We start from the raw sequence: 51,585 nt of genomic DNA, 5'->3' as shown, positions 1-51,585 counted from the left end.
GAGGTTCCACACCATCAACACCGCCGACGCCGCCGTCATCACCAGCACGGCGGCCCACACGGGCCACGGCTCGGTCAGCAGCCGCCGCAGCCGCACCCGCGGAACGCGGTCAGGGGGGGCAACGGCACGCACGAAAACCCACTCTGTCGTTAGCGTCTGCGCAAGTTCTGCCCGCACCCTATGCGCGAGCCGTGTGCTCGCCGAGCGGCACGCTGCGCCGCGGGCGAGGCGGTCCACGCTCCCCAGCGAGCGGTCCGCGACGGCGCTCGCAAGGAGCACGAGCGCGGCGACGACCATGACCGTCGCGAGCCCGCGCAGCCCCGCGTCATCCGCACGCACCGGGAAGAAGAGCCCGGATGCCGCAGCCGCGAGGATCGCCCCGAGATACATGAACGTGCGCAGCAGCCCCGACGATGCTCCGATGCGGACGGGGTCGGCCTGGTGGAACAGGGCGTTCTGCACGGCGAGGTTCACCAGGCCCTGCGGGATGCCGATGATGACGCCGATCGCAGCGAGATACCAGAGCGGGCTCGCGCTCGTCGCGAACAGCAGCATGCCGCACGCGACGAGCTGCGCCGCGGCGCCCACGATCAGCTTCGCGCGCACCTCGGCGCGCCGCCCGGTGAGCGAAGCCACCGCGATGCCGACCACGAACGTCGGCAGCAGCAGCAGACCCGTCGCGGTCGGGTCGAGCCCGCGGTCGTCCTCGAGCCACTGGGTGTACCCGTAGAGGAACGCGTACGACACGACCGCGGCGAGCACCGCGCGCCCGAACGTCACGATGAGCGGCACGTTCCCGGCGAACACCCGCACGTCGATGAACGGTTCGCGTGCGCGCAGCTCGCGCCAGGCGAACAGGCATGCCGCGGCCACCGCGACCCCGAGCAGCCACAGCGTCGAGACCGCCGGCGCCATGAGGAAGAACAGCAGCGTCACGAGGGTGGCCGTGAACAGTGCGATGCCGAGCAGGTCGAACGGGCGGCGCTGCGACGCGGCATCCGCTCTGCGCGGCTCGCGGGGCAGCGTGACGGCTCCGAGCACGAGGCACGCGAGGGAGAGGGGGATGTTGACCGCGAACGTCGCCCGCCACCCGCCGAGGCCGATCAGCAGCCCGCCGAGGGTGGGCCCGATGACGGCGACCGTCTGCGTCGAGACGGAGAGCACCGTCAGCACACCGGCGGGCGAGGCGATGCCGGCGCGGTCGCTCTCGCGTCGGATCAGCGACATGGCCGACGGGTATCCGGCGCAGGTGCCGAATCCGAGGATGACCCGCGCCACGACGAGCACCCAGAGGGCGGGCGCAAGCATGCCGATGATCCCGGCGATGCCGGTGAGCGAGACGCCCACGAGGTAGACCGGCCGGGGGCCGAACCTGTCGACGAGGCGACCGACGACCGGCTGACCGATCGCCGTGGCGACGTAGAGCGCCGAGACGAGCCAGGCTGTCTGGGCCGCGGGGGCGCCGAAGGCCAGCGCGATGGGCACGAGCGCGACGGCGATGATCGACGAGTTGATGGGGTTGAGGATCGCACCGAGCATCATCGACGGCAGCAGCCGACGGTCGAAGCGGTCGGCCGGCGGGCGACGCCGCCCGGCGGGTGCGGCGACGGCGCCGGTCACCGGTCGGCGACCCGGTCGAGCACGGCCGCGGCGCGGATCAGCAGCTGGCGTTCCTGCTCGGTGCAGACCTCGTCGAGTCGTCCGACGATCCACTCGCCGCGGGCGGCGCGGTTGCCCTCCTCGACCTCGGCCCCGGCGGCGGTCAAAGTCACGACCTGCCGTCTGCCGTCGGTCGGGTCGGGGGTACGCGAGATGAGTCCGCGCTGCTCGAGCGCCACGAGCGTCGCGGCCATCGACTGCGGACGGATGCCCTCGAGCTGGGCGAGACCGGCGGCAGTCGCGGCCTCTCCCTTGCTGAGCCGCACGATGACAGATGCCTGGCTGGGCGTGATGTCGTCGTCCGTGGCGACCTCCTGCATGCGCCGCCGCAGCCGACCGAACGCGACCCGGATGTCCTGGGCGGCGGTCACGGCGGAGGCGGAGTGCGCAGTCATATTCGACAGTCTAGCCTGATCAGTTTGACCTGACCAGTTTCGCCTGTTTATCGTGTGGTCATGACGACCTCACGCCCCGCCCTCCTGCTGATGGACTTCCAGCCCGCGATCGTCGCCCGCGGCGGGAGCCCCGAGATCTTCGCCGCCGCACGCACCGCCCTCGACGCGGCCCGCAGCCAGGGCATCCCGGTGTTCTTCGTGCGCGTCGCATTCCGGCCCGGCTTCCCCGAGGTGCCGCAGAGCAACGTCGCCTTCACCGCCCTCGCCGCCGCCGCCGGCGACGCGCTCACGGAGCAGAGCCCCGCGACGCAGATCATCGCCGAGCTCGCACCACTGCCGAGCGAGCCCATCGTCACCAAGCGCCGCTACAGCGCCTTCACCGGCAGCGACCTCGACGTGCTGCTGCGTGGGCAGGGCGTCACGCACCTCGTGCTCGCGGGCATCTCGACCAGCGGGGTCGTGCTCTCGACCTTCCGCCAGGCGTTCGACCTCGACTACGGCCTCACCGTGCTCTCCGACGCGAGCGGCGACGGCGACCCCGAGCTCTCCGACCTGCTACTCACCCGCGTCTTCCCCCGCCAGGGCACCGTCGTCACCGCAGCCGAATGGGCCGCCGGCCTGGAGTGAGCACGGGCGCGATCAGCGCGCGCGCAGCACACCAGGGTCGATGCGGGCGGCGAAGCGGGTGACGTCGAGGCGCCCTCTCAGCGCACGCGCAACACACCCGCATCGATTCGGGCGGTGAAGCGGGTGACGTCCCCGATCTCCTCACCGTCGATCTCGAAGGCGCGCGGCTCGGCGAGGGTGATCTCGATGCGGGTCGCCTGCACGTGACGCATCGTCTCCGTGCTCACGGCGTCGTCGGAACCCCCGAACACGCGACGCAGACCGTTGTCCCACACCACGGTCTTCAGGTTCGCCGCCCACTCGAGCATGCCGGTCGCGCTGACGGCGAGGAGGTCGAGCGTGCCGTCATCGGGTGCCGCGTCAGGCAACAAGGTGATTCCGCCCTGGATGGTGCCGCAGTTGCCGATCAGCACGGTGTGGGCGGATGCCTCGACCGCCTCCCCACCGTCGACGACCGCCGTCACCCCGACCAGCTCCGTCGCCGAGATCGCACGGCCCATCGCCTCCACGTAGGCGAGCCATCCGGCGCGCTTCTTCAGGTCGTCGCTGGTCTCGGCGAGCATGTGGGCATCGAGTCCGAAGCCCACCATCACGACGAACCCGTGGGTCTCGATCGCTCCGTCACGGTCGATGTCGACCCAGCCGAGGTCGATCTGCCGGGCAGATGCCTCGACGGCCCGGGTGAGCGCAGCCTTCACGCTGCCGAGCGGCACCCCGAGGTTGCGCGCCAGCAGGTTCCCGGTCCCCCGCGGCACGATGGCGAGCTCGGTGTCCGTACCCGCGAGCACCTCCGCGACAGCTCGAACGGTGCCGTCGCCGCCGGCGGCGATCACCAGCGTGCAGCCGTCGGCGAGCGCCGCGCGGGCGGGCCCCTGACCCGGGTCATCCGGAGTCGTCTCGAACCACGAGGCATCCGTCACACCGACCGCGGCGAGCGACTTCTCGAGCTGCTCGCGCTCGATCTTGCTGGGATTGAACACGATTCCGATGCGCGCGGGGGTCACACGCCCATTCTGTCTGGTCAAATCACCGACGGGAGGCGGATAATACGTGCCATGCCCCGCCCCGGATACTCGGCGATCTCCAGCTTTTCGCGCGTGCGCATCCTGCACCTGCTGCAGGAGAGCCCCCAGCGCACCATCAGCGACCTGTGTGAGATCACGGGCCTGCATCCGAACACGGTGCGCGAGCACGTGCAGCGGCTGATCGACGGCGGGTACGTCGTGCCCGAGGTCGAGAAGCGCACGACGCGCGGCCGCCCTCGCGTGCTCTACTCGGCCGCCGATGGCGTGCAGGACTGGAGCCCGATCGCCGCCCGCAAGGCGCGCGACGCTGCCGAGCGCGGCGACCTGATGCGGCGCGTCATGCCCTGGACCGACGATCACGCCCTCGAGAACGACGCCGTGCACCAGCTCGACGCGCTCGTGGAGGACCTCGGCGACGCCGGCTTCGACCCGGTCGTCGACCAGCACCAGCTCACCGTCGACCTGAGCCCGTGCCCACACTCGGGCTCGGAGAGCGGAAACCGCTCCGTGCTGTGCGCCGTGCACCTCAACCTCATGGACGGCGTCCTCGCGCAGGCACGGGGACCGCTGCGGGTCGAGGGCATGGCCCCGACGTGCAACCCGCACGACTGCGTCGTGCACCTGACCCGCTGAGGTCGGCGCACCCGCACGCGGCCGTCAGCCGCCGATCGCGTTCATCCCGCGCTGCGGCTGCACGAACCCGGGTTCGTCGATGCCGTGCGAACGCCGCTTTCCCGCGACGCACGCGCGCAGCACCTCGTCGATGTCTCCGACCGCGCCGCCGCGCAGCACGGGCACGAGGTCGTACTCTGACCGCGAGAACAGGCAGTTGCGCAGCTGACCGTCGGCGGTCAGTCGCAGTCGGTCGCACCCCGCGCAGAACGGCGCAGTCACGGAGGCGATGACCCCGACCGATGCCGGACCGCCATCGAGCAGGAAGCGCTCAGCGGGGGCGTGCTCGCGCTCGCCCGCCGGCACGAGCCGCCAGCGCTCACCGAGCGCGGCGAGGATCTCCTCGCGGGTGACCAGCTGCGCGCGGTCCCACGTGTGCGAGACATCCAGAGGCATCTGCTCGATGAAACGCAGCTCAGCCCGGATCGAGAGCGCGAACTCCACCAGCTCGACCAGCTCGTCGTCGTTGACGCCCCGCATGGCGACGGCGTTCAGCTTCACCGGGGCGAGAGCGGATGCCGCCGCCCCCCGCACGCCCGCGAGCACCTCGTCGAGGCGGTCTCGACGAGTGAGGGCGGCGAAGCGATCGCGGCGAAGGGTGTCGAGCGAGATGTTGACGCGGGCAAGCCCGGCGTCGATGAGCTCGGGGAGACGCCGGTCGAGCCCGATGCCGTTCGTCGTCATCGCGACTTCGACCGGTCCCCCGGGCCCTTCGAGCACCGACAGGCGGGAGACGATCTCCGCGAGGTCGCGGCGCAGCAGCGGCTCCCCGCCCGTCAGGCGCAAGGTGTTCACGCCGGCGGCGACGGCCACCGTCGCCACCTGCACGATCTCGTCCACGGTGAGGATGCTCTCGCGCGCGAGCCACTCGTTGCCCTGCTCCGGCATGCAGTAGGTGCAGCGCAGCGAGCAGCGGTCGGTCAGGGAGATCCGCAGGTCGCTGTGCACCCGGCCGTGGGTGTCGACGAGCGGCGCGATCATGTCTCGAGGCTAATGCCGCGGCATCCACCCGGGACGCGATCGGCCCCGAGCGCGGGCCAAAGGATCAATTATTCACGGCGAAACTCCACGGGCCTCACGGGAGCAAGCTGGGAGACTCCTTAGTGAGCCGAGACACGGCTCCGCCGGCCACGCCGACGCGCTGTGCACCCTCTGTAGGAGGCGACTTTCCATGGATCTTCTCGATCCGCTCGCACTGGCCCGCTGGCAATTCGGGCTCACGACGCTCTACCACTTCCTCTTCGTTCCGCTGACGCTGGGCATGGGCCTGGTCGTCGCCATCTTCCAGACGACCTGGGTGCGCACCGGCAACGTGCGGTGGCTGCAGCTGACCCGACTGTTCGGAAGCCTGTTCCTCATCAACTTCGCGATGGGCGTCGTCACCGGCATCGTGCAGGAGTTCCAGTTCGGCATGAACTGGTCGGACTACTCGCGCTTCGTGGGCGACGTCTTCGGCGCCCCGCTCGCGTTCGAGGGTCTGCTCGCGTTCTTCCTCGAGGCGACGTTCCTCGGGCTCTGGATCTTCGGCTGGGACCGCCTGCCGAAGAAGCTGCACCTCGCGACGATCTGGATCGCGTGGGCGGGCGCCAGCATCTCGGCGTACATCATCCTCGCGGCCAACGCGTGGATGCAGAACCCGGTCGGCTACACGATGTCCGCCGACGGCAAGCGCGCCGAGATGACCGACTTCTTCGCAGTGGTCACCAACAGAGTGGCTCTCGCGACCTTCCCGCACACGATGTTCGCGTCGTTCATGTTCGCGGCCGGCGTCGTGATCGCCGTCGCCGCGTGGCACCTGTCGCGCAAGCAGCACATCGACATCATGCGTCCGGCACTGCGGTTCGGGCTCTGGTTCATGATCGCCTCGTTCGTCGGCGTGTTCATCGCGGGCGATCTGCTGGGCCTCCAGATGGTGGCGACCCAGCCCATGAAGATGGCCTCCGCCGAAGCGCTGTACAACACGGCCTGCGGGGCGAATGCCTCGTTCTCCATCTTCTCGCTCGGCACACCAGACGGCACCCAGGAGATCTGGTCGCTGCGCGTGCCGTACCTGCTCGCGTTCCTCTCCGAGCACGACTTCACAGCGTGCGTGCAGGGCATCAACGACCTGCAGGCCCAGTACACGACGCAGTGGGGCCCCGGCGACTACACGCCCACCATCTGGATCACCTACTGGTCGTTCCGCTGGATGATCGGCTTCGGCGGACTCGCGGCCGTGATCTCGGCTGTCGGCCTCTGGCTCACGCGCAAGAACGCGAAGCGGCCCGTCCCGACGTGGGCGTGGAAGGTCGCGATCTGGAGCGCGCCGCTGCCGCTATTCGGCAGCCTCGTCGGCTGGATCTTCACCGAGATGGGACGGCAGCCCTGGATCGTGTTCGGCCTGATGAGAACCGCGAACGGCGTCTCGCCCAATGTGCCGGGCTGGACGGTACTGATCTCGCTGATCGCCTTCACCGCGATCTATGCCGCGCTCGCGGTCGTCGAGTTCCGCCTCATCGTCAAGACCGCGAAGGCCGGCCCGTTCCCGATCCTCGGGGGCAAGTCCGGTGAGTTCGAGGGCGGCGAGAAGCGCGAGGCCGACGCCGACGACATCCACATCCCCACGACGGTCTACTGAGCGGAAAGGAACATCATCATGGACCTCTCATACCTCTGGTTCTGGATCGTCGGAGTGCTCTTCGTCGGCTACTTCGTGCTCGACGGCTTCGACTTCGGCGTGGGCATGTCCCTGCCCTTCCTCGGCAAGGACGACATCTCCCGTCGCCAGGTGATCAACACGATCGGCCCCGTCTGGGACCTCAACGAGACCTGGCTGATCGTGGCGGGCGCGTGCCTGTTCGCCGCCTTCCCGGAGTGGTACGCCACCCTGTTCAGCGGCTTCTACCTCGCGCTGCTGCTGATCCTGCTCTCGCTGATCCTGCGCGGCGTCTCGTTCGAGTACCGGCACCGCGGGGCATCCGAGAAGTGGAAGCGGCGCTTCGACACCCTCATCGTGATCGGCTCCGTGCTCCCCGCGCTCCTGTGGGGCGTCGCGGTCGCCAACATCGTGCAGGGGGTGCCGCTGGATGCCGACCACAACTTCACCGGGTCGCTTCTGACGCTGCTCAACCCCTACGGGCTGCTCGGCGGGGTCACCCTCGTGCTCGTCTTCTTCACCCACGGTCTCTACTTCGTTGCCCTGAAGACCGACGGTCAGGTGCACACCGACGCGAAGCGCCTCGCCACCAAGGCGGGTGTGGTCACGGTCGTGGTCGCGGCGGCGTTCCTCATCTGGACGATCGTCATGGCCGCCTCGAAGGGTGCCCCGGCGCTCGGGTTCGCGATCGCCGCCGCCGCGATCGCCGCGGTCGCCCTCATCGCGTCGATCCTGGCGAACCTTCGCGACAAGCAGGGCTGGGCCTTCACGTTCGGCGTATTGACCGTCGCGTTCGCGGTGCTGACCCTGTGGTTCTCGCTCTTCCCGAACGTGATGCCCTCCACCACCGACCCGGCGGGCACCCTCACGATCGAGAACGCGTCGAGCACGCCGTACACGTTGACGATCATGACCTGGGCGGCGTTCATCTTCCTGCCGCTCGTGCTGCTCTACCAGGGCTGGACGTACTGGGTCTTCCGCAAGCGCGTCACCCGCAGCTTCATCGAGAAGGCGGCGGCATCGGCACACTGACCGAGACCTCACCCACGCGGATGCCGCGGCCCCTCCCCGGGCCGCGGCATCCGTCGTCGTGGGCGAGGTGGTTTTGCCCGGCGGCGCTCGCAGGTGCCGTCCGGGCGCATGAGGCAGGATCGAAGACGTGACCCCCGACGGCCCGGCCGATCCCCCCGTGCGGCGGGGACCCCTGGATCCGCGTCTGCTGCGGTACGCGCGCGCGACCCGCGGGTTCCTCGCGGTGCAAGCGGCGATCGTGCTGGCGCAGAGCGGTGTGATCGTGGGGTTCGCATGGGTGGTCTCCCGCGCGCTCACCGGCGCGATCGGCGGTGCGCCGGTCGGCGAGCTGCTGTCGCTCGTCGCGGCGGGTGCAGCGCTCGTGCTGGTGCGCGGGGTGTTGATCGCGGCGTCGGAGCGGGTGTCGGCGGCAGGGGCCGCGCGCGCGTCGCTCCAGCTGCGCGCCGCCCTCATCGCCGCCGTCGAGAAGCTCGGTCCCACGTGGTTGTCGCAGCGCAGCACCACCGCGTTGGCGGTGACCGCCGGGCACGGACTCGAGGCGCTCGACGCCTACTTCGGGCGCTACCTCCCGCAGCTGGTGGCGACGGCGATCACCATGCCGATCGTCATCGTGGCGATCCTGCTGGCCGACCCGCTGTCGGCGGTGATCGTCGTGCTCACGATGCCGCTCATCCCGATCTTCATGGTGCTCATCGGTCTCGCGACCGGCGCAGTGCAGCGCCGGCAGTTCGACACGCTCACCACCCTCGCGACCCGGTTCGCCGACACCGTGCAGGGACTCGGCACGCTCAAGATCTTCGGCCGTCAGCACCGTGCCGCCGACAGTATCGACGAGGTGACCGGGCGCTACAAGCACGAGACGATGTCGGTCCTGCGGGTGTCGTTCCTCTCGGGTTTCGCGCTCGAGTTCCTCGCATCCATCTCGGTCGCCATCGTCGCGGTGACGATCGGCTTCCGGCTCCTCGACGGTGAGATGGTGCTGCTCGTGGGCCTGTTCGCCCTGCTCCTGGCCCCCGAGGCGTATCTGCCGCTGCGGCAGGTGGGTGCGCAGTTCCACGCTTCCGCCGAGGGGATGGCCGCGACATCCGGCATCTTCGCGGTGCTCGACGCCGCGCGCGCTCAGGGCGGTCGGACGCGCGCCGTCACCGCCCCCACGGCGGAGGGGGGTGCGCTTCTGACGGCGCGCGGGCTGCGGGTTCCGCGCGGCGAGCGGATGATCGGTCCGATCGACCTCGACGTGCGCGCGGGCGAGGTCGTGCTGCTCGAGGGTGCCAGCGGGGCGGGGAAGTCGAGCGTCATCGCGGCACTGCTCGGCTTCGCCCACGCGGAGGGCGAGATCAGCGGCGGCGCGCGCGCGGCCATCGCGTGGATGCCCCAGCGCGCCGGGCTGCTCTCGGGAACCGTGGCGGAGAATGTGGCGCTTGGCGCCGATACCCCCGATGCCGTGCTCGTCGCCCGATGCCTCACCGATGCCGCGGCGGGCGATGTCGACGCGGGCATCGTGCTGGGCGCCGGCGGGGCGGGGCTCTCGGGCGGACAGGCTCAGCGCGTCGCGTTGGCGCGCGCCCTGTACCGGCTGCGTGCGACCGACGCCCGGGTGCTCGTGCTCGACGAGCCCACGAGCGCCCTCGACACGGACACGGAAGCTCAGGTGTGGGCGTCGGTGCGGGCTGCCGCCGATGCCGGCGCCGGCGTGCTGCTGGTCTCCCACCGCCCGAGCGCGCGGGCGATCGCAGACCGCCGTGTGGCCGTGGCATCCGTTCTCGTGCTGCCTGCGGAGGTGCCACAGTGAGCACCGTCAGCGACCCGCGCACCGCCGAGACCGCGCGCATCCTGCGCGACGCGCAACCGTCCGCCCGCCGCTTCTCCCCCGCCGTGCTCACGGGGTTCGGCACCGCCATCAGCTCGATCGCGCTGCTGGCAGCGAGCGGATGGCTCATCACCCGCGCCGCGGAGCAGCCGAGCGTCATCTTCATCTCGGCGGTCGTCGTCGCAGTGCGCGCGTTCGCGATCGGGCGCGGCGTGTTCCGTTACGGCGAGCGCCTCACGAGTCATGACGCGACCCTCGGGCAGCTCGCGCGGGTGCGTGCCGGGCTGGTGCGACGCCTCGTGCCCCTGGCCCCCGACGGCCTCGGCGGCGCCCGCCGCGGCGCCCTGCTGTCGAACCTCGTCGACGATGTCGAGGAGCTGCAGAACCTGCCGCTGCGCGTCGTGCTGCCCCTCGTCGTCGCCGCGACCACGAGCCTCGCGAGTGTCGTGTTCGTGGCGTTCGTCTCCCTTCCGGCCGCGGCCGTGCTGCTCGGATGCCTCGTGCTCGCGTTCGCTCTCGCGGTCTGGGTGGGGGCCGCGCTCGGCGCGCGCGCCGAGCGCTCACTCGCCCCGCTGCGCTCACGACTCTCCGACGCGCTCGTGGACGAGCTCGGGGCGCTCGACGTCCTCCAGGCGTACGGCGCCCAGGCTGCGGCATCCGCTCGGGTGCGCATCGCCGATGAGGCGCTGCGTCGCGCGACAGTGCGCCGCGCGACGGCACAGGGCGCGACGAGCGGAGCGGTGTCGCTGGTGGCGGGCCTCGCCTCGCTGCTGGTGCTGCTGTCGGCGCAGCCCGCATTCGCGGGCGGAAGCCTCGACGGGCCCTGGCTCGCGCTCATCGTGCTCATGCCCATGGCGATCTTCGAGGTGTTCGGTCCCGTGCCGCTCGCCCTCGCGTCCTGGCGGCAGGTGCGCGGCGCGGCCCAGCGCATCGCCGACACCGTGCCGGCAGAGATCCCGGCCGAGCTCGTGCGCGACGAGCCCGCCCCGACCGGCGAGGCGCCGCCGCTCGGCACGGGACTCTCGCTGCGCGGCATGAGCGCGGCCTGGCCGCAGCGCGCGGGTGTCCGCGATGAGGCCGACGACGCGGGCCGACTCGTCGACGTCAGCCTCGATGTCGCGCCCGGCGAGCGGGTTCTCGTGACCGGCCCGAGCGGTGCGGGAAAGACGACCCTCGCCCACGTGCTGGTGCGCTTCCTCGACTACAGCGGCTCGTTCACCATCGGCGGACGCGAAGCGTCCACGCTCGCCGGCGATGACCTGCGACGCACGATCGGCCTCGTCGAGCAGAACCCGTACCTGTTCGACGAGTCGATCCGGCAGAACCTGCTGTTCGCCGACGACGGCGCCTCCGACGCGCATCTGTGGGCGGCGCTCGGTCGGGTCGGCCTCGAGGACTGGGCACGCGACCGCGGCGGCCTCGACTCACGACTGGGCGAACGCGGTGCACTCGCCTCGGGCGGGCAGGCGCAACGTCTCGCGCTGGCACGCGCCCTCCTCGCCGACTTCGCGGTGCTGGTGCTCGACGAGCCCACCGCGGGGGTCGACCCCGCGGCATCCGACGCGCTCCTCGACGACCTGCTCACCGCTGTCGGCGACGACCACGCCGTCGTGCTCGTCTCGCACGTCGCCGTGCCCGCTCACCTCATCGATCGCGAGGTGCGCATCGTCGCGGGCAGGATGACCGCATGAGCGACCTCGTCAGCGTGCGCGAAGCCCGCCGCGAGGACGCCTGGGGCATCGCCCGCGTGCGCGTGGACACCTGGCGCGTCGCCTATGACGGACTCATCGACGACCGGATCCTCGCGGCGCTCGACCCCGAACGCGAGGGGCACCGGCGCGCCGAGCTCTGGCTCGAGAACACCGCAGCTGCCGGCGCCGCTCAATTCGTCGCAGAGCAGAACGGAGTGATCGTCGGATGGGCGGCCGTCGGCGCCTGCCGCGACGACGACCGACCCGGCACCGGCGAGCTGCACGCGATCTACGTGCACCCCTCGCTCTGGTCGGCCGGCGTCGGGCATGAGCTCCTCACCGCGGCCACGGCATCACTGCGTTCGTCGGGGTTCGCCGAGGCATCCCTGTGGGTGCTCGACCGCAACGAACGCGCGGCCGGCTTCTACGAACGGCACGGGTGGATCGAGGACGGCGCCGTCAAGAGCGAGCAATCTTCTCTCGCCGAGGCCCCGCCGCTCATCGAACGCCGGCGCGTCATCCGCTTCGAGTGAGGATGCCGCGGCCCGACGGACGTCACAGAGTCGCTCGGCCGGGACTGCTATAAACGAAGCTCATCACGAAGCGATCCGGGGGGACATCGTGACAGCGGGTGCGCAGGGGGAACACGATTCGCTCGAGGAGTTCGCGGCGGGCCTGCGGCAGCTGCGGCTCGAGGCGGACAGCCCGACGCTGGAACGCCTGCATCGCGAGACGGGAGTCTCCCGCACCGTGCTCTCCGAGGCCTTCAACGGCAGGAAGCTGCCGTCGGCGCGCACGGTCGATCGGATCGCGGTCGCGTGCGGCGGCGATGCCCGCGGGTGGGCGACACGGCGCGACCGACTCGCACAGCGCGATGCTCCGCCGCCTGCGGCCAGAACCATCCGGCCCGCGCCCGTCACCGTGGCGCGACGTGTCGCGCTCGTGTGGGCAGCGGCCGCGTTCGTGCTCGGGACCGTTGTGACGGCGGCCATCGCTCTCACCGTCACCCACGTGGCTCGAGGCACAGCGCCGCCGCCTTCCGTCGCGGTGCGGGACGGCAGCGACCCGGCATCGACCTCCTGCGCCAACGATGCCCGCGTCGTCACCGGCGACGTGCGGGACAGCGGGCGCGTGGAGATCGAGATCCTGTGGTCCGACGCCTGCTCTGCCGCCTGGGCGCGGGTGAGTCGAGACGATGGCACCGATCGGGGCGCGACCCTCTCCGTCGCGATCTATCCGCAGAGCGCACCCGGCGGACCGCATCGGCAGAGCATCACGGTTCAGGGTGGAACCGTCGCGACCACTCCGCTGCTCGTGCGGGTGTCGGCCGACGAGCGACTGTGCGCGACGGGTGCGGTGACGGTGGCGGGCACCCCGGTCGAGCTCGGCACGCCGATCTGCATCTGACCGGCCGCGGAGGCCGCTCAGCCGAGCACGACACCGAACGCCTGCGTGCCCGGTTGCGACGGCAGGCGGGTGAACCCCAGCCGATCGTAGAAGCCGAGGGCAACGGCGTTGTCCGCCGCGGCCACGAGGTGGAGTCCTGGCACGCCGGCATCAGCGAGCGCCGCCCGCTGCGCGTCGATGAGACGGCGCCCCCAGCCGGCACCCTGGGCCGCGGGGAGCAGGTCGATGTGCAGGTGCGCCGGATACGTGTCGGCGAACGGCTCGGCGCCCGCGCGCCGGCCGTCGGCGTAACGCCGCAGTTCCGCCTCGCGGTGCGACAGGCCCGGGGCATCCGGCTCACGACGACGCACCGGCCACCAGTCGGTGCGGAACCACTCCTCGAACGCATCGGTGTCGGGAGCGGCGACGCAGTACCCGACCACGGCATCGTCCGCGTCCGCGATGACGAAGGCAAACTCGGGATGTCGCACCGTGTACGGCAGCGCGAAGACGTCGGCCCACAGCGCGTCATCCGACAGCAGGCCGGTCGCGTCGCCGCCGAGATCGGCGGTACGCAGGCATACGTCCGCGATCCGCGGGCGGTCGTCGGCACGGAGGGCGCGGAGCGTGTGGGGCATCCGCGCAGACTATCGGCCGCCCCGAACTCGTCTCCGCACCCGGAGTTGCCACGTGATGCGCCCGGACGCAACCCCTGCCGCGCAGCGGGATGGGGTGATATACACGGACTGTCGGTACTGGGGAAGAAGTATCGGCGTCATGCGCGAGCAGCTGTCGGAGGGCTGGTGCCATGGAGGGGATGAATCGTGTCGAAGATGATGTCAGTGCTTTCGCTGCCGACCTGAGAAGGCTGCGGCTGCATGCCGACAACCCGACCCTGACGCGTCTGCAGCACACGTCGGGGGTGTCCAAGAGCGTGCTCTCGGAGGCCCTCGCGGGTCGGCATCTGCCGTCGGTGCGCACCGTCGACGCGCTCGTGCGCGCGCTCGGTGACGGCGATCACCGCGACGACTGGATCAGCCGCCGCGACGAGCTTGCGGAGCAGCGGATGCCGACGCTCGAGCATCCGAGCGGGCCGATCCCCACGGGCGCGGCGCCGATCCCGAACGACCTGCAGCGCAGCGTGACCGCGAAGGCGACGGTCGCGATCGCCGGTGTCGCACTGATCGCGGGCGTGGCGCTCGGGTCGTGGTCGACCGCGTGGATCCTGTCGCTGCGCTGATCAGCGCGGACCGGGCGCCCCGTTGTCACGCAGCCAGCCGGCCTCGCCGGCGAGGGCGGCACTGAACGCGGTCGCGGGGGCCGCGAGCACGTCGGCTGTGGCGGCGAGCTGAACGATATGGCCTGCCTCGAGCACGCACAGCCGCGCCGCGAGCGCGACCGCGTCGGCGACATGGTGCGTGGCGAGCACCGTGGTGGTCGCCGGCAGCGACGCGATGGCCGCGCGCACATCCTGCGCGGTGAGCGGGTCGAGCGAGGTGGACGGCTCGTCGAGCAGCAGCACATCGGGCTCCGTGACGATCGCGCGGGCGAGGGCGACCCGCTGCCGCTGACCGCCGGACAAGGCGTCGGGACGACGGGATGCCGCGGCCCCCACACCGAGCCGGTCGAGCCAGTCCTGCGCGCGTGCACGCGCGACCGACCGGGGCACCCCGCGCGCCCGTGGCCCGAATGCGACGTTGTCGAGGGCGCTGAGGTGCGGGAACAGGTGGGGGTCCTGCGAGAGAAGCACCACGCGACGCCGCGCCGGGGGCACCGTGCGCGCGGGCGTCGACAGCTCGCGCCCGCCCACCGCGATGCGGCCGTCGTCCAGCGGCACGAGACCGGCGAGGGCGCCCAGCAGGGTCGACTTGCCCGCACCGCTCGGCCCCATGACCGCGATCGTCTCGCCGGGTGCGACGGCGAGGGCCGCGTCGAGGTCGAAGCCGTCGCGGCGCACGACGACCCGGGCGTCGAGCGAGGAGGTCATCGCACGCTCCCGAACCGCCACGCCCGCACGGCGACGAGCACCGCGATCGAGGTGACGAGCAGCAGCAGCGACAGCGCGACGGCCGTGGAGGTGTCGACGCCGGCCCCGTTGAACGCGGTGTAGATCGCGAGCGGCATGGTCTGCGTCACTCCCGGTGCGTTGCCCGCGAACAGCGCCGTCGCACCGAACTCGCCCATCGCCCGCGCGAAGCACAGGACCGTGCCGGCGACCAGCCCCGGGGCGGCGAGCGGAAGGGTGACACGCCGCAGCACGGTCCAAGGTCCGGCGCCGAGCGATGCGGCCGCGACCTCATACCCCGATCCTCGGGCGCGCAGCGCACCCTCGAGGGACAGCACGAGGAACGGCAGCGCGACGAACACCTGCGCGATCACGACAGCGGTCGTCGTGAACGGAAGTCGCACGCCGATGCCCGCGAGCAGGACGCCGCCCCATCCGTTCCGTCCGAACAGATACAGCAGCGCCACGCCGCCCACCATCGGCGGCAGCACGAGCGGCACGGTCACGGCCGCACGCAGCACCGCGGCGAGGCGCGGGCCCGACCGGGCGATGAGCAGTGCGAGCGGAGCACCGAGCACGAGGCATCCGAGGGTCGCGACGACCGCTGTCGACAGCGAGAGCCCCAGCGCCGACAGCGCGTCGGGCGACGTGATGTCCGCCGGGAGCGTCGCCCAGTCCACCCGAGCGACCAGCGCGGCGAGCGGCACGACGAGAAGCGCCAGCCCGAGCACGGCCGGCACCACGAGCACCCGCGGAAGTGTGCGGGTGCCGTGCGCGCCGGCGCGGCGTCGGATCACGGGGCTCCGAAGCCGTAGCTCTGCAGGATCTGCTCACCCGCCGCGCTCGTCACGAACGCCGTGAAGGCGGCCGCCGCGGTCGGATTCGGGGCGCCGGCGAGGGCGGCGATCGGGTACTCATTGACGACCTGGTCGGCTCCGGCGGGGACGATGGCGGTCACACCGCTCGCCCCGCGAACGTCGGTCGCGTAGACGAGGCCGGCGTCAGCCGCACCGGATGACACCTTCGTGAGCACGGCGGTGACGTTCTGCTCCTGGCTGACAGGGGTCACCGAGACGCCCTGGTTCTTCAGCAGGGTCTGGGACGCCGAGCCGCACGGCACGGCCGGCGCGCACAGCACGACCGACACCCCCGGGCGCGCGAGGTCGGCGAGGGTCGCGATGCGCGCGGGATTCGCCGACGGAACCGCGATCACGAGCGTGTTGGTCGCGAAGTTCTGCGGGGAGGAGGCGAGTTTCGCGTCCGTGACCTTCGTCATGTTCTTGGTGTCCGCCGACGCGAACACGTCGACGGGCGCGCCCTCGACGATCTGGGTGGCGAGCGTCGACGAGCCGTCGTAGACGATCGGCTTGACCGTCACCTGCGGATACTCGGCCTCGAACGCCGTCGCGACAGCCTGGAAGGCGTTGCGCAGTGATGCGGCCGCGTAGATCGTGAGGTCACCGCTGGGGGCGGCGGCGACCGACGAGCTCGCCGACGGGGTCGCCGAGCTCGATGCGTCGCTCGCGCACGCCGTGGCGCCGAGCAGGACGGATGCCGCGGCGACCGCGGCAAGGATGAGGCGACGGGCGTTCATGGGCAGCTGCTCCTCGGGTGCGAGTGGGGTCTCAGGGCTTCGGGGTCTCGACGATGACGGTCGTGGCTTTCACGATCGCGACGGCGAGCGAGCCCGGTTCGAGTGCGAGGTCGCGTGCGGCTTCGGCTGACATGAGGGAGACCACGCGGTGCGGTCCCGCCTGAATGTCGACCTGCGCCATGATGCCGTCGATCTCGACGCGCGTGACGAGCCCCGAGAAGCGGTTGCGGGCGCTCGAGAGCCCCTCCGCGGGATCGGCGGGCTGCCGCCGGCGCTCGACGACGAACTCCGCGAGCGCGGCGCCGTCGATCTCGATGGGCGTGGCGTCGGTGGCTGCGAGAAGCCCGTGGTCGATCCAGCGGCGAACCGTGTCGTCGCTCACGCCGAGCAGGCGCGCGGCCTGGGCGATCTTGTAGGAGGGCACGAAAGCGATCGTATCCGCATCTGCGGCGCGATCCGGACGAGGTGATCGCACCTGCGGATGCCAGATCTCCTCTGTCTCCGCGGGGCTAGCCTGTGGACATGCCCTTCGCCCCCCTCGTCGACCCCGTCGAGGACCTTCCCGCCGACGAACGGGTGCGCACAGCCCGCCACCGGGTCATGTTCGACTTCGGGGATGCCGCCCAGCGCCGGCTCGCGGCCGCGCACGTCGCCGTGGTGGGTGCCGGCGGGCTGGGGTCGGCGGTGATCCTCGCGCTGGCCGCGGCCGGCGTCGGCACGCTCACCGTCATCGATGACGACGACGTCGACCTCTCCAACCTGCAGCGCCAGGTGCTGCACCGTCGCGGAGATGTCGGTGCGCCCAAGGTCGACAGCGCGGTGCGTGCCGCCGCCGACCTGTCCGCGACCCGGGTGATCGCCCGGCGCGCACGTCTCGACACGCGCAACGCCGCCGATCTGCTCGCCGGCGCGCACGTGATCGTCGACGGCAGCGACACGTTCGACACGCGACGCGCGGTGGCCGCGGCATCCGAGTCCACGGGCCTCCCCCTCGTGTGGGGCACCGTGCAGGAATTCGCCGGCCAGGCCACCGTGTTCTGGTCGAGGCCGAGCGCAGGCACGCCGATCGTGCTCGACGACCTGTACCCCGCGGCATCCGTCGGCACACTCCCGTCGTGCGCGGAAGTGGGCGTCTTCGGCCCGCTCTGCCTGCAGATCGGCGCCGTGCTGGCCACCGAGACCGTGAAGCTCGTCACCGGCGTCGGCGAGCCGCTCCTCGGCCGGGTGCTGCTCGTCGACGCGCTGCGCGGCACCCAGCGCGAGGTGCCGCTGCGACCCGCACGGGTGAGCGCATGAGCGGCATGCGTGAGGTCGAGGAGCATCTCGCGGCGATCCTCGCGGCCGTGACCCCCACCGGAGACGAGCGTGTCACTCCCGCCGACGCGCAGGGCCGGGTGCTGCGCGCGGCGGTCGTCGCGCGACTCGACATCCCCGCGTTCGACAACTCGGCGATGGACGGGTTCGCCGTGCGAGCCGACGATGTCGCGTCCCCTCCGGTCACGCTGCGCGTCATCGCCGACCTGCCCGCCGGTTCGGCGCTCGATCCGTCGTTCGGTGCCGGCGAGGCCGTGCGCATCATGACCGGCGCACCGGTGCCGACGGCGGCCGATGCGATCGTGCCGTTCGAGGACACCGTAGGCGGGCTCGCCGACTCGTTCGGGGAGATCACCGTGACGGCCCCGGCGCGACAGGGCGCATTCGTGCGGCGCCGCGGTGTCGACGTGCAGGTGGGTGACGAGGTCGTTCCCTCGGGAGCCGTGCTCGGCCCCCTGCAACTGGGCGCCGCGACCGCGGCGGGAGTAACGGACCTCGTGGTCGCGCGACGCCCGCGGGTGGCGATCGTCTCGACCGGCGACGAACTGGTCATGGCGGGTCAGACGCCGGGGCCGGGACGGCTCCCCGACTCGAACGGGGTGCAGCTCGCCGCACTCGCGCTCGAGGCCGGCGCCGAGGTCGCCTTCCGCGCCGTCGTTCCCGATGACGACGCCGCCTTCCTCGCGGCGATAGCCGGCGCGGTGTCGGCGCGCGCCGACCTGATCGTCACGAGCGGCGGCATCAGCGCGGGGGCGTTCGAAGTCGTGAAGACGGCGCTCGCGGCGCCCGACAGCGGCATCGAGTTCGTGCGGGTGCGCATGCAGCCGGGGAAGCCGCAGGCCTTCGGGCGTCTGGCCGCGGGACCGCTGCTGTTCGGGCTGCCGGGCAACCCCGTGTCATCCGCTCTCTCGTTCGAGGTGTTCGTTCGGCCCGCGATCCGGGCGATGGCCGGGGCGCGAGACCTCGCACGGCCGCTGCTGAGGCTCGCGGCGGCGTCCGGGTGGCGAACCCCACCGGGACGCCGCCAGTACCTGCCCGCCGTGATCGACCGCAGCGACCCGGCCGCGTGGACCGTCGCTCCGGCGACGGCGGGCGGGTCGGGATCGCACCTGGCGGGAGGCCTCGCACGCGCCGAGGCGTACGCGATCGTGCCCGCCGACATCGACGAGGTCTCCGCCGGCGACCTGCTCGATGTCATGCTGCTCGGCTGAGCGCTCGACCTCGCCGACGCCGGCCGCCCACGTGGCGGTGCCATGCTGGTGACATGAGCTTCACGCACATCGACGACGCCGGCCACGCGCGCATGGTCGACGTGACCGCCAAGTCGCCCACCGTGCGCGCTGCGACCGCCCGCGGCTTCGTGCGCTGCGCCCCCGAGGTGGTCGCCGCCCTGCGCGACGGCGCCGTACCCAAGGGCGACGTGCTCGCCGTCGCCCGCATCGCGGGCATCCAGGGCGCGAAGCGCACCCCGGAGCTGCTCCCCCTCGCCCACGTCATCGGTGTGCACGGCGCGGTCGTCGACCTCGACATCGTCGACGGCGGGGTCGAGATCGTCGCCACGGTGCGCACCGCTGATCGCACCGGCGTCGAGATGGAGGCCCTCACCGCCGTCTCGGTCGCCGCCCTCGCGATCGTCGACATGGTGAAGGGGCTCGACAGGGCGACGTCGATCGAGAACGTGCGCATCGTCGCGAAGGAGGGCGGCCGGTCGGGCGCGTGGGTGCGTCCCGGTGAGCTGAACGCGGATGCCGCGGGGAGCCCCCGCGCGTGAGCGTCACCGTGCGCTACTTCGCCGCCGCCGAAGAGATCGCCGGGACTCCGGCCGAGCAGCGCGGCGCCGCGACCGTCGGTGAGCTGCGCGCGCAGCTGCTGGCCGCCCACCCGGGCTTCGACGGCGTCCTCCCGCGGTGCGCGCTGCTCGTCGACGGCGCACGCGTCGATGACGAGCACCTGCTGACGGGCTCCGAGACCATCGACGTGCTGCCGCCGTTCGCGGGCGGCTGAGCGGGAGGCTGCGCCGCGGGCCGGCGTCAGCCCCCGAGCCCCTTCCACAGCGACTCCCCGTCGCTGGTGAGCTGCTTCTTCCATACCGGCAGCTCGAGCTTGATCTGCTCGATCACCTCGCGGCAGACGTCGAACGCCGCCGCCCGGTGCGGCGCCGAGACCGCGATGATGACGGCATCCTCGCCGACCGCGAGCCGACCGATCCGGTGGCTGACCGCGACCCGCGCGACGGTTCCCGCCGCCGCCCGCTCGGCGATCGCGGCGAGCACCGTCTCGGCGTCGGGGTGGGCGGTGTACTCCAGGGCGACGACGGATGCCGCGGCATCCGGATCATGGTCGCGCACCCGACCGATGAAGGTCGTCACGGCGCCACACGCCGGGTCGTCGACGGCGTCGATGTGCTGGGACAGGTCGAGGGACGCGGCGCTGATGCGCGCGAGCACGCACGCGGGCGCGGACGCCGATGCGGCGCTCAATGGTCGCGCCCATCGACCTGGTCGATCACATGACGGGCGATCTCGAGCACGAAGGCGACACCGGCCGAGACGGCGTTCGGAGACCCCGGCAGGTTCACGATGAGCGCACCTCCCGCCAGTCCCGCGACACCACGCGACAGCGCAGCCGACGGCTTGTCGATCGCCGACCGCCTGCGGATCTCCTCGGCGATGCCGGGAATCTCGGTCTCGAGGATGAACCGCGTCCCCTCGGGGGTCTGGTCGCGCGGACCGATGCCCGTGCCGCCGTTGGTGATGATGAGCCGCACGCCGCTGCCGACCAGGGTGACGAGCGCGCGAGCGACGGAGTCCTTGCCGTCGGCGACGATCATCGCCTCTTCGCACGCCCACCCGGTGCCTCGGAGCGCCTGCACCGCGATGGGACCGGAGGTGTCGGGTCGCTCACCTGAGGCGGAACGGTCCGACACCGTCAGCACGGCCGCCCGGAAGCTCATGGACCCAGGGTACCGCCGCATCATCGAGTGGTCTCGGCCTCGGCGGCGGCAGTGATGCGATTCGCCATGCCCCGGAAGATGGCGCCGTGGAACGGCAGCACCGACAGCCAGTAGAGGCGGCCTGACAGGCCCTGCGGGAAGAACACCGCCCGCTGCGTGTACCGCGCGCCGTCGCCATCGGGAGCGCAGCCGAGCTCGAGCCAGGCGAGCCCCGGCACCCGCATCTCGGCGCGCAGGCGCAGCATTCGCCCGGGCTCGACCTTCTCGACGCGCCAGAAGTCGACGACGTCGCCCTCGACGACCCGGGAGGTGCTGCGGCGGCCCCGCGCGAGGCCGACACCGCCGGCGAGCTTGTCCATCCAGCCGCGCGCCGCCCACAGCAGCGGCGACGAATACCAGCCGTTCGCGCCGCCGATGCCCTCGATCACCGACCACAGCGCCTCCGGTCGCGCCCGTGTCCGGGCCTCGCGGCGATCGGTGTAGACGGTGCGACCGGCCCATTCCGGGTCGCTCGGCAGCGGATCGCTCGGCGCACCCAGCACCTCGGCGTCCTGCCAGCTCGTCTCGACGTCGTCGGCGGCGACCCGTCCGAGGGCGAGCCGCACGGCCCGGCGGTACGGCGTCAGTCCGCCGTCGGGACGAGGGATCACCGCATCGACCCGGTGGTCCTTCATGACGCAGTCGTGCTGCAGCGACTCCACGAGTGGCCGCGCGATCGACCGCGGGATCGGGGTGACGAGATTCACCCAGTGCGAGGCGAGGCCGGGGGTCAGCACGGGAAGCGCGGCGATCGCCCGCTGCGGAAGCCCCGCCTCCACCGCGTACCCGTTCATCATCTGGCCATAGCGCAGCACGTCGGGTCCGCCGATGTCGTACGCGCCGGCGGCCGCGGCATCCGCCCGCGCGGCACCCATGAGGTAGTGCAGCACGTCGCGCACCGCGATCGGCTGGATCTGATTGCGCACCCACCGCGGCGCGGGCATGTACGGCAGCACGTCGGTGAGGTGGCGCACCATCTCGAACGACGCCGAGCCCGACCCGATCACGACGCCCGCCTGCAGCGTGAACGTCGGCACCCCACTGTCCGCGAGGATCTCCCCGACCTCGGTGCGTGAGCGCAGGTGCCGCGACAGCCGGCCGTCGGGGTGCAGTCCCCCGAGATAGACGATGCGACCCACGGATGCCGCCGCCCCCGCCGCGGCGATCGTCGCGGCGGCCCGCCGGTCGAGGTCCTCGAAGTGGGTCCCGGCGCTCATGGAGTGGATGAGGTAGAAGAGCACGTCGACATCGCCGGTCGCGGCGGCCGCGGCATCCGCGTCTTCGGCGGAGCCCGGAACGACCTCGACCTGGCCTCCCCACGGGAGTGCCGCGATGCGAGCGGGGTCGCGCGCGAGCACCCGCACCCGATAGCCGGCCGCGAGCAGCCGCGGCACGAGGCGCCCGCCGATGTACCCGGATGCCCCCAGCACGAGCGCGCGCGGCGCCGTGCCGTCCGGACGGGACTCGGCCCGCAGCAGCGGTTCACGCCCGGTCGGGACTGCACGGGGATCGGGCACGCGAGGAGCACCGTCGTCGGGGGCGGCGGACGATCGGGAAGTCGTCATACGTCGACGCTACGCCGGCCGTGCCACCGGAGGTGGGGGCTTGCGCGACGCGGTCAGGGCGTGAGCTGACCGACCGTACGCGGGCGCACGACGAACCAGAGCGCCGCCACACCGATGACGCCGCACACGACCATCACGCCGGCCATCGTCGTCGCCGTGATCGGCGCACCATGCTCGACGAGTCCCGCGAGCGGCGAGATGAGACCGGCGACGCCGAAGTTCGCGGCGCCCAACAGCGATGCCGCCGTGCCGGCGGCGGCACCGTGGCGATCGAGCGCGAGCACCTGCGTGCTCGGGAAGGTGAATCCGGCAGACGTCATGAAGAAGAACAACGGGATCAGCACGCCCCACAGACCCAGCTGCAGCTGGTCGGCGACGATGATCGCGATGCCCGACAGCACCAGAGCCGCGGTGGAGAACGCGAGCACCCACTGCGGACCGAATCGAGCCGCCAGACGCGACGACACCTGCACCCCGACGACCACACCGATCGAGTTCGACGCGAAGACGAGTCCGTACTCCTGGGCGTTCAGACCGAACCCCTGCTGGAACAGGAACGGCGACGACGACAGGTAGGAGAAGAGACCCGAGAACGCCATCGCCCCGATGATGAGAACACCGATGACGACGCGGTCTCCGAGCACGCGACGGTAGCGGGCGATGACGGCCCGCCCACCGGGCACGTTGCGGCGCGCGGCCGGGAGCGTCTCGGGGATGATCAGCACCGTGCACACGAGCATCACGAGCCCGTAGGCGGCCAGCACGACGAAGATGCCGCGCCACGGCATCACGGTCAACAGCGCCGATCCCACGAGCGGGGCGAGCACGGGCGCGGTGCCCGACACCAGCGCAAGTCGGCTCAACATCATGACGAGCCGCTTGCCGCCGAAGAGGTCGCGGACGACCGCCATCGCGACGACGCCACCGGCGGCAGCGCCCATGCCCATGAACACCCGCGAGATGCCGAGCAGGACCAGATCGGGGGCGATCGCCGCGGCGATGCTCGCGAGCACGTGCAGGGCCGTCACCACGATCAGGGGGATGCGGCGGCCGAACCTGTCGCTCAGCGGGCCGACCAGAAGCTGGCCCAGCCCGAAGCCCAGCATGGTGCCGGTGAGCGTGAGCTGGATGGCTGCCGCCGTCGTCTGGAAGTCGGCCTCGAGCACCGGGAACGCCGGCAGGTAGAGGTCGATCGTGAACGGGCCGAGCGCGGTGAGAGCGCCGAGGATGATGACGTAGAGCGCGCGTCGACGCACCGGGATGGCATCGCCGGGATGCAGCATGATCGGCGCGGTCGCGGGGTTGGCGCCGAGCGTTCGGATGGCGCCGGTGGACGAGGGTACGCGGGGCGTGGACCCGGTGGTGGGGACGACGGGGTTCGGGGCGGTGTTGAGCACGTGGGGATCTTCGTGTTCGCGGGCGGAAGGCCGGGGCCGACGGCGAGGGCCTGCTCGGCCGGGACGTCACGCGTCGCGTTCGTCAGGTGGGGAAACCATGATCGAATCGATTCGGCTGAGAGTTCAAGGATAGCAACTCCCGCGCGTCCCGCAACGGCAGAACGGGGGCGATCCGCTCGGATCGCCCCCGTTCACTGCGTATCTGCCTCAGGCGGCGAGGTCCTTCGCCCGCTGTCCGCGCACGACGAGCGCGTATCCCGTGATGCCGACGATCAGCGCTAGCACGGCGATGCCGAGCATCAGGATGCCGAAGCCGTCCTGATAGGCGCTCACCGCGGCCTGGAACACCGCGGCATCCGGCTTCGCCCCACCCTTGGCGTAGGTGCCGACAGCCGTCAGCGCGTCGGTGATCTGCGAGCTGGACTGACCGCTCGCCCCCAGCCGCGAGACGATGCCGCCGATCGTGAGCTGCGTGACGGCGACAGTCGAGATCGCCGTGCCGAGCGAGTAGAACAGCTGCCCGAAGGCGGTGCGCGAGCTCGTGACCGGTCCGTAGAACTCCGCCGGCGCCTCGCCGAGGATCAGCGTTCCGTAAGGCAGCGCCGCCGCGGTGGCTCCCAGCGCGATGAGGATGCCGGCGGGCACGAAGGCGAGCGGGCTCGTCGCGTCGCGCACGAGCGCGGCGGCGATGAATCCGGCGGCCGCGAAGATGCCGCCGAGGAGGATCGACAGCTGGCTGCTCATCCCGCGGGTCATCAGGCGGCCCAGCACGATCGCACCCACGATCGAGGTGAGCGTGATCGGCAGCTGCCAGATCGCCACCTCGCTGGGGGCCATTCCGAGCACGTACTGCCAGAAGTTCGTCAGCTGCAGGAACGATGCGGCGACGCCGAAGTTGAAGATGAAGCCCGCGCACAGGGCGGCGAGGAACAGGGGGCGACGGAAGAGCGAGACCGGGAAGAACGGGTTGCGCACCCGCGACTGCTGGAAGACGAACGACAGCAGCAGCAGCACGCCGAGCGCCATGATCGCCCAGGTGAGCGGACTGGTCAGCGAGGTCGCGAGCTGCGAGACGCCGTAGAGGAAGACGACCATGCCTGCCACGATCAGCACCTGACCCCATACGTCGCGCGACTCGGTGACCGACGGGGGCGTGTTCGGCAGCAGTGCGAACGCGGCGATGATGCTCAGCGCCGAGAGCACCGGCACGAGCACGAACGCGAGGCGCCAGTCGATGCCGGCGAGGATGCCGCCGCTGAAGGTGAACAGCACGGCCGAGGCGCCCGAGACCGCCGCGAACGTCGCGACGGCGGCAGGAAGTTTTCCGGGCGCGGCGAGCACCTGGATGAAGGCGAACGCGGCGGCATAGACCGCGCCCAGTCCGATGCCGGTGATGGCCTGGCCGAGGATGTAAACGAGGGCCGTCGGCGCCGCGGCGACGACGAGCTGGCCGATGATGCCGGTCACGAGCGCGATGACGAGCATGCGGCGACGGCCGATGCGGTCGGCGAGCAGTCCGGTGGTGATCACGGATGCCGCGATCGCCAGGGTCTGCACAGAGGCGGCGAGGGCTTGATCGCCGCCGACCATGTCGAGCCCACGGCTCGCTCCGACGAGCGCGGTGCTGGCGATGTTCGGGGCGGATCCCTGTACGGCGGCGAGGACGCCGAGGAAGGGGATCGCGAGGCGCGAGGCGGTGCGGGCGGCCGTGGGTACGGTCGAGGTGGTCATGGGCGGGCTCTTTCTGTGGAGGGGAGGTGCGGGGTCAGGACTGGAAGGCGGGCGTGCCGTCGAGGTAGGTCTCGTGCACGGCGATGTCGGCCCAGCCGGCCGGGTCGCTGGTCCACGGATTGCGGTCGACCACGGCGAAGTCGGCGCGGTTGCCGACGGCGAGCGAGCCGCGGTCGTCGGCGTGGATCTGCCAGGCCGCGTGGGTCGTGATCGCGGCGAGCGCCTGCTCGGGCGTCGCGCATTCCTGGGGCGCGAGCACCGTGCCGTCCGCCTCGAGCTGGCGCAGCACCGCGGTGCGCGCGGCATGCAGCGGCTGGACCCGGGTCACGTTGTAGTCGGAGTGCAGGCTCGGACGCAGTCCGAAGCGATAGGCGGAGGCGAGCCGATCCAGACGCTCGGCGCGCTCGGGGCCGAGGATCGTGTCGCGGAACGCGGCTCCCCAGTAGTAGACGTGGTCCATCAGGAAGCTCGGCGAGATGCCGGCCGCGGCCATGCGGGCGAGCTGGTCGTTCGTCGTCACCGACGCGTGCTCGAACCGGTGGCGGAGCGTGCGGTCGGTGCCGGGGAACAGCTGCTCGGCGGCGGTGAGCGCGAACTCCACGGCGGCGTCCCCGTTGGTGTGGATCATCAGCTGCCACCCGTCGTCGAGACCCGCCTTCATGACTTCGCGAAGGCTTTCGGGGGTCCAGTTGGCGTGGCCACCGTTGTTCTCGCCGAGGTACGGCTGCAGGAAGTAGCCGGAACGGCCCTGGTTCGACCCGTCCGCGACGAGCTTCCAGGCGTCGGCGCGCACCATGTCGTCGCCGCTGAACGGCGTCACTCCGGCCTCGCGCCACGCGGCCGCGACGGCTGCGGGGGTGTCGTATCCGGCGAGGATGGAGAACTGCGCGGTCGAGACGCGGGTCGGCAGTCGACCCGCGCCGTTGATCTGATGCAGCAGCGCGATCTCGCTGACACCGGCGATCGTGCCGGTCATGGCCTCGCGCATCGAGGTCACGCCCTGGGAGGCGAACTCGGTGAGGATCTGGCGGATGCCGCGTTCGATGCCCGCCGCATCCGGGCGCGGCAGGTTGCCGAGCAGGAGCGCGACCGCCGGAGACTCGCCGACGACGCCGGTGAGGCGCCCGTCGATGTGCTGCAGCGTGCCGCCGACGGGCTCCGGGGTCTGATCGGTGATTCCGGCCGCGGCGAACGCAGCGCTGTTGGCGTACGCGAAGTGCATCGACGCGTTGAGCACCACGACGGGCCGGTCGGATGCCACGCGGTCGAGGATGTCCCTGGTCAGCACCGGCTCTCCGGGGTAGAGGCTCGGGTCGAAGAGCTTCGCGAGCAGGTACTCGCCGGGCGCGGTGCGGGCCGCGGCATCCTTCAGCGTCGCGACGACGTCGTCGAACTCGGGGCACGCGACGTGCGAGACGTCGGTCCAGTCGAGCGTCATGAGCGAGGCCCAGATGTGCGCGTGGGGCTCGATCAGGCCGGGGATGACGACTCCCTCGGGGGCGATCGTGCGGGTATCGGGGCCGGTGAGGCCGTCGACCTCGGAGCGGCTGCCGATGCCGATGATGCGCCCGCCCGAGACGGCGATGGCCTCGGCGCGGGGGGCCGTGGGGTCACCCGTGGCGATCTCGCCGACGATGAGCAGGTCGGCGACGGAGCCGGCACGACGGGCGTCGCCGTAGCCGGCGGGGGTGAGGGTCTGACCGGCGGTCGCGATGGCGGGAGCGAGGTGGGCGCGGGTGGTCGGCGGGGCTGCGCAGCAGGCTTCGGACATGATGTGCCTTTCGATGGTCGACGAACGGATGTCGCGGGTCGGTGTCAGGAGACGAGGTGGTGGACGACCTGGGCTGCTTCGTTCGCGGCCAGGATCGCGAACAGAACGGTCATCATGACGGCGTTGTGCGCGATCATCTCCGTCTTGACGCGCTGCAGGGCACCGATGACGCGGTCGGAGGTGCTGAGGGCGATCAGGGCGGGGACGATCAGCGCGAGCGAGCCGACGATCGCGACGACGACGCACAGCAGGATCGTGATCGGCAGCGAGCTGTGCGCATCGCCGATGAGCGCGCCGCCCTTGAGCGCGAGCGGGATGTTCTTGGTGTTGGTGATGGCCATCACGAACCCGAGTCCCGCGGCGCTGAGGGGAGTGACGTTGTCGATGGCGGCCAGCCATGAGGGTGCCTTCGCGGTCTGGCCGGGCTTCGGGCGCCCGATCCAGCTGAGCACCGCGAAGAGCGCGAAGCCGATGGTGATGATGATCGCGAAGACGAACGAGACGGTCGAACTGCTTCCCGATGTGGAGGACGAGGAGCTGTTCGCGGAGAAGACGGCGCCGAGAGCGAGGAACACGAGCGAGACGATCGTGAACGTCGTCGTGTAGATCGGCGCGGCGGCCCGGCCGCGGGGCGCCAGCACGATGGCGACGATCGCCACGATCGGCAGCGGCGAGATCATCATGCCGACAGCGAGGGGGATGAGGTTCTGCAGCTCGTTCACGTGCGGGTTCCGTTCGATTCGCGTCGCCCGGAGGATCTCCCCGGTGCGTCTGCGATGACGGTACGTGCCCGGTTTCGGGCGTCAGGGCCGATGTTCGGCTGACACGACGCACGAAGCACTCACGCGCGCGCGACGCCCCTTTTCGGGCGACTTTGCACGGTTCTGCGTCGGTCGTGACCGGTCAGCAGTCAGCAGCCGGCTGCGCGGGGATTCTCGACGCAGGTCTGGCCGACCAGCGCGGTGCGCGCCTCGAGCACCTGGATCGGCGCGGTCGTTGCCTCCGGAGTCACGAGACCGTCGACCGGGATCCAGGTGACGCCGTCGAAGGTTGCCTCGGCCGCGTAAGACGTCTCGAGGGTGATCGTGTACTCGCCGCGGGCGCCGTAGACGTGGCTCGTGGCCGTCGGCGTGAACTGCGGAACGCCGAGGGCCGCCCACGTCGAGCCGGCCGACACGGTGGTGCGGGAAGAACCGTCGCCGTACGTGAACAGGTGCCGGGCCGGTGTGAAACGCACCTGCGCCGGCACGTCGAAAAGGGTGCCCGCGACGACATGGGCACGCGTGCCGGTCAGAATGTTCGCGGGGAGCCCGACGATCCCCACCCCGGTCGGCTCACTCGCCAGCTCGCTCGGGTCGGGCCGGAACGACGCGATATCCGCGGCGGTCACCGCCGGCACGCCCGGATCGACCGGCTGAGCAGGGTCCAGACACATCGCCAACCCGCAGTCCACCTGGTTCGAGAGGTCGCCCACCCTCTGCAACGGCGTCGCGTTCGTGTAGTTCACCGGGCCCAGGCCCGACCGATCATCAGACTGCGAGTGGCGAGGCACCCACGTCGACCCCGCATCGCCCGACGGCGCGCGCTGCTCGACGAGGTCTACCTTGGTGCCGGAGTTCGCGACACACGGCCCTGTCCAGGCGCCCGCTCCACAGTTCTGCCCTTGAACGCCGGAAGCTGTGAGACCGGCAGCAACGACGACTGAGATCGCGAGTGTCAGAGCTAGCACTTCACGCCTGATTCGTCGGGCCCGAAAGAAGTGATCAGAGCTCGAGTAGCTCCGGAGGAGAGGGGCGCAGCTCTTAAGCGCATCTGCTGGATGTCCGGGCGGTCCGGACTTACGACACTGTTCCCCGACTCGTCCACGACGTGCACTTGTGAGACGTCCTGACACACGGCAAGCTCGACAACTCCGGTCGAACTATCAAACCGACGGTCGACTATCGACTGAACGCGAGTGTTACCGGATACCGAGTAGGCGCGGGCGTGCATGTCGGAAAAGGTCTTTCGGTCCGCGGCAAGCGCTTCACCGGTCGTCAACGCGAACACGGGCTCGAATGTCGTGGGATCGGAGAGGTCCACACGGTTCAACGCGTCGACATACGCCCGATACGTCGCCTCCGCCGCGGCATAGGCCTCCGCCTCACTCAACGCCGTCGGCGTCGGGGTGGGCGCGGGGGCGCCGCATCCGCTCATCACGACCGCGGTGAGCGCGGCGATCAACGCGATAGCGGTGCGACGGGGAGCCTGCGACATGCGCCCCAAGGTAGACGAGTACACCGGCATGACCAGGGGTTATCCACAGTCGGCGACCGTCGACGCGCGAACGACGGGCCGGTGGAGGGAACCCCTCCACCGGCCCGTCGGATCCGGCGAGAAGGCCGCGCACGAAGAAGCGCTGCAGCGCGAAGAACACGATCAGCGGAACGATGATCGAGATGAACGCACCGGCGGACTGCAGGAACCACTTCGAGCCCCACGAGCCGGATAGCGAGTTCAATGTCTGTGTCAATGGCAGCGAACTCGATGGAGCGAAGATAGTCGCGACGAGCAGGTCGTTCCAGACCCAGAGGAACTGGAAGATCGCGAACGAGGCGATCGCCGGCATCGCGAGGGGCAGGATCATCCGGAAGAAGATCTGGCCGTGCCCGGCGCCATCGACGCGCGCAGCCTCGATGAGCTCCGCCGGGATCTCCGCGATGAAGTTGTGCAGCAGGAAGATCGCCAGCGGCAGGCCGAAGATCGCGTGCGCGATCCACACCGTCGCGAAGCTGTGGTCGACATCCCTCAGCTCGAAGCCGGGGAACACCGCCACTCCCCCGATCTCGAGACCCCGTGAGAACAGGCTCAGCAGCGGCACGAGCGCCATCTGGATCGGCACGATCTGCAGCGCGAAGACGAACACGAACAGAATGTTGCGGCCCTTGAAGTCGATCCACGCGAACGCGTACGCGGCGAGCGAGGCGACTGCGATCGGAATGACCGTGGCGGGGATCGTGATCGCGAGCGAGTTGATGAACGACTGCCCGAGGGTGAGCGCCGTACCGCCCGAGGTGAGCGCCTCGAAGTAGTTGTCGAGGGTGAAGCTCGGGTTGACGAAGACCGTCCACCACCCTGTCGACTGGCTGTCGGCCCCGGGGCGGAACGAGGTGACGAACAGGCCGAACGTCGGGATCGTCCACAGGATCGCGATGAGGATCGCGATCAGAGTGGCTCGCTTCGAGGTCAGCTTCTTCTGCGCCAGGTTCTCGTTGCGGCGGGTCTCTCGCGCCGTACGGCGGGCCGCACGGGCGTCGAATGCGGGCTGGGCGTCGATGACGGCCATCAGCGCACCTCCTTCTGCTTGCGCAGCTGTCGCGCGTTGTAGATGATCAGCGGCAGCACGATGAGGAACAGCACGACGGCGAGGGCCGACGAGTGCCCGTAGCTCTGGAACCGCTGCTGCTGGTTCACCATCTCGAAACCGAGCACCGTCGAGTCCGACCGACCGCCGGTCATCACCGCCACAATGTCGTACACCTTCAGTGCGGCGATCGTCAGGGTCGTGAGCACGACGACCAGCGACGAGCGGATTCCGGGCACCGTCACGTTGATGAACCGCTGCCACGCGTTCGTGCCGTCGAGCTGCGCAGCCTCGAGCTGCTCGGTCGGCACGGCCTTGATCGCGGCGGAGAGCACGACCATGGCGAACCCGGTCTGCGTCCAGATGAACACGATGAGCAGGCAGATCGTGTTGACCAGTGGCGCCGTGTCGAGCCAGGGCACCGGCTGACCCCCGAGCCCGGTGATGATCGCGTTCAGCAGGCCGATCTGGTCGCCCTGCCGATAGTCGTAGATGAACTTCCAGATGATGCCGGCACCCACGAACGAGATCGCCATCGGCATGAACACGAGCACCTTGAGGATCTTCTCGCCGCGTGCACGGTCAATGAAGGCGGCGTACGCGAGGCCGAGCGCCGTCGAAACGACCGGTGTGACGAGAGCCCAGATGAGGGTGTTGATGACCGACCAGAAGCCTTCCGGGTTCGTGAAGGTCCAGATGTAGTTGTCGAGCCCGACGAACGACTTGCCCGTCTTGTCGAAGAACGACTGGTAGATAGTGCTGATCGCCGGGTAGATCAGGCCGAGCAGAAGCAGAAGCGCTGCCGGCGTGAGGAAGATGATCAGCTGGAACAGGTAGCCCGCGCCTTCGCGAGCCCGGTAGTCCGCGAAGAACAGGAGGGCGCCGAGGCCGAGGGCGATACCCACGACCCAGAGCACGGCGTTCTGGTACGGACGCAGCAGCATGAAGGCGATCACCGGCAGCACGAAGCACGCGGCCAGTCGCAGCCAGAAGTATCCGCGCCCCGCACGGGGGGCGTACTCGATGAGCAGCAGGATGACGCCGACCACCGCGAGCGCGACGGCGAGCATGATCGGGATCTGCAGCAGCGGATTCAGGTTGCCGATCCACTGGAAGAAGCTGTTGAGCGAGAAGCCGAGCGTCGTCGGTCGGGCGTTCTCGACGTGGGGTCCTGTCACCAGCAGGACGAAAAACGCGACCACCGCCACGGCGGCGATGATCGCGATGATGGTGGCGACGCGACGCGTACCGCCCGCGCGGGGCGTCTGCGTGTTCGCGGTCATCGGATGCGACGACATCGTCTCTCCCTCGATTCAGGGCGGAAACCGCGCCGTGAGGGGACCGCTCCGAAGAGCGACCCCCTCACGGGCGGCCTGCCGCCGTCAGGCGATCAGTTGTTGTAGCCGGCCTGGATGTCGCTGAGCACCTGGTCGGTCGGCTTGCCGTCGATCCAGCTGACCATGCCCTTCCAGAAGGAGCCCGAACCCACCGTGGCGGGCATCAGGTCCGACGCGTCGAAACGCACGACCGTGTTCTGGTCCTGCAGCGTCTTCATGGCGTCGGTGAGGAACGCGCTCGAGGCCAGGCTCGGGTCGGCGCCCTTGTTGGCCGAGATCACGCCGCCGAGCTTGACGCGGGCGTTCGCGAAGTCGGGGCTCGACATGTACTCGAGAACCTTCTGCACGGCCGCCGAGTCACTGAACGACGCGACGAACTCGCCGCCGGCCTCGACCGACTGCGCACCCTCGGTGATGCCGGGGAGGATGAACGCGTAGACGTCACCGTCGGGGGCGACCTTCGGGGTCTGACCCGAGGCGGTCTTCACGTCGAGGAAGTTCGACGAGAGGAACGACGCCTGGTGCGTCATCGCGCAGCTGCCGTCGGCGACCTTGGCGGCGACGTCGGCGAACGCGGTCGAGTTGATGCTCTTCACATCTCCGAAGCCGGCGTTGACGTACTGGGGGTTCAGGAGGATCTGACCCACCGCGTCGAACGCGCTCTTGATCGGGGCATCCGTGAACTTCACCGTGCCGGCGACCCACTGGTCGTAGACGTCGGGGCCGGACTGACGCAGGACGAGGTCCTCGATCCAGTCGGTGCCGGGCCAGCCCGACGCGTCACCCGAGGCGAAGCCGGCGCACCAGGGAGCCTGGCCGGTCTTCTGCTGAATGGTCTTGGTCAGGGTGAGCAGGTCGTCCCAGGTCTTGGGGACGGAGACGCCCCACTCCTTGAACTTCGCCGGCGAGTACCAGACGTAGCCCTTGACGTTGGCGAGCATGGGCGCGGCGTAGAACGTGCCGTCGACCGTGCCATACGTCTTCCAGTCCTTCGACCAGTACTTGTCGACGTTGGCCGAGACGGTGTCCGACGCCTTCTTGACGTCGCCCGTGCCGACCAGGGTCTTCAGCAGACCCGGCTGGGGCACGATGGCGATGTCGGGCGCCGAGCCACCGGTCACCTTGGTGACGATGTTTCCCTCGAAGCTCTTGTCGCCGGTGTACTCGACCTTGATGCCCGTGTCGGCGGTGAACTGCGTGAAGGACTGGTTCAGCAGGTCGGCCTCCGACCCGGTGATCCCGCCCGAGATCTTGACGGTCTGACCCGACAGATCGCTGGAGCTGCTGCTGGGGCTGCCCTCGGCGCACCCGACCAGACCGAGCCCGAGGGCTCCGATCAGTGCGACCGGCGCTAGGACGTGGCGCCGCTGCAGTGTTGCCATGTGATTCCTCCTCCTTGAGTGCACGGAATTCTTCCGTCTCACATACCGATTCCCCCGGAACCGGTTCCACAGCACCGTATTCGAAGTTCACGCGATCCACAACCAGCGCCGGTCACGAATCCATAAACCCCACTATTCGTGCGGTGATTCCAGGTTCTGGTGCTCATATCGCGCCGATTTCCCCTTTGTGAATCGCCGTCCCATGTGGAACCGGTTCCCTAAAGTTTCTGTGATCATCTAGACTGCGACGGAAAGTCCCGCGACCACCGGTCGCACGAACCCGTCGACGATGAAGGGATCGAGAGTGAGCGGCATCGCCGACGTCGCCCGCCTGGCCGGGGTCTCCAAGTCCACTGCGAGCCGCGCGCTCAGCGGGGGCGGCTATGTCTCCGAGGAGACGCGCAAGAAGGTGACGGATGCCGCCACCACTCTGGGCTACGTGGCGTCCGCCAACGCCGCCGGCCTCGCAACGGGTCGCACGCGCACGATCGCCGTCATCGTGCCGAGGGTCAACCGGTGGTACTTCGGCTCGATGATCGAGGGCATCACCCGCGCGCTCATCCCGGCCGGATACGACCTGACGCTCTACGTCGCTGAGCCCGCGTCTCAGGATCGCGAGAGCATGTACCGCTTCTTCCTGGCCCGGAAACGATTCGACGGCGTGCTCGCGGTGGCACTCGAACCCGACGACGACGACATCGAGAAGCTGATCGGCATCGGCAAGCCGACCCTGTGCGTGGGCAACGGGCTCAACGGAATTCCGACGATCGGCATCGACAACATCGCGATCGGGCGGATGATCACGCAGCACCTGATCACGCTCGGCCACCGCGAGATCGCCTTCCTCGGGGTGACGCCCTACGACTCCCCCCGCGCACGCGATGTCGCGGACCGGTGCATCGGCTACGAGCAGGCGATGAGACAGGCCGGGCTCGAGGCATCCATGCGCTCGACGCCCTCGACCCTCACCGTGACGGACGGCTACGCGGCCGCCGTGCCGCTGCTGGCCGACATGGAGTCGCGCCCCACGGCGATCGTTGCGGCGTGCGACGAGATCGCGATCGGTGCGATCATCGCGGCGCGCCGACTGGGCGTGCCCGTGCCGGGCCAGCTGAGCGTCGTCGGCGTCGACGGCCACGACTACGCCGAGATGTTCGGACTCACCACGATCGTGCAGCACCCCGAGGAGCTCGGCGAGCTCGCCGCGCGCACCCTGCTCTCGCTCATCGACGGCGACACGGACGTGCCCGACCGGCTGCAACTGCCGACGCGGCTCGTGGTGCGATCCTCGACGACGGCGCCCGCGACCTCCGGCGCCTGAGCGCAGACGACGCTGCCCGCCCCCGGCGAACCGGGGACGGGCAGCGCGATGGCGGATGCCTCAGCTGCGACGGTTGCGCACCGTCATCCGTGCGGCGGCACCGGCCCCGAGGAGCAAGACGCCTGCCCACAGCAGCCACTGCAGATCCTGACCGCCGGTGCGCGGCAGAGCCGCGAGCGACGGGTCGGCGATCGTCACGGCCTGCCAGCCGATGACGTTCCCGTCAGCGTCCTGGACGACCAGACTGTGGGCGCCGGAGACCCCCGCGGGGATGGTGACGGTGACGTAACCGCTCGCATCGACGAGGAACCACGTGCCGATGCGCACCGGGGTGGAGTGCACCCACACCGTGACCCACTCGCCGGCGTGCTCGACGCCGACGTAGATCTTCACCGCATCCCCGACGGAGGGAGTGGTGTCGCTCGCGGAGATCTTGCCCTCGAGCGCGGCGGTCAGCGCGGCATCCGGGACGGGGAGCGGGATGATCGACGGCGGAGTGGTGCCGGGGACCTCCGTTCCGGGTCCCGTGCCGGGCAGGCCCGTGCCGTTCGAGACCGTGAGCGGCACGGTGACCTTGGTTCCCGATGCCGGTGAGGTGAGCACCACGGACGTCGACGCCGGAGCATCGAGCGGAACCGTGAACGACACCGTGGCGGTCCCGTTGACGAACGCGACCGGCGTGAACGTCGCCGCGCTGCCGGCGACCGCGTACTCCAGCGTGGTGTTCAGCGGCGAGCCGAGCGACGTCATGTCGATCGCGGACACCGTGAACGACACCTGGTCGCCTGCCGAGACCGCAGTGGTCGGCGCACCGAGAACCTGCGCCGAACGGCTGGCGAAGTCCGGCGAGACCGGCTGATGCGTCTCGAGGTAGCTGATCCACGCGTCACGGTCGATCAGACCCGAGTCGCGCGTGTTCGTGCCCTGAGCGAAGGTGCGGAAGTTGTCGCCGCCCTGCAGCAGGAAGTTGAACGAACCGATGCGGTACGAGGCCGCGAGGTCGATCGGCTTGCCGTCGATCCAGATTCCCGTGATGTGGCTGCCCCGCGCCGCGGTCGCGTCGAACGTGTACGAGACGTTCTTCGACAGCCCGAGCTGGAGGTAGGAACGCGACGGGATCGTGCCGTCGGCGTTGGTCTGCCACTGCTCCTCGAGCACGGCCTTGAACTGCGCGCCAGTGAGGCTCGTCGTCCAGAGGTTGTTCACGAAGGGGAGCACCGCATTCGCCTCGGCGTAGGTGATCGTGCCATCCGGAGCGTAGAAGAGCTCGGCGCGCAGACCGCCGGGGTTGACCACACCGATCTCGGCGCCGCCGCGATCGGCCGAGCCGAGCGAGGCGACGAGAGAGTCGGCCACGAGGTTTCCGATCGTGGACTGGCCGGCACGGTTGTCGCGGGCGGTGGCGCCTGCGTACTTCCCGTCGACGTAGCTGCCACCGGTGTACGACGTCGTGATGTCCGCCGTGACCGATCCCTTCGGCTGGTTGCCGATGGCCGCCGCGCTCGCGAGTGCAGCGTTCGTGATCGCGTTGACCTCGGCCACCCGGGGGTAGGTCGAGATCAGCGTGGCCGCCGGGGTGGTCGAGCGGGCGATGTTGCGTGCCGTGTAGCCGAGCACGTCATGGGACGCGCCGTCGATCGAGAGCACGACCTGTCCGAGGTTCTCGCCGTAGTTGCCGGTCTGAACGATGGGGCGGGTCTTGCCTTCGACACCCGGGACCGGGGCATCCCACACGTACTGCTTGTGGGTGTGGCCGGTGAAGATGACGTCGACGCTGGACGAGGTCTTCGTCACGATGTCCGCGAACGCACCGCCGGCCGCGACCTCCTGGTCAAGCGTCGCCTTCTCCGGGGTTCCCGCCCCCGCTCCCTCGTGGTACTCGGCGACGATCACGTCGACCGTGCCGGCGAGTTCCGCCGCGACGCGGTTCACGGCCGCGACCGGGTCACCGAAGGTGAGTCCGGTGATGCCGCCGGGAGCGACCAGGCTCGGGGTCTCCTGCGTGATGACGCCGATGACCGCGACCTTCAGGCCACCCGCGTCGACGATGGTGTACTCGGGAAGCGCCGGCTCGCTGGTGCCCGCCTTGTAGACGTTGGCGCCGAGATACGGGAAGTCCGCCGCATCCTGCACGCGACCGGAGAGGTCGGCGTAGCCGCGGTCGAACTCGTGGTTGCCCACAGCCGACGCCGCCAGGTCGAGCGCGTTGAGCACGTCGAGGGTCGGCTTGTCCTCGGCGACCGCGGAGGCGAACAGCGAGGCACCGATGTTGTCACCGGCCGACAGCAGGAGGGTGTTGCCTTCGCCGTAGGCGGCGCGCTGCTCCTCGACGGTTCCCGCGAACGCGACGGTGTTGCCGTCGATGCGCCCGTGGAAGTCGTTGATGTTGAGGAGGTTGAGCTCGATCTTGTGCGACAGCGTCACACCCACCACGAGCGGGTCGTGGTCGCTCGATCGGAATGCGTCGGCACGGTAGAAGTCGGTCGCGTTGTAGTTGTAGCGGCTGTACTCCAGCGCCACGGACTCACCTGCGTTGATGTTCCACACGTGCGCACCCGTGACCGCGGCCTGAGCCGACGGCGACGCGAAGATGTGGTCGAGCGAACCCGACTGGCCGCTGAACGAGTAGGTGTACTCCTCGGCGCCCTGCTGGATGTAGCCCGCGTCGGTGATGACCTTGATCGGGTCCTCCTGGCTGTAGGAGTTGAAATCGCCCAGCAGGAAGACCTTGTCGGTGCCGACGGACGTCTTCAGCCCATCGGCGAACGCCACGAGCGCGTGCGCCTGAGCCACACGCGATGCGTTGCTCGCACCCTGGCCGTCGCCCTGGTCCGCGTCCGCGCCCGTTCCCGACCCCTTCGACTTGAAGTGGTTCACGATGGCGATGAACTGCGCAGAGGTGCCGTCGGCCGCCGTGAAGGCCTGGGCGAGTGGTTGGCGCGCGTTCGAGAAGGCGCTGTCGTTGAGCACGACGGAGGCGCCGACCGGCTTGACCAGCGATGCCTTGTAGATGAACGCCGTGCGGATGACATCCTGCTGGTCGAGCGGCAGGAGCGCATCGGCTGCCGGCGACGGCACGAACGACCACTGCTCGGATCCGAGGGCGCTGTTCAACGCGTTCACGAGCGTCGAGAGCGCGGAATCCCGGTCCTTACCGAACTTGGACGAGTTCTCGATCTCCTCGAGCGAGACCACGTCGGCGCCCAGCCCGTTGATCGCCGCGACGATCTTGTCCTGCTGACGCTTCAGGTTCGCTGCGTCGGCGGCGCCGCGCGGGCCCGATCCCGAGCAGTTGTTCACCGTCACGTTGTTGCCCGCGCGATCGGTGTAGAACGAGCAGGTGTTGCCGGCGGCGACATAGTCGGCGCCCGTGGTGGTGAAGTAGTTGAGCACGTTGAAGCTGGCGAGCTGGATGTCGCCGCCGACGTTCGGTGCGCTCGTGGGACGCCCGTCCGCGATGGCCACGAACGAGGTGTCTCCCCCCGCCAGGAGCTGCGCGGTGGGCTGGAACTTCCAGGTGCTGTTGCGATAGTCGAGCACGACAGGCTTCGCAAACGTGACCGGAGCACCGACGGTGATGTCGTGATCGCTCAGGTACGGGAGCGCGATGCTCTTGTTCGCGGAGCTGAGGAAGTTGATGGATGCCCCGTCGTCGAGCGTCACACCCCGGGCGGCGTTGTCCGCCACGGCCTGCGCGTACGCGGCGGTGCCGGGTCGGGCGATCTCCGTCGGCGTGATCAGCGGGGTGGTGCCGGTTGCCAGACCGATCTCGGCGTACTGGTTCGTCGAGTAGGTGTTGGTGACGGTGTAGTCGCCCTGGGGAAGGATCAGCATGCCCTCGAGCGACTCGCGCTGCTGGTCGGTCGCGGGGAAGGCGACAGTCGCAGCCGCGACGGGCGCCGGCGCCGTCTCGGACAAGACCGTCGTGCCATTGGCGGTGCCGTTGATCTCGGTGAGCCCCTGGTACTCGGTCACGCTTCCGGTGACCTCGACGTACTGGCCTACGGAGACCTTCGCGGTCGCGGCCGAGCCGAAGACGAAGACCGCATCGGATGCGGTGTGGGTGCCCAAGTCGATGGCGCCGCCGGTGCCGGGGGTCTGGATGTAGAAGCCGTTGAAGCCGCCGGTCGGGTAGGCCGCGGTCACGACTCCGCGGGTGGTGACGGTCTGACCGGAGAGCGGTGAGGTGTCGCCGGTGCCCTGAATCGCGGAGATCGGCGTGATCTCACCCGGCGCCGTGGTGGGCGACGTGGTGGGCGTCGGCGTGCTCGATGCGGTCGGCGAGGGCGAGGCGCTGGGAGAGTCGGTCGGGTTCGGTGTGCTGCCCGAGCCGGAGTTCTGGGGGGTGACGGTCGTCGTGACCGTGAAGTCCGTGGAGTTGTCGTCGGTGTCGACGAAGCCCGTGCGCGTCAAGGCGTTGGGCGTGGTGTTGCCGCCGGCGTCGGGGGCGGCCTTGGTCTCGAACGTGTTGCCGCTGCCGTAGCCGAGGAGGTCCACGACGCCCGGGGTGCCGACCACCGAGCCCGGGGTGAGGGTGAGGGGGGAGGACTGGTCGGAGAGCCAGAGCACGCCGTTCTGTCCACCGGGGTTGAAGCTCGTCACCTGATCGGGCGTGGGCAGCGCGACGCCGTTGGCGCCGTTCGAGGCGGCCTGCACGAGGAAGTACGAACCCGGGTTGATCGTGCCCGAGAGGGTGACCGTCGTCGCCACGCCGGTGCCGGACGCGGACCGGTACTGGAGCGACCAACCGGTCAGGTTCTGCGCGGTCCCTCCGGCGTTGTAGAGCTCGATGAACTTGTTGGTGAAGGGCGCGCCGGCGCTGCCGCCCTTGAGGTAGGCCTCGTTGATGATGACGTCGGCCGGGGCGGGTTCTGCCGCCGAGGCCGCGAGCGCCGTGCCGGGCGCTGCGATGCCGATGAGGAGGGATGCGCCCGCGATGATGGCGAGCGCTCTCCTGCGTGGCTGGGAAATGGACATGAGTCTCCTAGTTCAGGGCTGAGAGCAACCCTGTGAGGCTAAGAGACCCGATGTTGGTCAGGACGACATTTCTGTGACGAGTGTGTGAACGGTCGATGAGATTTCTCTCATGCGCGAACTCCAGACTCTGCGCTATAGATGCGTCGCGCACTGCGCATATCGGCGGGACGAGGTATCCGCCATCAGCACATCGCTCCGGACAGGACGAAGGCCCCCGGCGCAGTGCCGGGGGCCTTCGGAGCTGAGAGCAGCGGGATTACTTGAGGGTAACCGTCGCGCCGGCCTCTTCGAGAGCGGCCTTCGCCTTGTCGGCGGCCTCCTTGTTGGCGCCCTCGATGACGGCCTTGGGGGCGCCATCGACAACAGCCTTGGCCTCGCCGAGGCCGAGCGAGGTGAGCTCGCGGACGACCTTGATGACCTGGATCTTCTTGTCGCCGGCAGCCTCGAGGATGACGTCGAACGAGTCCTTCTCCTCGACCTCCTCGGCGGCACCACCGGCGCCACCGGCGGCCGGAGCGGCCGCGACGGCGACCGGAGCGGCGGCGGTGACCTCGAAGGTCTCCTCGAACTTCTTGACGAACTCGCTGAGCTCGATGAGCGTGAGCTCCTTGAAGGCGTCGAGCAGCTCCTCAGTGCTGAGCTTTGCCATGATGTTTCTCCTTGATTGGGGTTTGTCCACCGCGGGCCGACTCAGGCCGCGGACTCCTGCTTCTCACGCAGCGCGTCGACCGTGCGAACGGCCTTCGACAGCGGGGCGTTGAAGAGATAAGCGGCACCGAACAGCGAGGCCTTCATCGCACCGGCGAGCTTCGCCAGCAGGACTTCACGGCTCTCGAGGTCGGCCAACTTGTTGACCTCGTCCGCGCTCAGGGGGGCACCGTCGAAGTAGCCGCCCTTGATCACGAGAAGAGGGTGTGCCTTGGCGAAGGCGCGCAGGCCCTTCGCGACGGCGACCGGGTCACCGTGCACGAAGGCGATGGCCGAAGGACCGGCAAAGTCCTCGTCCAGCTCCGTGATCCCCGCGTTGTTCGCGGCGATCTTGGACAGCGTGTTCTTCACCACGGCGTACTCCGCGTCCTGACGGATGGTGTTGCGGAGCTCCTTGAGCTCGGCAACCGTCAGACCGCGGTACTCGGTGAGCAGTACGGCAGTCGAGTCCTCGAAATTCTTCGTGAGCTCGGCGACCGTCGCTTCCTTCTGCGCCATGGCCACTCCTTGTATCCACGTGACGATCCGCGATGGCGGATCGCCGGCCTGAGACCTTCCCGGCAACGAAAAAAGCTCCGGCGCAAGCGCACGGAGCTTCACATGCCCGATGATCGGGAGTTCGTTCGTACACCTGCGCGGGCCCCTGCGTTGCAGAGCTTCGATCGACCTGCGCTGTCGCGCACGACGATGACCGGCGGTCTTCGGCTTGACATCAGCATACGGGATGCCGCTGCCCCCGCCAAACCCGAAGGCCCCGCCGGTGTTCAGCGGGGCCTTCGGGTGGATGCGGCGGATCAGCTCCGGCGCTGCGGGCGCACTCGCGCGATGACTCCCGCGCCGATGAGAAGGAGCGCGAGCATCGTCACGCCGCCGAGCCACGAGGCATCCGCGCCGGTCTTGGGCAGGGCGCCGCTCGCCGGCAGCCCCGTGGCCGGCGGCAGGCTCAGCGCGACCGAGGACCATCCGATGACGTTGCCCGAGGCGTCGAGCACGACGAGCCGGTGCGATCCACTGACACCGACCGGCAGCGTGACCGTGATGGTGCCGTCGGCCGCCACCTGGTACCAGCCGCCGACCTGCGTGGGCGTCGAGTGCAGCCAGACGGTGACCCACTGTCCGGCGTACTGCGTGCCGACGGTGATGACCACCGTCTCGCCCGCGACCAGGTTCGGCGACGGCACGCTGATGAGACCTTCGAGCTCGGCCAGCAGCTGCTCGTCGGTGGCGGGCACCGGCGTCGTGGTCGGCGGGATCGGCCCGGTCTGTCCGGCCGCGACCTGGATCGGGACCACCACCGTCGTGCCACCCGGAGCGACCGTCAACTCGATCGTGCTCTGCGGCGTCGCGTCGACGGGGAACGTCAGCGAGACGTTCGCGGTGCCGTTCGTCACCGGGATGGGCGCGAACGTCGCCGAGCTACCGGTGACCCGGGGGGTGACGGTCGTGGAGCGCGGGCTGCCGAGAGACGTGAGGTCGACGCTCGACAGTGCGAACTCGATCGTCTGCCCCCGCATGACCGACGCGGGCACCCCGGTGAGCTGGGCCGAACGACTCGCGAACTGGGGCGAGAGCCCCGGATGCGCCTGCAGGTAGGAGATCCACGCGTCGCGGTCGATGAGGCCCGAGTCGCGCGTCGAGGTGCCCTGTGCGAACGCGGTGAAGTTGTCGCCGCCCTGCAGCAGGAAGTTGAACGACCCGACGCGGTACGTGTTCGTCGCCACCAGCGGCTGCCCGTCGATCCACACCCCGGTGATGCGCTCACCTCGCGGCTTGGTCGCATCGAACGTGTAGCTGACGTTCGACGAGAGCCCCAGGGCGAGGTACGGGCGGCTGCTGCCCTCCGGCTGCCACTGCTGCTCGAGGGCCGCGGTGAACTGTGCGCCGGTGAGCGTGGTCGTCCAGAGGTTGTTCACGAACGGCAGCACCGCGTTCGCCTCTGCGTAGGTGATCACACCGTCCGTGCCCTCGTAGAGCTCGGCGCGCAGGCCGCCGGGATTGACGACGCCGATCTCGGCGCCACCGCGGTCCGGGTCGGCGAGCGTCGACACCAGCGCGTCCGCCACCAGGTTGCCGAGGGTGGACTGAGCGGCACGGTTGTCACGGCTGCCGCCGGCGTAGCCGGACTCCGCATAGGACCCGCCCGCGAACGCGGTCGTGATATCCGCGGTCACCGATCCCACGGGCTGCTCACCGACGACGCGCGCCTGAGCGAGCGTCTCGTCGACGATGGTCGCGACCTCGGCCACACGCGGGAACCGTGCGATGAGCTGGTCGTCGAGCGCCTTGCTGGCCGCAGCGGTGGCCGCCGCGTCGTTCGGGAACACCTGCGACGCCAGCCGCGCGACGTTGCCCGATTGGGCCACGGTCACTGCACCGGTGGTGCGGTCGATCTCCATGACGACCTTGCCGATATTCTCGCCGTAGCTCCCGGTCTGGATGACAGGTCGGGTCCGATCGGTCCCGGGCACCGGGGCATCCCAGTCGTACAGCTTGTGCGTGTGACCGGTGAAGATCGCGTCGACGGATGCCGACGTGTCCGTGACGATGCGCGAGAACGCGCCGCCGGCGGCGATCTCCTGCTCGATCGTGGCGTTGTCGGGAGTGCCCGCGGAGGCGCCCTCGTGGTACTCGGCGATGATGACGTCCACCGTGCCCTCGAGGGACTCGGCGACGCGGTTCACCGCCGCGACCGGGTCACCGAAGTCGAGGGAGCTGATCCCGCCCGGCGCGACGAGCGCGGGTGTCTCCTGCGTGATCGCTCCGATCACCGCGACCTTGAGTCCGGCGACATCGATCACCGCGTACTCCGGAAGTGCGGGTGTCGTCGTTCCCTTCAGGTACACGTTCGCCCCCAGATAGGAGAAGTCGGCGCTGTCCGACACCCGGCCGACCAGGTCGCTGTACCCCTTGTCGAACTCGTGGTTGCCTGCCGCCGAGGCGGCCAGGTCGAGCGCATTGAGCACGTCGATCGTGGGCTCGTCGTTGAAGTACGACGAGGCGAACAAGGATGCCCCGATGTTGTCGCCGTCCGACAAGAGGAGCGTGTGGTCGTCGCGGCCCGCCTCGCGGAGGGTCTCGATGGTTCCGGCGAACTTCACCGTGTTGGCGTCGATGCGGCCGTGGAAGTCGTTGATGTTCAGCAGGGTGAGCTTCACCGGTCCCGCGGTCGTGAAGGAGAACACGCCGGATGTCACCGTGGAGCCGAGCCCCGGAGCACTGATGGAGAACTCCACGGGCGCACCGGAGGAATCGGCGGCGATGGTGAACGGGATGTCGAGCGAAGCCGACGAACCGGTGGGGGTGTCGGGCACCGACCAGACGAGGTCGGTTCCCTCGATCGACAGTCCGGCGGGAAGCGGCGTCGGCAGGGTGATCTCGGGCAGGAGAGTCGAGCCGTCGACGACGACCTTTCCGCCTGTGAGCGTCACCTGACCGGTGCTCTGCACCGCCAGCTTCAGCATGAGCGGGTCTCCGGCGGCATAGGTGGTGCCGTCGGGAACGACGAGCGACGCATTCGCCGACCATACCGGCGGCCACGCCGGCTTGTCGGTGTCGTAGAGCCAGTCCTGGAAGAACGCGCCGAGGTCACGTCCCGACACCTCCTCGGCGAGCGCGATGAAGTCGGCGGTCGTCGCCGACCCGCCGGCGTGACGAGCGGTCCATTCCGCGTACAGCTGGTCAAACGCCTGACGACCGATCGCCGTCATCAGCGCACCGAGGGTGTACTTGCCGCGGTTGTAGACCTGCCAGTCGTAGAGCTCCGAGGGGTCCGTGAAGCCCACCGTCGGCACGGTCCAGCGCGACGAGGTCGCCGAGTTCCAGGACGAGTAGCTGTCGTTCTCGGGGGTCGTCGGGTTCACTGCCGTGCTGGTCGCGTACTGGTAATAGGTCGTGAAGAACTCGGCAGCACCCTCGTTCAGCCAGATGTGCGACCAATCGGCCGGTGCGACCTCGTTACCGAGCCACTGGTGGACGAGCTCGTGGATCAGAGTGGGTGCGCTGATGCTGCCATCGAAGAACGGACGGTCCTGCGTCTCCAGTGCATAGCCGACGCTCACCCGGTCGACGATCACACCGGTGCTTGCACCCGGGTAGGGGCCGAGCTTGGTCTCGAGCCAGTCGATGATCGGCTTGATGCTGGCGCGACGAGTGTTGATCGTGTTCTGCGTGTTGGTGGAGATCGTCGGGTCGACGAAGCTCCACTCGTGCAGGGTGCGACCGCTCGCGAGCACGATGTCGCTCTCGAGGATGTTGAAGCGACCGATCGACAGCACCGAGAGCTCGGATGCCATCGGCTTGGTCTGCGTCCATACCCATTGCGTCGTGCCGGCGACATCGTCCACGGTCTTCGACGTCAGCTCGCCGTTGCTCGCGACGACCAGCGGGTTGCCACCTGCAACCGAGGGCGCCGTCACCGCGATGCGGTAGGTCGCCTTGTCGGCGGGAGTGTTGTTGTTCGGGAACCACGCCATCGACCCGACCGGCTGGCCGAGCGCGGTGACGCCGTCGGTCGTGGGCACCCACCCCTCGGAGGACCCGTCGTGGTCGATGTGCCGGACGGGCGCGCCGGAATAGGCGACGGCGACCGTGAACTCGCCGACCACCGGCTGCGCGGGGGTGACGATCAGCTTGTACCGCACGGCCGCGGCGTCGTTCTCGCGCACGTAGCTCGCCGCGGTGCCGTTGACGAGGACGCTCTCGACCGTCAGGCCCTCGAAGTCGAGGGCGAACGACGACAGCGGGCTCGCCGCGATGGCGGTGATCGTCGTGACGGCCGAGATGTCGGTCTTGGTGCGATAGGTCATCGCGATGTCGTAGTTCTGCACGTCGTAGCCCGCGTTGCCGACGTTCGGGAACAACGGGTCCCCGGCGGTCGTCGCTCCGGCCGCCGGCTCGGCCGCCTGGGCCGGGAGAGAGAGGCCTGTGATGGCCAGCGCGAGCGCCGCGCCGGCTGCGGCGAGCCGCATGAGGCGGCGGGAAGGTCGGCGGGTGCGCGCGGACGACTCAGACATGGATCCCCTTCTCGAGCGCGCGACACGGGCGCACGCAACGGGAGCGACGTTAGGGATCAGATGTTTCTTCATTGTTTCATAGAGATCTCCCAGATTTCCAAGAAACCCTCACCGCCGGGTCGAGCCCCTCGCATGTCGCGACCGACGGCTGTCCCGGCCCGGACGTAGGGTCGAACACGTGACACCCGAACTGGCCGCACGCATCGTCGCGGATTCCCGCGATCGCGTGGCCTGGGTGCGGGCGCGGTCCCGCGGCATCACGGCGACGGATGTCGCGGCCCTGTCATCTGCGGCATCCATCTCGCGAGCTGCCGACGCGAAACTGCAGGGCCAGCGCTTCTCCGGCAACGCCTACACGGACCACGGCCGGCGACGCGAGCCGGAGATCGCCGCCTGGGTGGCGGCGCCCCACGGCATCCAGCCCTCGACGGCCCTCTTCCACGCGGTTGTCGAGCCGCGGCACCTCGCGACCCCCGACGGCATCGGCATCGACGACCGCGGCCGCATCACCCTCGCCGAGATCAAGACGACCAACAAGTCGTGGAAGTCGATCCCGCGCACCTACCTGCGTCAGGTGTGGTGGCAGCAGCACGTGCTGGGCGCCGAGCGCACCCTCGTCGCGTGGGAGCAGCACGACGGCTTCGTGCCGGTCGGCGACGAGCCGCGCTGCGCCTGGGTCGAGCGCGACGACATCGAGATCGCGAAGCTCGTGCGGCTGGCGACATCCCTCATCGACGAGCTCTATCGCCGCACGACGCTGGCGCGCACCGGCTCGGATGCCGCGGCCGCACCCGCGGCTGGTCGCGAGGCGTTCCGGGCGCTCGCGCTCTCGGACTGAGCCCGGCACGCACTCCCCCGCCACGGCGGGGTCTTCATCGCGCCCGCCCAAAGTAGTTGACACAGCGCAACGAGATTCATATAGTTGCTCTCAGTCAACTTTTGCGCCGACGGTGTCGCACTCCCCACCCGCACAGGAAGGCCCCGTCTTGGCCACCATCACCTCTCCGGTTCCGACCGTCGCAGAGACATCGCGCTCCCCCCGACAGGTCATCGAGGCGCTCATCGGGCTGCTGCTCGGCATGTTCGTCTCGATGCTCGCCTCGACGGTCGTCTCGACCTCGCTGCCGGTCATCGTGCACGACCTCTCGGGCGATCAAGCCGCGTACACCTGGGTGGTGACCGCGACGCTGCTCACCACCGCGATCTCCACGCCGGTGTGGGGCAAGCTCGCCGACCTGATGAACCGCAAGGTGCTCTTCCAGGTGTCGATCCTGATCTTCGTGCTGGCGACCGCCGCCGCCGGCTTCTCGCAGAACCCGGGCATGCTCATCGCCTTCCGTGCCGTGCAGGGCCTCGGCGCCGGCGGCCTCGCCGCCTTGAGCCAGGTCATCATGGCCGACATCATCAGCCCGCGCGAGCGCGGACGCTACATGGGCCTGTTCGGCGCGGTCATGGCCGTCGCCACGGTCGGCGGCCCGCTCCTCGGCGGCGTCATCACGGATGCCTGGGGCTGGCGCTGGAACTTCTTCGTCGCCCTCCCCTTCGCCGTGGCCGCCCTGTTCATCGTGCAGCGCACGCTGCACCTGCCGGCACGCGAGTCGACCCGCGCACGTATCGATTACCTCGGCATCGTGCTGCTCTCCACGGCCGTGTCCCTGCTGCTGATCTGGGTCACCAATGCCGGCACGTCGTACGACTGGTGGAGCCTGCCGACCCTGCTCATGGTGGGCGGCGCCGTCGTGGCCGCGGTGCTCTTCGTCGTGACCGAACTGCTCGTCGCCGAGCCGCTCGTGCCGCTCACGCTCTTCCGCAACCGCACCTTCTCGCTCGCCGTCGTCGCGTCGATCGCCACCGGCATCGCGATGTTCGGGGCATCCGTCTTCCTCGCCCAGTACATGCAGCTGGCGCGCGGCGCCACCCCGACCGAGGCGGGGCTCATGACGATCCCGCTGATCGCCGGCCTCCTGCTGGCGTCCGTCGGCGTCGGACAGCTCATCAGCCGCTTCGGCCGCTGGAAGCCGTACCTCGTCGTGGGCGGCGTGCTGCTCGTGGCGGGCTCGTACCTGCTGTCGACCATCTCGTACGACACCAACTTCGTCGTGGTCTCGGTCTACATGTTCCTGCTCGGGGCGGGCGTCGGCATGACGATGCAGAACCTCGTGCTGGTCGTGCAGAACACCGCCGACCCGTCGCAGATCGGCGTCTCGAGCTCGGGGGTCACCTTCTTCCGCAGCCTCGGCGGCACGATCGGCGTCTCGGTCATGGGTGCCGCTCTCGCCGCGAAGGTCGCGGAACTGGTCACCGCGCGGGCCGCCGACATCGGCGCCGCCCTGCACGCCCTCGGAGCGCAGGGCGCCCAGCTCGCCCAGCAGCTGCAGAGCGGCACGATTCCTCAGGTCTCGACGCTGCCCGACGGCATCCGCCAGATCTTCGAGGACGTCTACGCGCAGGGCATCTCGCACTCGTTCCTGATCGCGGTGCCGTTCGCGATCATCAGCGTGCTGGCGATCGTGTTCCTGCCCAACAAGCCGCTCACCCGCATGACCAACAGTGAGCGGGCCGCGGCATCCGAAGCCGACCTCGCCACGGTCACCGTCGCCGAGGCGATGGATGTGCTGGCGCCCGCGACGAACGATGACGCGGATGCCGCGGCCGCAGCAGACTCACACGCATCGCGCGGTACGGTGTCCCGGTGATCTCCGAGGCGAGTGCTGCACCGGCGCCTGACGAGACGGCCGACCCCGTCCGTCAGGCGGCGGTGCGCGGCCTGGAAGGAGCGTTCGCGGAGCTTGCGAGCGAGTTCCGCCGCTACTACGCCGCACTCGCCGAGGCCGCGAGCCCCGGAATGCTGCCGGGCACGTTCAAGATCCTCTCGGTGATCTCCCGCGGCGGCCCCGTCACCGCCTCGACCCTCGCCGAGCGGCTGGTGGCCGACAAGGGCATGATCAGCCGCCAGGTCGGCGAGCTGGAAGAGCTCGGACTCATCCAGCGCACACCCGATCCGCACGACGGACGGGTGCGGGTGATCTCGGTCACCCCGCTCGGCGCAGAGCGCATCGAGACCGCTCGCGGCCCCCTCGAAGGCCGCCTGTTCTCCGCCCTCAGCGACTGGCCGCTCGAGTCGATCGAGAAGCTGACCGAACTGCTGCACGCCCTCGCCTCGGGCGAGGTCCCCGAGGCCTGAGCCCCGCCGGGCGCGCGGCGCCGGGGGCGTGACGCACCGGCGGACGGGAGGCCCTGTGACGCACCCAGGAGGGTCCGAGGGCACCTTCTCCACCCGGTAGCACCGCCGTAACACCGATGAGACATTGCCGCGCTTGACTGAAGGCTCCAAGGGCAGTGTGCTGCCGACGATGACACACACGGGGGAAGGAGCGACCTTGCGATTCAGGCCGCTGCGCGCCGCGCACTCCGCGACATCCGTCGCGACGAGTGGATTCACCGCTCCATCGACCATGCGTGCCGTCGTCTTCGACGAGACCGGCGCCCCCGACGTTCTGCATGTCGCCGACGTGCCGGTGCCGAGCCCCGTGCTCAGCGAGGTGCTCGTGCGGGTCGTCGCCGCCGGCATCAACCCCATCGACGCGAAGACCCGCGCCGGCGCGGGTGTCTCTGGCGCCGTGCCGTCCCTGCCCTCGACGCTCGGCTTCGACCTCAGCGGGATCGTGGTCGCGTCTCCGTTCGAGGCGCACCCCTTCCCGCCCGACACCGAGGTGTTCGGCACCGTCGCCTTCCCGCGCACGGGTGGCTCGTACGCCGAGTACGCGGTCGTGCCGACCCTCTCGCTCGCGCGCAAGCCCACCACGCTGTCGCACGCCGAAGCCGCGGCCGTACCGCTCGCGGCGCTCACCGCGTGGGGGCTCGTGGTCGAGACGGCGCACGCGCACGAGGGGCAGAGCATCCTCATCCATGCCGGCTCCGGCGGAGTCGGCCACTTCGCCGTGCAGCTGGCCGCGTACTTCGGCGCACGGGTGACGACGACGGCGTCTGCCGGCAACGCGCAGTGGCTGCGCGAGCTCGGCGCGGCCGAGGTGATCGACTACCGCTCGACCCGCTTCGAAGGCGTCCTCACCGAGGTCGACGTCGTGATCGACCTCGTCGGCAACGCGGCGGACGACACCGGCACCCGGTCGCTGCAGGTGCTGCGCCCCGGCGGACTGTACGTGCTCGTGCCGACCGGATCGTGGCCGGGCTACGCCGAGGCGGCGCGGGCCGCGGGTGTGCGCGCCACGAGCTACAAGTACATCCCCGACGGCGATGTGCTCGCCACGATCGCCCGCCTGCTCGACTCCCGGTCGATCCAGGTCTACGTCGACAAGGTGTACGAGCTGACCGACGCGGCCGCTGCGCACACCTCGCTCGAGCAGGGTCACACGCGCGGCAAGACCGTGCTGCAGGTCGGCGAGGCCTGACCGCGGCTCGCCCCGGGGTCAGGGCGAGTCGAGGGCGACGGATGCCGCGGCTCGCACCCGTGCCGTGAGCGCGTCGACGAGTGGCGAGCGCAGATTCCAGTGCTGCCAGTACAGCGGCACCCGTGCGGGCGCCCCGCCGAGGGCCACGAGTCGACCATCGGCCAGGGCATCGCCGCTCTGCGACCGGGGCAGGAGCCCCCAGCCCATCCCCGAGGTGATCGCGCGCGCGAACTCCACCGACGCCGGCACGTAGTGCCGGGGCGGGCGCGCCGGGTCCGCGCCGTGCTCCTCGAGCCACCGTGTCTGCAGATCGTCACGCCGGTCGAAGTCGACGACCGGCGCGCGCTCGAGCGTCTCGCGCGTCGCCGCCCCGCCTGCGAACCAGCGCTCCGCGAAGGTACGCTCGGCGACGGCTTCGTAGACCATTGTGCCCAGCGGGAGGGAGCGGCATCCGCTCACCGGCGCCCGTCGCGTGGTGACGGCCGCCAGCACGGCCCCCTCGGCGAGCAGATCGGCCGTGTCGTCCTCGTCAGCGCGTCGCAGGTCGACGACGACAGGATGCGTCGTGGTGAGCTCGACGAGCGCCGGCAGCAGCCACGTCGCGAGGGAGTCGGCGTTGACCGCGATCGCCACGCTCGTGGCCGACGCGCCGTCGACTCCCAGCTCGTCCATCGCATCGTGCTCGAGGAGCGCCACCTCCCGCGCCCAGCGCACGACGCTCCGGCCTGCGGACGTGGCGCGCGCCGGGCGGCCCCGCACGAGCAGGACCTGACCGAGCTGCGCCTCGAGCGCGGAGATGCGCTGGCTGACCGCCGACGGGGTGATGCGCAGACGACGGGCCGCGGCATCCATCGTCCCCTCCTCGACCACGACGGCCAGGGTCTCGGCGTGCGACAGCGGGAGACGGGCCATCAGTTCTCCTTATGTAGCGACAGATACATGAGCTGGCGTGAAGTCTAGGCGGATCGTACGGTCGAGGTGTGCTCGCCTCCCTCCTCGCCGGTCTCGGCCTCGGCTCCTCGCTCATCGTGGCGATCGGCGCCCAGAACCTGTTCGTGCTGCGGCAGGGCATCCGCCGCGAGCACGTGCTCGCCGTCGTCGCGGTCTGCACCCTCAGCGACCTCGCGCTCATCGCTCTCGGCGTCAGCGGCATCGGGCTCCTGCTGCACGGGGTGCCGTGGCTCGCGATCGCGGTGCGCATCGCCGGCGCCGCGTTCCTGATCGGCTACGGGCTGCTCGCCGCCCGACGGGCGCTGCGACCGGCGGGCGAGACGCTGACAGTGACGGGTCCAGCGACGGATGCCGCGGCCTCCGTCTCGTCCGGAACGCTCACCGCGACCCGACGTCGCGCCGTCGTCGGCACCGCCCTCGCCCTCACCTGGCTGAACCCGCACGTCTACCTCGACACGGTGTTCCTGCTCGGCTCGGTCGCGTCCTCGCAGGGCGACGGTCGCTGGTGGTTCGCGCTCGGCGCCGGCGTCGCGAGCATCATCTGGTTCGCCGCACTCGGCTACGGCGCTCGCCTCCTCGCGCCCGTGCTCGCGACACCGCGCGCGTGGCGGGTGCTGGACGCCGTGATCGCCGTCGTCATGGTGACGCTCGGGGTCCTCCTCGCCGTCGGCGGGTGAGCCGCGGCATCCCGAGACGACGAAGGGCCCCCTCCGAGACGGAGAGGGCCTTTCGGAAGCGGTCTGATCAGACCAGCGAGTTGACGTCCAGCGGGATGCCGGGGCCGAACGTGGTCGACACGGCGCCCTTCTGGATGTAGCGGCCCTTCGAGCTCGACGGCTTC

Annotated in this window: 43 protein-coding genes and 2 pseudogenes; 19 read left to right on the top strand and 26 right to left on the bottom strand. The window is 70.1% G+C overall.

Annotation, left to right across the window (positions count from 1 at the left end):
- Together ABT08_RS03895 and ABT08_RS03890 are read right to left on the bottom strand one after the other, a co-directional pair.
- Positions 1-1,620, bottom strand: a 1,620-nt coding sequence (locus ABT08_RS03895) for an MFS transporter (RefSeq protein WP_288114053.1), incomplete at its 3' end; no start/stop codon positions are given.
- Positions 1,617-2,054, bottom strand: coding sequence for a MarR family winged helix-turn-helix transcriptional regulator (locus ABT08_RS03890; RefSeq protein ID WP_056207504.1), 438 nt, complete (start codon positions 2,052-2,054; stop codon positions 1,617-1,619). The genes ABT08_RS03895 and ABT08_RS03890, both read right to left, overlap by 4 nt.
- A gap of 60 nt (positions 2,055-2,114) precedes the next feature.
- Here ABT08_RS03890 and ABT08_RS03885 point away from each other — a divergent pair, with 60 nt between their 5' ends.
- Positions 2,115-2,681, top strand: coding sequence for a cysteine hydrolase family protein (locus ABT08_RS03885; protein WP_056207506.1), 567 nt, complete (start codon positions 2,115-2,117; stop codon positions 2,679-2,681).
- A gap of 77 nt (positions 2,682-2,758) precedes the next feature.
- On the opposite strand, the gene ABT08_RS03880 is transcribed toward ABT08_RS03885, so the two are convergent.
- The gene (locus ABT08_RS03880) at positions 2,759-3,685 is read right to left on the bottom strand and encodes a diacylglycerol/lipid kinase family protein (protein ID WP_056519435.1); all 927 of its coding nucleotides are present in this window, start codon (positions 3,683-3,685) and stop codon (positions 2,759-2,761) included.
- A 51-nt stretch (positions 3,686-3,736) separates the two neighbouring features.
- On the opposite strand from ABT08_RS03880, the gene ABT08_RS03875 reads away from it, so the two are divergent.
- Positions 3,737-4,339 (top strand): helix-turn-helix transcriptional regulator, encoded by a 603-nt coding sequence (locus ABT08_RS03875; RefSeq protein ID WP_288114052.1) that lies wholly within the window; start codon positions 3,737-3,739, stop codon positions 4,337-4,339.
- Between the two features lie 24 nt (positions 4,340-4,363).
- On the opposite strand, the gene moaA is transcribed toward ABT08_RS03875, so the two are convergent.
- Entirely contained in the window at positions 4,364-5,359 is a 996-nt protein-coding gene (gene moaA, locus ABT08_RS03870; protein WP_288114051.1) for a GTP 3',8-cyclase MoaA, read from the bottom strand.
- A 190-nt stretch (positions 5,360-5,549) separates the two neighbouring features.
- Between moaA and ABT08_RS03865 the strand changes: the two genes are divergently transcribed.
- The 6 genes from ABT08_RS03865 to ABT08_RS03840 all read left to right on the top strand — a co-directional run bounded on the left by ABT08_RS03865 (position 5,550) and on the right by ABT08_RS03840 (position 12,953).
- A complete protein-coding gene (locus ABT08_RS03865) occupies positions 5,550-6,995 on the top strand; it encodes a cytochrome ubiquinol oxidase subunit I (RefSeq protein WP_056207512.1) in 1,446 nt (481 codons plus the stop codon).
- An 18-nt stretch (positions 6,996-7,013) separates the two neighbouring features.
- Entirely contained in the window at positions 7,014-8,045 is a 1,032-nt protein-coding gene (gene cydB / locus ABT08_RS03860; protein WP_045247298.1) for a cytochrome d ubiquinol oxidase subunit II, read from the top strand.
- A 127-nt stretch (positions 8,046-8,172) separates the two neighbouring features.
- Positions 8,173-9,837 (top strand): thiol reductant ABC exporter subunit CydD, encoded by a 1,665-nt coding sequence (gene cydD / locus ABT08_RS03855; RefSeq protein ID WP_288114050.1) that lies wholly within the window; start codon positions 8,173-8,175, stop codon positions 9,835-9,837.
- The gene (gene cydC / locus ABT08_RS03850) at positions 9,834-11,546 is read left to right on the top strand and encodes a thiol reductant ABC exporter subunit CydC (RefSeq protein WP_288114049.1); all 1,713 of its coding nucleotides are present in this window, start codon (positions 9,834-9,836) and stop codon (positions 11,544-11,546) included. The genes cydD and cydC overlap by 4 nt, the downstream gene beginning before the upstream one ends.
- Positions 11,543-12,079, top strand: coding sequence for a GNAT family N-acetyltransferase (locus ABT08_RS03845; RefSeq protein ID WP_288114047.1), 537 nt, complete (start codon positions 11,543-11,545; stop codon positions 12,077-12,079). The genes cydC and ABT08_RS03845 overlap by 4 nt, the downstream gene beginning before the upstream one ends.
- 88 nt (positions 12,080-12,167) lie before the next feature.
- Complete coding sequence (locus tag ABT08_RS03840) at positions 12,168-12,953, top strand: helix-turn-helix domain-containing protein (RefSeq protein WP_056207518.1); 786 nt, start codon at positions 12,168-12,170, stop codon at positions 12,951-12,953.
- A gap of 17 nt (positions 12,954-12,970) precedes the next feature.
- On the opposite strand, the gene ABT08_RS03835 is transcribed toward ABT08_RS03840, so the two are convergent.
- Positions 12,971-13,570 (bottom strand): GNAT family N-acetyltransferase, encoded by a 600-nt coding sequence (locus tag ABT08_RS03835; protein WP_288114046.1) that lies wholly within the window; start codon positions 13,568-13,570, stop codon positions 12,971-12,973.
- 179 nt (positions 13,571-13,749) lie between these two features.
- On the opposite strand from ABT08_RS03835, the gene ABT08_RS03830 reads away from it, so the two are divergent.
- Positions 13,750-14,172, top strand: coding sequence for a helix-turn-helix domain-containing protein (locus ABT08_RS03830; RefSeq protein WP_056207522.1), 423 nt, complete (start codon positions 13,750-13,752; stop codon positions 14,170-14,172).
- On the opposite strand, the gene ABT08_RS03825 is transcribed toward ABT08_RS03830, so the two are convergent.
- The 4 genes from ABT08_RS03825 to ABT08_RS03810 are packed head-to-tail and all read right to left on the bottom strand — an operon-like array spanning position 14,173 to position 16,955.
- On the bottom strand, positions 14,173-14,919 hold the full coding sequence (locus ABT08_RS03825) for an ABC transporter ATP-binding protein (protein WP_288114045.1): 747 nt from the start codon (positions 14,917-14,919) through the stop codon (positions 14,173-14,175).
- Positions 14,916-15,734, bottom strand: a complete 819-nt coding sequence (locus ABT08_RS03820; protein WP_200930866.1) for an ABC transporter permease — start codon at positions 15,732-15,734, stop codon at positions 14,916-14,918. Before ABT08_RS03820 ends, ABT08_RS03825 begins: the two co-directional genes overlap by 4 nt.
- Positions 15,731-16,531: a molybdate ABC transporter substrate-binding protein gene (gene modA, locus ABT08_RS03815; RefSeq protein WP_056207526.1), complete on the bottom strand. Its 801-nt coding sequence runs from the start codon at positions 16,529-16,531 to the stop codon at positions 15,731-15,733. Before modA ends, ABT08_RS03820 begins: the two co-directional genes overlap by 4 nt.
- Positions 16,532-16,562: 31 nt before the next feature.
- Entirely contained in the window at positions 16,563-16,955 is a 393-nt protein-coding gene (locus ABT08_RS03810) for a TOBE domain-containing protein (RefSeq protein ID WP_045247305.1), read from the bottom strand.
- A 98-nt stretch (positions 16,956-17,053) separates the two neighbouring features.
- Here ABT08_RS03810 and ABT08_RS03805 point away from each other — a divergent pair, with 98 nt between their 5' ends.
- The 4 genes from ABT08_RS03805 to ABT08_RS03790 are packed head-to-tail and all read left to right on the top strand — an operon-like array spanning position 17,054 to position 19,849.
- The gene (locus ABT08_RS03805; protein ID WP_056519443.1) at positions 17,054-17,827 is read left to right on the top strand and encodes a HesA/MoeB/ThiF family protein; all 774 of its coding nucleotides are present in this window, start codon (positions 17,054-17,056) and stop codon (positions 17,825-17,827) included.
- Positions 17,824-19,056, top strand: a complete 1,233-nt coding sequence (locus ABT08_RS03800; RefSeq protein ID WP_288114043.1) for a molybdopterin molybdotransferase MoeA — start codon at positions 17,824-17,826, stop codon at positions 19,054-19,056. Before ABT08_RS03805 ends, ABT08_RS03800 begins: the two co-directional genes overlap by 4 nt.
- Before the next feature lie 53 nt (positions 19,057-19,109).
- Positions 19,110-19,616 (top strand): cyclic pyranopterin monophosphate synthase MoaC, encoded by a 507-nt coding sequence (gene moaC / locus ABT08_RS03795; protein ID WP_056519429.1) that lies wholly within the window; start codon positions 19,110-19,112, stop codon positions 19,614-19,616.
- The gene (locus ABT08_RS03790; RefSeq protein WP_045247308.1) at positions 19,613-19,849 is read left to right on the top strand and encodes a MoaD/ThiS family protein; all 237 of its coding nucleotides are present in this window, start codon (positions 19,613-19,615) and stop codon (positions 19,847-19,849) included. Before moaC ends, ABT08_RS03790 begins: the two co-directional genes overlap by 4 nt.
- 26 nt (positions 19,850-19,875) lie before the next feature.
- Here the strand turns inward: ABT08_RS03790 and ABT08_RS03785 are convergent, their stop codons facing one another.
- The 11 genes and pseudogenes from ABT08_RS03785 to ABT08_RS03735 all read right to left on the bottom strand — a co-directional run bounded on the left by ABT08_RS03785 (position 19,876) and on the right by ABT08_RS03735 (position 33,363).
- The gene (locus ABT08_RS03785) at positions 19,876-20,325 is read right to left on the bottom strand and encodes a molybdenum cofactor biosynthesis protein MoaE (RefSeq protein WP_235557443.1); all 450 of its coding nucleotides are present in this window, start codon (positions 20,323-20,325) and stop codon (positions 19,876-19,878) included.
- The gene (locus ABT08_RS03780) at positions 20,322-20,798 is read right to left on the bottom strand and encodes a MogA/MoaB family molybdenum cofactor biosynthesis protein (protein WP_045247309.1); all 477 of its coding nucleotides are present in this window, start codon (positions 20,796-20,798) and stop codon (positions 20,322-20,324) included. The genes ABT08_RS03785 and ABT08_RS03780 overlap by 4 nt, the downstream gene beginning before the upstream one ends.
- 20 nt (positions 20,799-20,818) lie before the next feature.
- Entirely contained in the window at positions 20,819-22,402 is a 1,584-nt protein-coding gene (locus tag ABT08_RS03775) for an SDR family oxidoreductase (protein ID WP_082486358.1), read from the bottom strand.
- A 53-nt stretch (positions 22,403-22,455) separates the two neighbouring features.
- Positions 22,456-23,799, bottom strand: a complete 1,344-nt coding sequence (locus ABT08_RS03770) for a multidrug effflux MFS transporter (RefSeq protein ID WP_048809130.1) — start codon at positions 23,797-23,799, stop codon at positions 22,456-22,458.
- A 207-nt stretch (positions 23,800-24,006) separates the two neighbouring features.
- Positions 24,007-25,530 (bottom strand): MFS transporter, encoded by a 1,524-nt coding sequence (locus tag ABT08_RS03765; RefSeq protein ID WP_045247310.1) that lies wholly within the window; start codon positions 25,528-25,530, stop codon positions 24,007-24,009.
- A 34-nt stretch (positions 25,531-25,564) separates the two neighbouring features.
- Positions 25,565-27,301: an amidohydrolase gene (locus ABT08_RS03760; RefSeq protein WP_056519426.1), complete on the bottom strand. Its 1,737-nt coding sequence runs from the start codon at positions 27,299-27,301 to the stop codon at positions 25,565-25,567.
- Between the two features lie 44 nt (positions 27,302-27,345).
- Positions 27,346-28,023 carry a GAP family protein gene (locus ABT08_RS03755; RefSeq protein WP_056207530.1) on the bottom strand — a complete coding sequence of 226 codons (678 nt, stop codon included), beginning with the start codon at positions 28,021-28,023 and terminating at the stop codon, positions 27,346-27,348.
- 188 nt (positions 28,024-28,211) lie between these two features.
- Complete coding sequence (locus tag ABT08_RS03750) at positions 28,212-28,736, bottom strand: hypothetical protein (RefSeq protein ID WP_288114041.1); 525 nt, start codon at positions 28,734-28,736, stop codon at positions 28,212-28,214.
- A gap of 930 nt (positions 28,737-29,666) precedes the next feature.
- Positions 29,667-30,626 (bottom strand): annotated as a pseudogene (locus tag ABT08_RS03745) (carbohydrate ABC transporter permease); the annotation flags it as partial.
- A complete protein-coding gene (locus ABT08_RS03740) occupies positions 30,626-31,942 on the bottom strand; it encodes a carbohydrate ABC transporter permease (RefSeq protein WP_082483084.1) in 1,317 nt (438 codons plus the stop codon). The gene ABT08_RS03740 and the pseudogene ABT08_RS03745, both read right to left, overlap by 1 nt.
- 92 nt (positions 31,943-32,034) lie before the next feature.
- Positions 32,035-33,363, bottom strand: a complete 1,329-nt coding sequence (locus ABT08_RS03735) for an ABC transporter substrate-binding protein (protein WP_045247316.1) — start codon at positions 33,361-33,363, stop codon at positions 32,035-32,037.
- Between the two features lie 304 nt (positions 33,364-33,667).
- Here ABT08_RS03735 and ABT08_RS03730 point away from each other — a divergent pair, with 304 nt between their 5' ends.
- Positions 33,668-34,684: a LacI family DNA-binding transcriptional regulator gene (locus ABT08_RS03730; RefSeq protein WP_045247317.1), complete on the top strand. Its 1,017-nt coding sequence runs from the start codon at positions 33,668-33,670 to the stop codon at positions 34,682-34,684.
- 60 nt (positions 34,685-34,744) lie between these two features.
- On the opposite strand, the gene ABT08_RS03725 is transcribed toward ABT08_RS03730, so the two are convergent.
- From ABT08_RS03725 to ABT08_RS03710, 4 genes are all read right to left on the bottom strand, one after another.
- Positions 34,745-39,661, bottom strand: a complete 4,917-nt coding sequence (locus ABT08_RS03725) for an ExeM/NucH family extracellular endonuclease (protein ID WP_288114038.1) — start codon at positions 39,659-39,661, stop codon at positions 34,745-34,747.
- 256 nt (positions 39,662-39,917) lie between these two features.
- Positions 39,918-40,310 (bottom strand): 50S ribosomal protein L7/L12, encoded by a 393-nt coding sequence (gene rplL, locus ABT08_RS03720; RefSeq protein ID WP_045247318.1) that lies wholly within the window; start codon positions 40,308-40,310, stop codon positions 39,918-39,920.
- 41 nt (positions 40,311-40,351) lie between these two features.
- A complete protein-coding gene (gene rplJ, locus ABT08_RS03715; RefSeq protein WP_045247319.1) occupies positions 40,352-40,867 on the bottom strand; it encodes a 50S ribosomal protein L10 in 516 nt (171 codons plus the stop codon).
- Between the two features lie 296 nt (positions 40,868-41,163).
- The gene (locus ABT08_RS03710; protein WP_288114035.1) at positions 41,164-45,381 is read right to left on the bottom strand and encodes a 5'-nucleotidase C-terminal domain-containing protein; all 4,218 of its coding nucleotides are present in this window, start codon (positions 45,379-45,381) and stop codon (positions 41,164-41,166) included.
- 178 nt (positions 45,382-45,559) lie between these two features.
- On the opposite strand from ABT08_RS03710, the gene ABT08_RS03705 reads away from it, so the two are divergent.
- From ABT08_RS03705 to ABT08_RS03690, 4 genes are all read left to right on the top strand, one after another.
- On the top strand, positions 45,560-46,219 hold the full coding sequence (locus tag ABT08_RS03705) for a YqaJ viral recombinase family protein (protein ID WP_288114033.1): 660 nt from the start codon (positions 45,560-45,562) through the stop codon (positions 46,217-46,219).
- A gap of 241 nt (positions 46,220-46,460) precedes the next feature.
- Positions 46,461-48,077: an MDR family MFS transporter gene (locus ABT08_RS03700; RefSeq protein ID WP_156454790.1), complete on the top strand. Its 1,617-nt coding sequence runs from the start codon at positions 46,461-46,463 to the stop codon at positions 48,075-48,077.
- Positions 48,074-48,565 (top strand): MarR family winged helix-turn-helix transcriptional regulator, encoded by a 492-nt coding sequence (locus tag ABT08_RS03695; protein WP_048809138.1) that lies wholly within the window; start codon positions 48,074-48,076, stop codon positions 48,563-48,565. The genes ABT08_RS03700 and ABT08_RS03695 overlap by 4 nt, the downstream gene beginning before the upstream one ends.
- A gap of 196 nt (positions 48,566-48,761) precedes the next feature.
- Positions 48,762-49,793: an NADP-dependent oxidoreductase gene (locus ABT08_RS03690; RefSeq protein WP_056207535.1), complete on the top strand. Its 1,032-nt coding sequence runs from the start codon at positions 48,762-48,764 to the stop codon at positions 49,791-49,793.
- 18 nt (positions 49,794-49,811) lie between these two features.
- Here the strand turns inward: ABT08_RS03690 and ABT08_RS03685 are convergent, their stop codons facing one another.
- Complete coding sequence (locus ABT08_RS03685) at positions 49,812-50,705, bottom strand: LysR family transcriptional regulator ArgP (RefSeq protein WP_056519417.1); 894 nt, start codon at positions 50,703-50,705, stop codon at positions 49,812-49,814.
- 68 nt (positions 50,706-50,773) lie between these two features.
- On the opposite strand from ABT08_RS03685, the gene ABT08_RS03680 reads away from it, so the two are divergent.
- The gene (locus ABT08_RS03680) at positions 50,774-51,421 is read left to right on the top strand and encodes a LysE/ArgO family amino acid transporter (protein WP_056207537.1); all 648 of its coding nucleotides are present in this window, start codon (positions 50,774-50,776) and stop codon (positions 51,419-51,421) included.
- 67 nt (positions 51,422-51,488) lie between these two features.
- On the opposite strand, the pseudogene ABT08_RS03675 reads toward ABT08_RS03680, so the two are convergent.
- Positions 51,489-51,585 (bottom strand): annotated as a pseudogene (locus tag ABT08_RS03675) (50S ribosomal protein L1); the annotation flags it as partial.

It is taken from the genome of Microbacterium sp. SCN 71-21, from assembly GCF_001725695.1.
In the GTDB taxonomy this organism is placed as follows: domain Bacteria; phylum Actinomycetota; class Actinomycetes; order Actinomycetales; family Microbacteriaceae; genus Microbacterium; species Microbacterium ginsengisoli.
Note: the sequence above shows the minus strand (reverse complement) of the source record. Positions and strands in the feature narration are given on the sequence as shown.

Excerpts from the sequence above, each read along its gene's own strand:
- rplL (WP_045247318.1), bottom strand. The coding sequence starts at position 40,310 with ATGGCAAAGCTCAGCACTGAGGAGCTGCTCGACGCCTTCAAGGAGCTC.
- ABT08_RS03685 (WP_056519417.1), bottom strand. The coding sequence starts at position 50,705 with ATGGCCCGTCTCCCGCTGTCGCACGCCGAGACCCTGGCCGTCGTGGTC.
- ABT08_RS03700 (WP_156454790.1), top strand. The coding sequence starts at position 46,461 with ATGTTCGTCTCGATGCTCGCCTCGACGGTCGTCTCGACCTCGCTGCCG.
- ABT08_RS03750 (WP_288114041.1), bottom strand. The coding sequence starts at position 28,736 with ATGTGTCTGGACCCTGCTCAGCCGGTCGATCCGGGCGTGCCGGCGGTG.
- rplJ (WP_045247319.1), bottom strand. The coding sequence starts at position 40,867 with ATGGCGCAGAAGGAAGCGACGGTCGCCGAGCTCACGAAGAATTTCGAG.
- ABT08_RS03835 (WP_288114046.1), bottom strand. The coding sequence starts at position 13,570 with ATGCCCCACACGCTCCGCGCCCTCCGTGCCGACGACCGCCCGCGGATC.
- ABT08_RS03710 (WP_288114035.1), bottom strand. The coding sequence starts at position 45,381 with ATGTCTGAGTCGTCCGCGCGCACCCGCCGACCTTCCCGCCGCCTCATG.
- moaA (WP_288114051.1), bottom strand. The coding sequence starts at position 5,359 with ATGATCGCGCCGCTCGTCGACACCCACGGCCGGGTGCACAGCGACCTG.
- ABT08_RS03740 (WP_082483084.1), bottom strand. The coding sequence starts at position 31,942 with ATGTCGTCGCATCCGATGACCGCGAACACGCAGACGCCCCGCGCGGGC.
- moaC (WP_056519429.1), top strand. The coding sequence starts at position 19,110 with ATGAGCTTCACGCACATCGACGACGCCGGCCACGCGCGCATGGTCGAC.
- ABT08_RS03760 (WP_056519426.1), bottom strand. The coding sequence starts at position 27,301 with ATGTCCGAAGCCTGCTGCGCAGCCCCGCCGACCACCCGCGCCCACCTC.
- ABT08_RS03845 (WP_288114047.1), top strand. The coding sequence starts at position 11,543 with ATGAGCGACCTCGTCAGCGTGCGCGAAGCCCGCCGCGAGGACGCCTGG.
- cydB (WP_045247298.1), top strand. The coding sequence starts at position 7,014 with ATGGACCTCTCATACCTCTGGTTCTGGATCGTCGGAGTGCTCTTCGTC.
- ABT08_RS03890 (WP_056207504.1), bottom strand. The coding sequence starts at position 2,054 with ATGACTGCGCACTCCGCCTCCGCCGTGACCGCCGCCCAGGACATCCGG.
- ABT08_RS03865 (WP_056207512.1), top strand. The coding sequence starts at position 5,550 with ATGGATCTTCTCGATCCGCTCGCACTGGCCCGCTGGCAATTCGGGCTC.
- ABT08_RS03830 (WP_056207522.1), top strand. The coding sequence starts at position 13,750 with ATGAATCGTGTCGAAGATGATGTCAGTGCTTTCGCTGCCGACCTGAGA.
- ABT08_RS03825 (WP_288114045.1), bottom strand. The coding sequence starts at position 14,919 with ATGACCTCCTCGCTCGACGCCCGGGTCGTCGTGCGCCGCGACGGCTTC.
- ABT08_RS03805 (WP_056519443.1), top strand. The coding sequence starts at position 17,054 with ATGCCCTTCGCCCCCCTCGTCGACCCCGTCGAGGACCTTCCCGCCGAC.
- ABT08_RS03735 (WP_045247316.1), bottom strand. The coding sequence starts at position 33,363 with ATGGCAACACTGCAGCGGCGCCACGTCCTAGCGCCGGTCGCACTGATC.
- ABT08_RS03780 (WP_045247309.1), bottom strand. The coding sequence starts at position 20,798 with ATGAGCTTCCGGGCGGCCGTGCTGACGGTGTCGGACCGTTCCGCCTCA.
- ABT08_RS03885 (WP_056207506.1), top strand. The coding sequence starts at position 2,115 with ATGACGACCTCACGCCCCGCCCTCCTGCTGATGGACTTCCAGCCCGCG.
- ABT08_RS03725 (WP_288114038.1), bottom strand. The coding sequence starts at position 39,661 with ATGTCCATTTCCCAGCCACGCAGGAGAGCGCTCGCCATCATCGCGGGC.
- modA (WP_056207526.1), bottom strand. The coding sequence starts at position 16,531 with ATGAACGCCCGTCGCCTCATCCTTGCCGCGGTCGCCGCGGCATCCGTC.
- ABT08_RS03775 (WP_082486358.1), bottom strand. The coding sequence starts at position 22,402 with ATGACGACTTCCCGATCGTCCGCCGCCCCCGACGACGGTGCTCCTCGC.
- ABT08_RS03875 (WP_288114052.1), top strand. The coding sequence starts at position 3,737 with ATGCCCCGCCCCGGATACTCGGCGATCTCCAGCTTTTCGCGCGTGCGC.
- ABT08_RS03765 (WP_045247310.1), bottom strand. The coding sequence starts at position 25,530 with ATGACCACCTCGACCGTACCCACGGCCGCCCGCACCGCCTCGCGCCTC.
- ABT08_RS03800 (WP_288114043.1), top strand. The coding sequence starts at position 17,824 with ATGAGCGGCATGCGTGAGGTCGAGGAGCATCTCGCGGCGATCCTCGCG.